46 protein-coding genes and 3 pseudogenes are annotated in these 48,688 nt (G+C 65.1%); 25 read left to right on the top strand and 24 right to left on the bottom strand.

The window, feature by feature from the left end; all coding sequences use genetic code 11:
* A partial coding sequence (locus tag ASR47_RS15335; RefSeq protein WP_150127819.1) for an Ig-like domain-containing protein occupies window positions 1–5,614 on the bottom strand: 5,614 nt, incomplete at its 3' end.
* Between the two features lie 517 nt (window positions 5,615–6,131).
* Between ASR47_RS15335 and ASR47_RS28165 the strand changes: the two genes are divergently transcribed.
* Both ASR47_RS28165 and ASR47_RS15330 read left to right on the top strand, forming a co-directional pair.
* A complete protein-coding gene (locus ASR47_RS28165; protein WP_281218442.1) occupies window positions 6,132–6,266 on the top strand; it encodes a hypothetical protein in 135 nt (44 codons plus the stop codon).
* Entirely contained in the window at window positions 6,253–8,370 is a 2,118-nt protein-coding gene (locus ASR47_RS15330; protein WP_065308642.1) for an HlyD family efflux transporter periplasmic adaptor subunit, read from the top strand. Before ASR47_RS28165 ends, ASR47_RS15330 begins: the two co-directional genes overlap by 14 nt.
* A 26-nt stretch (window positions 8,371–8,396) precedes the next feature.
* On the opposite strand, the gene ASR47_RS15325 is transcribed toward ASR47_RS15330, so the two are convergent.
* Entirely contained in the window at window positions 8,397–9,776 is a 1,380-nt protein-coding gene (locus ASR47_RS15325; RefSeq protein ID WP_082988952.1) for a diguanylate cyclase domain-containing protein, read from the bottom strand.
* A 195-nt stretch (window positions 9,777–9,971) separates the two neighbouring features.
* Window positions 9,972–11,336, bottom strand: coding sequence for an amino acid permease (locus tag ASR47_RS15320; protein ID WP_065308640.1), 1,365 nt, complete (start codon window positions 11,334–11,336; stop codon window positions 9,972–9,974).
* Between the two features lie 118 nt (window positions 11,337–11,454).
* Between ASR47_RS15320 and ASR47_RS15315 the strand changes: the two genes are divergently transcribed.
* The 3 genes from ASR47_RS15315 to ASR47_RS15305 all read left to right on the top strand — a co-directional run bounded on the left by ASR47_RS15315 (window position 11,455) and on the right by ASR47_RS15305 (window position 13,501).
* Entirely contained in the window at window positions 11,455–12,162 is a 708-nt protein-coding gene (locus ASR47_RS15315) for a GntR family transcriptional regulator (protein ID WP_065308669.1), read from the top strand.
* Window positions 12,155–12,898 carry an SDR family NAD(P)-dependent oxidoreductase gene (locus ASR47_RS15310; protein ID WP_065308639.1) on the top strand — a complete coding sequence of 248 codons (744 nt, stop codon included), beginning with the start codon at window positions 12,155–12,157 and terminating at the stop codon, window positions 12,896–12,898. The genes ASR47_RS15315 and ASR47_RS15310 overlap by 8 nt, the downstream gene beginning before the upstream one ends.
* Window positions 12,899–13,036: 138 nt before the next feature.
* Window positions 13,037–13,501, top strand: a complete 465-nt coding sequence (locus ASR47_RS15305; protein ID WP_065308638.1) for a hypothetical protein — start codon at window positions 13,037–13,039, stop codon at window positions 13,499–13,501.
* An 89-nt stretch (window positions 13,502–13,590) separates the two neighbouring features.
* On the opposite strand, the gene ASR47_RS28265 is transcribed toward ASR47_RS15305, so the two are convergent.
* Window positions 13,591–13,755: a heme-binding protein gene (locus ASR47_RS28265; protein ID WP_342670543.1), complete on the bottom strand. Its 165-nt coding sequence runs from the start codon at window positions 13,753–13,755 to the stop codon at window positions 13,591–13,593.
* 145 nt (window positions 13,756–13,900) lie between these two features.
* Window positions 13,901–14,065 (bottom strand): annotated as a pseudogene (locus ASR47_RS28370) (heme-degrading domain-containing protein); the annotation flags it as partial.
* A gap of 77 nt (window positions 14,066–14,142) precedes the next feature.
* Between ASR47_RS28370 and alkB the strand changes: the two are divergent.
* The 4 genes from alkB (at window position 14,143) to ASR47_RS27435 (ending at window position 17,952) form a co-directional block, all read left to right on the top strand.
* Window positions 14,143–14,805 (top strand): DNA oxidative demethylase AlkB, encoded by a 663-nt coding sequence (gene alkB, locus ASR47_RS15295; RefSeq protein WP_065308637.1) that lies wholly within the window; start codon window positions 14,143–14,145, stop codon window positions 14,803–14,805.
* A gap of 74 nt (window positions 14,806–14,879) precedes the next feature.
* The gene (locus ASR47_RS27440; RefSeq protein ID WP_171898953.1) at window positions 14,880–15,056 is read left to right on the top strand and encodes a hypothetical protein; all 177 of its coding nucleotides are present in this window, start codon (window positions 14,880–14,882) and stop codon (window positions 15,054–15,056) included.
* Between the two features lie 144 nt (window positions 15,057–15,200).
* Entirely contained in the window at window positions 15,201–17,672 is a 2,472-nt protein-coding gene (locus ASR47_RS15290) for a penicillin-binding protein 1A (protein ID WP_065308636.1), read from the top strand.
* 106 nt (window positions 17,673–17,778) lie between these two features.
* Entirely contained in the window at window positions 17,779–17,952 is a 174-nt protein-coding gene (locus ASR47_RS27435) for a hypothetical protein (protein WP_171898952.1), read from the top strand.
* Window positions 17,953–18,076: 124 nt separating this feature from the next.
* On the opposite strand, the gene ASR47_RS15285 is transcribed toward ASR47_RS27435, so the two are convergent.
* Entirely contained in the window at window positions 18,077–18,316 is a 240-nt protein-coding gene (locus tag ASR47_RS15285; RefSeq protein WP_065308635.1) for a hypothetical protein, read from the bottom strand.
* Window positions 18,317–18,646: 330 nt separating this feature from the next.
* Here ASR47_RS15285 and ASR47_RS15280 point away from each other — a divergent pair, with 330 nt between their 5' ends.
* Window positions 18,647–19,273, top strand: coding sequence for an RNA polymerase sigma factor (locus tag ASR47_RS15280; protein WP_065308634.1), 627 nt, complete (start codon window positions 18,647–18,649; stop codon window positions 19,271–19,273).
* A gap of 8 nt (window positions 19,274–19,281) precedes the next feature.
* A complete protein-coding gene (locus ASR47_RS15275; RefSeq protein ID WP_065308633.1) occupies window positions 19,282–19,548 on the top strand; it encodes a hypothetical protein in 267 nt (88 codons plus the stop codon).
* A 14-nt stretch (window positions 19,549–19,562) separates the two neighbouring features.
* Here ASR47_RS15275 and ASR47_RS15270 read toward each other — a convergent pair whose 3' ends face one another.
* The 7 genes and pseudogenes from ASR47_RS15270 to ASR47_RS15240 form a co-directional block, all read right to left on the bottom strand.
* Window positions 19,563–20,567: an SDR family oxidoreductase gene (locus ASR47_RS15270; RefSeq protein ID WP_065308632.1), complete on the bottom strand. Its 1,005-nt coding sequence runs from the start codon at window positions 20,565–20,567 to the stop codon at window positions 19,563–19,565.
* 100 nt (window positions 20,568–20,667) lie between these two features.
* Window positions 20,668–21,303 (bottom strand): M17 family peptidase N-terminal domain-containing protein, encoded by a 636-nt coding sequence (locus tag ASR47_RS15265; RefSeq protein WP_065308631.1) that lies wholly within the window; start codon window positions 21,301–21,303, stop codon window positions 20,668–20,670.
* A gap of 93 nt (window positions 21,304–21,396) precedes the next feature.
* Window positions 21,397–22,185: pseudogene (locus ASR47_RS15260) on the bottom strand (IS1595 family transposase); the annotation flags it as partial.
* Between the two features lie 40 nt (window positions 22,186–22,225).
* Window positions 22,226–22,939 (bottom strand): hypothetical protein, encoded by a 714-nt coding sequence (locus ASR47_RS15255; protein ID WP_082988950.1) that lies wholly within the window; start codon window positions 22,937–22,939, stop codon window positions 22,226–22,228.
* Window positions 22,936–23,502 carry a hypothetical protein gene (locus tag ASR47_RS15250; protein WP_065308628.1) on the bottom strand — a complete coding sequence of 189 codons (567 nt, stop codon included), beginning with the start codon at window positions 23,500–23,502 and terminating at the stop codon, window positions 22,936–22,938. The genes ASR47_RS15255 and ASR47_RS15250 overlap by 4 nt, the downstream gene beginning before the upstream one ends.
* A gap of 78 nt (window positions 23,503–23,580) precedes the next feature.
* Window positions 23,581–23,868, bottom strand: a complete 288-nt coding sequence (locus ASR47_RS15245) for a putative quinol monooxygenase (RefSeq protein WP_065308627.1) — start codon at window positions 23,866–23,868, stop codon at window positions 23,581–23,583.
* A 75-nt stretch (window positions 23,869–23,943) separates the two neighbouring features.
* Complete coding sequence (locus tag ASR47_RS15240) at window positions 23,944–24,264, bottom strand: GNAT family N-acetyltransferase (RefSeq protein WP_065308626.1); 321 nt, start codon at window positions 24,262–24,264, stop codon at window positions 23,944–23,946.
* A gap of 213 nt (window positions 24,265–24,477) precedes the next feature.
* On the opposite strand from ASR47_RS15240, the gene ASR47_RS28160 reads away from it, so the two are divergent.
* On the top strand, window positions 24,478–25,701 hold the full coding sequence (locus ASR47_RS28160; protein WP_065308625.1) for a methyl-accepting chemotaxis protein: 1,224 nt from the start codon (window positions 24,478–24,480) through the stop codon (window positions 25,699–25,701).
* 36 nt (window positions 25,702–25,737) lie between these two features.
* Here ASR47_RS28160 and ASR47_RS15230 read toward each other — a convergent pair whose 3' ends face one another.
* On the bottom strand, window positions 25,738–26,775 hold the full coding sequence (locus ASR47_RS15230) for a helix-turn-helix transcriptional regulator (RefSeq protein WP_065308624.1): 1,038 nt from the start codon (window positions 26,773–26,775) through the stop codon (window positions 25,738–25,740).
* A 222-nt stretch (window positions 26,776–26,997) separates the two neighbouring features.
* On the opposite strand from ASR47_RS15230, the gene ASR47_RS15225 reads away from it, so the two are divergent.
* The 10 genes and pseudogenes from ASR47_RS15225 to ASR47_RS28365 form a co-directional block, all read left to right on the top strand.
* Window positions 26,998–29,007 (top strand): glycoside hydrolase family 3 protein, encoded by a 2,010-nt coding sequence (locus ASR47_RS15225; protein ID WP_065308623.1) that lies wholly within the window; start codon window positions 26,998–27,000, stop codon window positions 29,005–29,007.
* Window positions 29,008–29,143: 136 nt separating this feature from the next.
* A complete protein-coding gene (locus ASR47_RS15220) occupies window positions 29,144–30,955 on the top strand; it encodes a DUF885 domain-containing protein (protein ID WP_171898951.1) in 1,812 nt (603 codons plus the stop codon).
* A 137-nt stretch (window positions 30,956–31,092) separates the two neighbouring features.
* Window positions 31,093–31,350 carry a hypothetical protein gene (locus ASR47_RS15215; protein WP_171898950.1) on the top strand — a complete coding sequence of 86 codons (258 nt, stop codon included), beginning with the start codon at window positions 31,093–31,095 and terminating at the stop codon, window positions 31,348–31,350.
* Between the two features lie 54 nt (window positions 31,351–31,404).
* Window positions 31,405–32,082 carry an ABC transporter ATP-binding protein gene (locus ASR47_RS15210; RefSeq protein ID WP_065308620.1) on the top strand — a complete coding sequence of 226 codons (678 nt, stop codon included), beginning with the start codon at window positions 31,405–31,407 and terminating at the stop codon, window positions 32,080–32,082.
* Entirely contained in the window at window positions 32,070–33,275 is a 1,206-nt protein-coding gene (locus tag ASR47_RS15205; RefSeq protein WP_171898948.1) for an ABC transporter permease, read from the top strand. Before ASR47_RS15210 ends, ASR47_RS15205 begins: the two co-directional genes overlap by 13 nt.
* A 10-nt stretch (window positions 33,276–33,285) precedes the next feature.
* Window positions 33,286–33,771 carry a DUF3299 domain-containing protein gene (locus ASR47_RS15200; protein ID WP_065308619.1) on the top strand — a complete coding sequence of 162 codons (486 nt, stop codon included), beginning with the start codon at window positions 33,286–33,288 and terminating at the stop codon, window positions 33,769–33,771.
* Entirely contained in the window at window positions 33,768–34,217 is a 450-nt protein-coding gene (locus ASR47_RS15195; protein WP_065308618.1) for a TlpA family protein disulfide reductase, read from the top strand. Before ASR47_RS15200 ends, ASR47_RS15195 begins: the two co-directional genes overlap by 4 nt.
* A gap of 50 nt (window positions 34,218–34,267) precedes the next feature.
* Complete coding sequence (locus tag ASR47_RS15190) at window positions 34,268–34,720, top strand: Rrf2 family transcriptional regulator (protein ID WP_065308617.1); 453 nt, start codon at window positions 34,268–34,270, stop codon at window positions 34,718–34,720.
* Window positions 34,707–35,627: an NAD(P)/FAD-dependent oxidoreductase gene (locus tag ASR47_RS15185; RefSeq protein ID WP_065308616.1), complete on the top strand. Its 921-nt coding sequence runs from the start codon at window positions 34,707–34,709 to the stop codon at window positions 35,625–35,627. Before ASR47_RS15190 ends, ASR47_RS15185 begins: the two co-directional genes overlap by 14 nt.
* 69 nt (window positions 35,628–35,696) lie before the next feature.
* A pseudogene (locus tag ASR47_RS28365) lies at window positions 35,697–35,924 on the top strand (MFS transporter); the annotation flags it as partial.
* 407 nt (window positions 35,925–36,331) lie between these two features.
* Here the strand turns inward: ASR47_RS28365 and ASR47_RS15170 are convergent.
* The gene (locus tag ASR47_RS15170) at window positions 36,332–37,096 is read right to left on the bottom strand and encodes an SDR family oxidoreductase (RefSeq protein WP_065308613.1); all 765 of its coding nucleotides are present in this window, start codon (window positions 37,094–37,096) and stop codon (window positions 36,332–36,334) included.
* A 122-nt stretch (window positions 37,097–37,218) separates the two neighbouring features.
* On the opposite strand from ASR47_RS15170, the gene ASR47_RS15165 reads away from it, so the two are divergent.
* Together ASR47_RS15165 and ASR47_RS15160 are read left to right on the top strand one after the other, a co-directional pair.
* The gene (locus ASR47_RS15165; RefSeq protein ID WP_065308612.1) at window positions 37,219–38,142 is read left to right on the top strand and encodes a LysR family transcriptional regulator; all 924 of its coding nucleotides are present in this window, start codon (window positions 37,219–37,221) and stop codon (window positions 38,140–38,142) included.
* Between the two features lie 20 nt (window positions 38,143–38,162).
* Window positions 38,163–38,915, top strand: coding sequence for a DUF4303 domain-containing protein (locus tag ASR47_RS15160; protein ID WP_082988948.1), 753 nt, complete (start codon window positions 38,163–38,165; stop codon window positions 38,913–38,915).
* Here the strand turns inward: ASR47_RS15160 and ASR47_RS15155 are convergent.
* The 9 genes from ASR47_RS15155 to ASR47_RS15115 all read right to left on the bottom strand — a co-directional run bounded on the left by ASR47_RS15155 (window position 38,912) and on the right by ASR47_RS15115 (window position 48,143).
* Window positions 38,912–40,015 carry a metallophosphoesterase gene (locus tag ASR47_RS15155; RefSeq protein ID WP_065308611.1) on the bottom strand — a complete coding sequence of 368 codons (1,104 nt, stop codon included), beginning with the start codon at window positions 40,013–40,015 and terminating at the stop codon, window positions 38,912–38,914. The genes ASR47_RS15160 and ASR47_RS15155 overlap by 4 nt on opposite strands.
* 13 nt (window positions 40,016–40,028) lie before the next feature.
* On the bottom strand, window positions 40,029–41,543 hold the full coding sequence (locus tag ASR47_RS15150) for a response regulator (RefSeq protein ID WP_065308610.1): 1,515 nt from the start codon (window positions 41,541–41,543) through the stop codon (window positions 40,029–40,031).
* A 1-nt stretch (window position 41,544) separates the two neighbouring features.
* Window positions 41,545–43,368, bottom strand: a complete 1,824-nt coding sequence (locus ASR47_RS15145) for an ATP-binding protein (RefSeq protein ID WP_065308609.1) — start codon at window positions 43,366–43,368, stop codon at window positions 41,545–41,547.
* Window positions 43,365–44,450 (bottom strand): ATP-binding SpoIIE family protein phosphatase, encoded by a 1,086-nt coding sequence (locus tag ASR47_RS15140; RefSeq protein WP_245714359.1) that lies wholly within the window; start codon window positions 44,448–44,450, stop codon window positions 43,365–43,367. The genes ASR47_RS15145 and ASR47_RS15140 overlap by 4 nt, the downstream gene beginning before the upstream one ends.
* Complete coding sequence (locus tag ASR47_RS15135) at window positions 44,447–44,860, bottom strand: anti-sigma regulatory factor (protein WP_065308607.1); 414 nt, start codon at window positions 44,858–44,860, stop codon at window positions 44,447–44,449. The genes ASR47_RS15140 and ASR47_RS15135 overlap by 4 nt, the downstream gene beginning before the upstream one ends.
* Before the next feature lie 34 nt (window positions 44,861–44,894).
* Complete coding sequence (locus ASR47_RS15130) at window positions 44,895–45,257, bottom strand: STAS domain-containing protein (protein WP_065308606.1); 363 nt, start codon at window positions 45,255–45,257, stop codon at window positions 44,895–44,897.
* A gap of 7 nt (window positions 45,258–45,264) precedes the next feature.
* Window positions 45,265–46,143, bottom strand: coding sequence for an STAS domain-containing protein (locus ASR47_RS15125; protein ID WP_065308605.1), 879 nt, complete (start codon window positions 46,141–46,143; stop codon window positions 45,265–45,267).
* Window positions 46,144–46,320: 177 nt separating this feature from the next.
* Window positions 46,321–47,325, bottom strand: coding sequence for an NADP-dependent oxidoreductase (locus ASR47_RS15120; RefSeq protein ID WP_065308604.1), 1,005 nt, complete (start codon window positions 47,323–47,325; stop codon window positions 46,321–46,323).
* Window positions 47,326–47,327: 2 nt separating this feature from the next.
* Window positions 47,328–48,143, bottom strand: a complete 816-nt coding sequence (locus ASR47_RS15115; RefSeq protein ID WP_065308603.1) for an oxidoreductase — start codon at window positions 48,141–48,143, stop codon at window positions 47,328–47,330.
* A 104-nt stretch (window positions 48,144–48,247) separates the two neighbouring features.
* On the opposite strand from ASR47_RS15115, the gene ASR47_RS15110 reads away from it, so the two are divergent.
* Window positions 48,248–48,688, top strand: coding sequence for a winged helix-turn-helix transcriptional regulator (locus tag ASR47_RS15110; RefSeq protein ID WP_065308602.1), 441 nt, complete (start codon window positions 48,248–48,250; stop codon window positions 48,686–48,688).

Here is a 48,688-nt window from a genome sequence, read left to right as displayed (position 1 = left end):
TGATGATGGACAGCGCAGCGCTGGCGGCGCTGGTGTTGCCGGCAGCATCTACCGCCTTGACTGTCAAGCTGTGCGCGCCGGTGGCCAATGCGCTGCTGGTGATGCTCCACACGCCGCCGGTGGCAACGGCTGTGCCGAGCACGGTGGTGCCGTCGGTATCGTACAAGGTGACCAGGCTGCCCGCTTCGGCGGTGCCGGTGAAGGTTGGCGTAGTGATGCGGGTGACGCCGTCGGTGTTCGAGGCGCCGCTGTCGGACGCAAGCGCCAATGCTGGCGCGTTTGGTGCTGCGGGGGCGGTGGCGTCAATGGTGATCGCCAGTGCCGGCGAGGCGACGCTGGTGTTGCCGGCAGCATCTACCGCCTTGACTGTCAAGCTGTGCGCGCCGGAGGCCAGTGCGCTGCTGGTGATGCTCCACACGCCGCCGGTGGCAACTGCCGTTCCCAGCACGGTGGTGCCGTCGGTATCGTACAGGGTGACCAGACTGCCCGCTTCGGCGCTGCCGGTGACGGTAGGCGTGGTGACGCTGGTGACGCCGTCGGTGTTGGAGGCGCCGCTGTCGGACGCAAGCGCCAATACCGGCGCGTCTGGTGCTGCCGGTCCGGTGGCATCAATGATGATGGACAGCGCAGCGCTGGCGGCGCTGGTGTTGCCGGCAGCATCTACCGCCTTGACTGTCAAGCTGTGCGCGCCGGTGGCCAATGCGCTGCTGGTGATGCTCCACACGCCGCCGGTGGCAACTGCCGTGCCGAGCACGGTGGTGCCGTCGGTATCGTACAAGGTGACCGTGCTGCCCGCTTCGGCGGTGCCGGTGAAGGTAGGCGTGGTGACGCTGGTGACGCCGTCGGTGTTCGAGGCGCCGCTGTCGGACGCAAGCGCCAATGCTGGCGCGTTTGGTGCTGCGGGGGCGGTGGCGTCAATGGTGATCGCCAGTGCCGGCGAGGCGACGCTGGTGTTGCCGGCAGCATCCACTGCCTTGACACTCAAGCTGTGCGCGCCGGTGGCCAGCGCGCTGCTGGTGATGCTCCACACGCCGCCGGTGGCGACTGCTGTGCCGAGCACGGTAGTGCCGTCGGTATCGTACAGGGTGACCAGACTGCCCGCTTCGGCGGTGCCGGTGATGACCGGCGTGGTGATGCGGGTGACGCCGTCGTTGTTCAAGGCGCCGCTGTCGGAAGCAAGCGCCAATACCGGGGCGTTTGGTGCTGCCGGTGCTGTGGTGTCGAGCGTGATGGCAAGCGCGCCGCCGGCGCTGCCGACATTGCCGGCCGCATCGGTGACGCGGGCGGTGAGGGGCTTGCCGCCATCGGCGCCGAGGTCGCCGGCCGTCACGACCAGGTCGACGTAGCCGTTGCTGATGTCCTGCGTGGTCAAGGTGGCGCGCGCGGGCGTGCCCAGGGCATTCCCGGACAGCAGCAGTTCGGCCCGGTCGCCCGCCACGGCACTGGTGCCCGCCAGACTCAGGCGCACGGTGGGATTTGTGATGCGGGTGAGGTGGTCGATGTTTGAGGTGCCGCTGTCGGACCCGGCCGCCAATGCCAGCGGGCTGGTCGGTGTGCCGGGCGCGCGGGTGTCGATGGTAATGGCCAGCACGCTGGAGGCGGCGCTGGTGTTGCCCACCAGGTCGAACGCCTTGGCCGTCAGGGTGTGGGCCCCCTCGGCCAGTGCGACGGTGGGGGTAATGCTCCAGGTGCCGCCGGTGGCGGTAGCCGTGCCCAACACGGTGCTGCCGTCGCTGTCGTACAGGGTGACGATGCTGTTGGCTGGCGCGGTGCCGGTGACGGTGGGCATGGTGATGCTGGTGATGCCGTCCACGCTTGACACGCCGCTGTCGGAGCTTGGGGCCAGCGCCAGCCCGGTGGGCGCCACGCCGACGGTGGCGATGGTAATTTGCAGCGCGCTCGACACCACACTGGTGTTGCCGGCGGCATCGGTCGCTTTTACCGTCAGGTTGTGGACGCCGTCGGCCAGGGTGCTGCTGGGGATGGACCAGGCGCCGCTGCCGTTGGCGGTGGTGGTGCCCAGCACGGTGGTGCCGTCGCTGTCGTACACGGTGATGGTCGAGAGATTTTCCGCCGAGCCACTGATGGTGGGCGTGGTAATGCTGGTGATGCGGTCCGAATTCGAGCTGCCGCTGTCGCTGGCGGTGTCGAGGGTGGGCGCGGTCGGCTGGGCCGGCGCGCTGGTATCGATGGTGATCGCCAGGGTGGCGGAGGCAAGGCTGATGTTGCCGGCCGCGTCGGTCGAACGGGCTCTCAACTGGTGGGCGCCGTCGGCCAGCGTGCTGCTGGTGATGCTCCAGGCGCCGCTGCCATCTGCCAGCGCCGTGCCCAGCACGGTGGAACCGTCGGAGTCGTACAAGCTGACGGTGCTGCCCGCCACGGCCGTGCCGGTGATGGTCGGGGTGGTCACGTTGGTGTTGCGGTCCGAGTTCGACCGGCCGCTGTCGGAGGCGCTGCTCAGCGCGGGCACGCCGGGTGTCGCGTTGACGGTGGTGTCGAGCGTGAAGCTCAGCGCGCCGCCGGCGGAGCCGGTGTTGCCGGCTGCGTCGGTCAGGCGCGCGGTGATCGCCTTCACGCCGTCGCTGCCCAGGTTGCCGCTGGTGATGGCGACGTCGATGTAGCCGTTGCTGACATCGGTGGCGCTGACGGTGCCGCGTACCGGGGTGGACATGGCGGCGCCGCCCAGCAGCAGCTCGATGGTGTCATTGGCCACCGCGTTGGTGCCGGTCAGCGACACGCGCATGACCGGCGTGCTGACATTGGTGATGCCGTCGGCGTTGGAGCTGCCGCTGTCGGAGCCGGCAGTCATCGCGATGGCGGCAGGCGCGCCCGGCGCGGTGGTGTCGAGCACGATGGTGGCGGCGCCGCCGGCCGTGCCGATGTTGCCGGCCACGTCGGTGACGCGGGCGGTGACGGTCTTGCTGCCGTCGCTGCCGAGCGTATTGCTGCCCAGGCTCAGGTCGATCGTGCCGCGGGTGATGTCGCTGGCGCTCAGCGTTGCCAGTACCGGTGTGCCCAGCGCGGCGCCGCCCAGCAGCAGCTCGATGGTGTCGCCGGCCACCGCGTTGGTGCCGGCCAGGCTCACCTGGAACGACGGACTGGTGTTGCTGGTGCGCCCGTCGGTGGCCGAGCTGCCGCTGTCGGTGGCGGCGGTGAGCACCAGTGCCGTGGTGGGGGCGCCTGGCGCGCTGGTGTCGAGCGTGAAGCTGACGCTGCCGCCAGCCGTGCCGACATTGCCGGCCACGTCGGTCACACGGGCGGTGATGGTCTTGCTGCCATCGACGCCCAGCGTGCCACTGGTAATGGTCACGTCGATATAGCCGTTGCTGATATCGGTGCCGGTCACCGTCGCGGTCGCCGGGGTGGACAGCGCGGCGCCGCCCAGCAGCAGCTCGGCCTTGTCGCCCGCCACCGCGTTGGTGCCGGTCAGGCTGACCCGGATGGTTGGATTGGTGGTCCTGGTGAGGCGGTCCGCATTGGAGCTGCCGCTGTCGGAACCGGAGAGCAGCGCGCTGGCGTTGGTCGGCGTGCCGGGCGTGGTCTTGTCGATGACGACCGACAGGCCGGCGCTGCGGGCGCTGCTGATACCGCCGGTGGCCGAGGTGACGATCGCATAGGCGGTGTAGGCGCCATCGGCCAGGCCCGTGGTAGAGAGGTTGCTGACGCTCCAGCTGCCATTGCCGACGGTGGCCGATGCGGTGGCTTCGCCGTTGTCGAAGCTGCCATTGCTGTTTGCATCGAGGAACACCTTGACGGTGCTGGTGGTATCGTCGGCGCCGCTGGTGCCGGAGAAGGTCAGGCTGCCGGCGTTGGTGCGATTGTCGCCCTGGTTGCTGCCGCTGTCGGTGCCGGCCGACAGGTCGGGCGTGCCGGGGGTGGTTGGCGTGACGTTGACGGTGATGATGCGGGTGGTGGTGCTGGTGCCGTCGCTCACCTTGACGGCGAACGTATCGGTGCCGACATAGCCTGCAACCGGGGTATATGTGATGCTTCCGAGCGGGGTGATGTCGGTGCCGCCCGAACTGCCTTGCTGGAAGCTCTGGCTCACTGTGCCGTGTTGGGCGTTGACGGAGTTATCCAAAGACCAGGTCAGGGTTTGGCCGCTGTCGGTGTCGCTGACATGGAACAGGTCGTTGGCAGTGAGGGACACGCCGTTCTGCGGCGCGCTCAGCGTGGTGGTGGCGCCGACAAAGGTGGGAGCGACGTTGGCCGCGACCGCAGCGATATTACTCATCTTCATTGACTCGAAGTTGATTTCGGTGCCGAAGCCGCCTTGCTTGCCGAGCGTGGCGTTGAGCACCAGACTGGCCGTGATCGTCACCGACGCGACGCCGTTGACCGACCACTCGTTGCCGTTATTGAGCAGCGTGCTCAGCTTGGTAATCGCGGTGCCCATGGTCGGCGTGGTGCCGTTGGCGATCTTGTAGGCCGAGCCGATGGTATTGCCATTGACATCCTTGAGCAGGACTTCGAGCTGGTCGAAATAGCGCAGGTGCAAGCCGCCGGGGTCGGTAACACTCAACGAGAAGTCATTGAAGGTGAAGGTTTTCGCCACTGTCGTGCCTTCGGCCTTGAACACGGCGGTGATGACGGAACCGTCGCTATTGGCATTGGTGTCGTTGGCATACAGCTGGGTGCCGACCTTGGACAGGAAGCTGCTGACCAGCAGTTTGTCGTTGAGCTTCTTGAAGCCGACGTTGGCGCCGGTCAGGGGGGCGCTCAGGGTGCCGCCAAAATCGTAGTCGCCGTTGGCCGTGCCGTTGCCGGTAAGGAGCAAACCGTCATAGTCGGCCATGGCGCGCTCGCCCAGGGCCTTGTCGGCCTCGATGGCGCCGGTATGTTTTTCCAGCGTCCAGTTGCCGCCCAACGCGGCGGCGCCGGTGGCGTCGGTGGACGCGGCGACGTCGGCACCGGTCAACGCGGCCAGCCGGTTGACGAAGTGGTCACCGGTGGGGGTATTGGCGACGTTGCAGCCAAACAACAAAATATCGCCGCCAGCGCGCAGCGCGCCGCCCCAGCCGGCCAGTGCCGCCTGGTAGGTCTCGATATTGCTGTCGGCCAGGGTTGTCGAGCCCAGCAGCATCCGGCCGTTGTTGCCTTCCGACAGAATCTGGATGCTGTCGAGGCCGTGGCGGCCCTTGAGGGCGTCGGCGATTTGCTGCACGCCGTCGCTGTTCTTGTCGAGCATGATCACTTCGGTGCCGGGCTTGAGCCCGGCCAGCAGGGCGGCCGGGTTGGCCACCGAGGCATCGACGAAGACGATGGTATTGACCGCCGCAGCAGTATCAGCACCAGTATCAGCAGCAGTGGCGGCCGGTTCCGCAGGCGCGCGTTCCGGCGCCGGGGACGAGGCCGGCGGCCGCTCGCTGGCCTGAACAGCAGCCGCAGCAGCGGCGGGCGCGCGCGCCGCATCGACCGGCAGGCCGGCGACCGCTTTGTGCATCAGCCCGGCAGCGGCGTCGTGCGGCTCGGCCAGCGCGGCGGCGGCGCCGTCGAAGACGATGCGGGTTTCCAGCGCCAGCAAGCTGCGCGATGGCCGCAACCGCGCGGAGCCGGGGCGGGCAGGCATAGCGGCAGGGGGGGCGGCTGGTTTGCTGTCGTCGTATCGGGTCATCGCAGTTTCCTTGATGTCGCGCCGCTGCCAGGATACCCGGTCGTGTCGCCGCAAGATATGGATGTCAAAAAAGGTAATACCAGAAATACGGTGCAATTTCAAAATAGTAATTATCACCAAATATCACAACCCAAAAATTGCGTGCTGCTTTTTGGTATTTATTGTAGCTGCTGTAAAGCAATATTAGACGGCCTCGGCATTATATTTTGTGACGTTGTTTCTTTCTTGACGACACTACTCGATAAGCGGGAGAATAATGTCTCGCGCACGCATCAGATTCTCTGTATCTGCCTGTAATATTGATAAGTGAAGAGAATATAATGTGGACATTTCATAATGATGAATATTGCCCGGTTTGTCATGCCATTCGCCCCCGCGCCTGCCGCAGTGCTGTTACGTCCGGGTGCGCCCTCGGACCAGGATTTTTTCGATGCACTGAACCTTTTCACCTGCAACGACTTGCAGGCTCTGGCCGCCGATTCCGCGCTGCGGCCCCACGGTCGCCCCGCTGATAGACATGCAGCAAAAAGCCCATGCCGCGTCCTGCCAGGCCAGCTTTCCCGGCGCCGCTTGCCTGGTGATCGAACATGCCGGTGCCAGCCGCCTGTACCGGCGGCTGGGTTTTGCGGTCGTCTCCGATGACGGACTTTGACCCCGCGCTGGAACTGCTCGGCCCCTTGCGCGAAGACCTGGCCCTGCAGCCGGCACCGCCCGGCCTGGACGGCGCGCCGCACTGGCACGTGTACGACGCCGTGCGCAACCGGTTTTTCCGTCTCGGCTGGCTGGAATTCGAATTGCTCTCGCGCTGGCGCGGCGGCATGCGGGCCGGCGAGTTGTGCACGGCGGTGGCGCGCGAAACCGCGCTGGCGCCAGCGACCGAGGATGTGCTCGATGTGCAGCGTTTCCTGCAAATGAATGAATTGCTGCGCACCGACCACCCGCACCTGCGCCATCAACTGCACCAGGTGGCGGCCGCGCGCCAGCCCAAGCTGCTGACCTGGCTGCTGCACCACTACCTGTTTTTCCGCGTGCCGCTGGTGCGGCCCGATGGCTTTCTCGACCGTACCAGCGCTTGGGTGCTGCCGCTGTTCCGGCCGGCGTTTTTCATCGCCTGCGGCCTGTTGTCGCTGCTGGGCGTGTGGCGCGTGCTCGACCAGTGGTCGGCCTTTTCCAGCACCTTTCTGTACTTTTTTTCGTGGCAGGGCGCCCTGTACTACGGGCTGGCGCTGGTGCTGGCCAAGGTGCTGCATGAGCTTGCCCATGCCTATACCTGCAAATATTATGGCGTGCGGGTGCCGGCCATGGGGGTGGCGTTGATGATGATGTGGCCGCTGTTGTACACCGATACGTCGGAGGCCTGGAAGCTGACTTCGCGCCGCGCCCGCCTGGCCATCGGCGCCGCCGGGGTGTTGGCCGAGCTGATGCTGGCCGGGCTGGCGGCCTTGCTGTGGAGCCTGGCGCCGGACGGCGGCTTCAAGAGCGCCATGTATGTCCTGGCCGCCGTGACCTGGGTCAGCACGCTGGCCATCAATCTCAATCCCTTCATGCGCTTCGACGGCTATTACCTGCTGATGGACCTGCTCGATGTGCCCAATTTGTCCGAGCGCAGCTTTGCGATTGCCCGCTGGCGGCTGCGCAGCACGGTGCTTGGGGTGCAATCATCATTTCCCGAGCCACAATTGGCGGCCCGCGCGCGGGGTCTCACGCTGTATGCCTACGCTACCTGGCTGTACCGGTTGATCATGTTTACGGGCATCGCCGCAGCCGTGTATTTTTTCTTCTTTAAAATGCTGGGAGTGATTTTGTTTGCAGTGGAAATTGGCTGGTTCGTGCTGCGTCCGATGTGCAATGAATTGCGCGCGTGGTGGCAATTGCGGGCGCGCTGGTCCGGCAAGGCCCTGCGCAGCGGCCTGCTGCTGCTCGGCTTGCTGGTGGTACTGGCCCTGCCATGGCGCTCGGATGTGGTGGCCGACGGTTATTGGCTCGCTGGCAAGCATGGCCAGCTGTTTCCGCCCATGGCGGCTCGCGTCGAACAGGTGCTGGCCACCGAGGGACAGCAGGTCAAGGCGGGCCAGCCCTTGTTCGTGCTGACCGCACCGGCGGTCGACAGCCAAATGCTGCAGTTGCAAAGCCGCATCGACGGCCTGGTGCGTCAGATTAACGGCGCCATCGACAACCCCGGCCTGTACGAACGCTCGCGCGTGCTGGAACAGGAGCTGGCGGCAGCCCGGGCGGAATACAGCGCGCAAAGCGCGGAGTCTGGGCGCCTGACCGTGGCGGCGCCACATGACGGGGCAGTGCGCGATCTCGATACCGGCCTGTATCCCGGCGCCTGGGTCGGGCGCGGCCATGTGCTGGGCAGGGTGGTTGATGGCAGCGCCGCGCTGGCGCAGGTGTTCGTGCATGAATCCGATATTGCGCGCGTCCGCCAGGGGGCACATGCGCGCCTGATCGAGCGCCGCAATGATGGCGTGGCGATGGACGCGACCGTGATCGGCATCGACAGCACCGCCAGCCGCGCCTTGCCCGAAGCGATGTTGTCTTCGTTGCATGGCGGGCCGATCGCCGCGCGTGCCGGCAGGCAGGGCGAGTCGCTGGCGAACGAGGCTGTTTACCGCGTGACGTTACGGCTCGATCTTGGCGGCGTGGACAGCATGGCGCCCGTGGCCGCGCATATCGACGGCGATCGCAGCAGCATATTGTGGCGCGCCGCGCGCAAGGCGGCAGGGGTGCTGGTGCGCGAGAGCGGCTTGTAAGGGGGGGGGGGCGCCGGCTTGCCGTATCAGCCTGGGTCGGCGTCGGCACCGGCCGTCTGGGTGCCGCGCCGATGGCGCACTTCGCCGCTGCCTGAGAGGCCAGCCAGCTTCGCCTTGGCCGCATACATGGCCTGGTCGGCATGGCGCAACAGCTGCTGCGTGCTGGCGCCGTGTTCGGGATAGTGCGCGCAGCCGATGCTGGCGGTGGTGCGCAGGCAGAGCCCGTTATCGAGCGCGAAGCCGAGCGCCAGCGCCGCGTGGATTTTCTGCTCGACCAGCAAGACGTCGCTGCCCTGTGCATTGTTTTCCAGCAGCACCACGAATTCGTCGCCGCCCAGGCGCGCCAGGGTGTCGCTCTCGCGCAGGCATTGTTTCAGCCGTTTGGCCACCGCCTGCAGCAGCAGGTCGCCACGGGCATGGCCGTGCTCGTCATTGACCCGCTTGAAGCCGTTGAGGTCCAGGAACAGCAGCGACAGCCGTTCCTGCTTGCGCTGGGCGCGCGCAAAGGCGGTTTGCAGGCGGTCGTGGAACAGGCGGCGGTTCGGCAGGCCGGTCAGTTCGTCGTGCATGGCCATGAACTGCATGTGGGCGTGCAGCTGCTTGCGTTCGATGACGGTGGCGATCTGCTTGGCAACGAACTGCAGCAGCTCCTGGTCCTGTTCCGTGTAGCTGCCGGCATCGCTGCCGCCATGCAGCAACAGCGCGCCGAGGGTGCGCCGCGCCGTGGTCAACGGCACGGCCAGCCAGTGTTCGTGGCCGTTCCCGGGACCGGTACCGGTCCCTGGGCCGAGCCGTAGTGGCTGGCCAGTGGACAGCACCTCGTCGGCCAGCAGTCGGGCCAGGTCGCACGGTGGGGCGGTCTGCTGTTCATCGGCACGCGACGCGAACTCTTCCGGCTGGCCATGCTGGTCCAGCAAAGTCATGTACAAGCCGGCCGCTGGCAGCAGTTCGCCGAGGATCTGGTGGATGTGGCGAAACAAGGTCGCAAGGTCTTCGGAGGCATGGGCCGCTTCGGAAATCGCATATAGCGCCGCCTGCTTTTGCCGTGCCTGCTTCAACACGGTGATGTCGCGCGCCACCGCCACGCGCAACTGGTCGGCTTCGGACCAGCGGGCCGACCACATGATATGCACCAGGCTGCCATCCTTGCGGATGTAGCGGTTTTCGAAATGCGTCTGGGCGTGGCCATCCATGATGGCGCGCGCCGCATCCAAGGTGCGCTGGCGGTCGGCCGGTGCCACCAGGTCGAGCATCACCATGCCGATCATTTCGCGCTGGGCGTAGCCAAAGATGCGTTCACAGGCGGCGCTGACAAACACGAAGCGCCCGTCCGCATCGACCATGCAGATGGCATCTAACAGCAAATCGGCGAAGCTGGCCATCGGGGCGCGAATGAGGGGGTTCATCAGCGCATTCTAATGGACATTTCGTCTCCGCACAGAAAATGTTCATTGTGAAAATAATTGAAATATTTATATTTTCATAGCGACTTAATCTTCAGACGCAGCTGAACCAGGAACAGAAGGCGCAGCAGCGCACGCAGATGCTGTCGGCGCTGAACGACGATGTGTTCCTGACGGCGACAGCGGGCAGATGAGGTTTCAGACCCTGGCGCGGCGTTGCCTGATGGCATAGCCGATGCCAAGCACGCCCAGCCACACGGGAATCAGGTACACCGACAGCCGCAGCCCTGGCGTGAAAAACATGATCACCAGGATGCCGGCCAAAAACGCCAGGCACAGGTAGTTGGTCAGCGGGTAGCCCAGGCTCTGGAACAGGGTGGTCTGGCCTTCGATTTTCTTCTGCGCGCGAAAGCGCAAATGAATCCAGCTGATCATGGCCCAGTTGATGATCAGCGCCGAGACCACCAGACCCATCAGCATCTCAAACGCTTCGCCGGGCATGAAGTAATTGACGGCCACGCAGATGCCGGTCGCCAGCGCCGATACGCCCAGGGCGACCAGCGGCACGCCGCGGCGGTTCAGGTGCAGCAGCGCGCGCGGCGCATTGCCCTGTTTTGCCAGGCCGAACAGCATGCGCGTGTTGCAGTACACGCCGCTGTTGTAGACCGACAGGGCGGCCGTCAGCACCACCACGTTCAGGGCCGTGGCCACCAGGTTGCTGTCGAGCGCATGAAAGATCAGCACGAACGGGCTGCCGCCGGTGACCACGTTCTGCCACGGGTACAGCGACAATAAAATGCCCAGCGCGCCGATGTAAAAGATCAGGATGCGGTAGATGGCCTGGTTGGTGGCGCGCGGAATGGTGGTTTGGGGATCGTCCGCTTCGGCCGCCGTGATGCCCACCAGTTCCAGGCCGCCGAACGAGAACATGATCACGGCCATCGCCATCACCAGTCCCTGCCAGCCGTTCGGAAAGAAGCCGCCGTGCTGCCACAGGTTGGCCACCGAGGCCTGCGGACCGGCGTCGCCGGAGGCCAGCAGGTAGGCGCCAAACACGATCATGCCGATAATGGCCACTACCTTGATCAGCGCGAACCAGAATTCCATTTCGCCGAAGGCCTTCACGTTCAACAGGCTGATGGCGTTGATGGCGCAGAAGAACACCAGCGCCGAGACCCAGGTCGGCACGTCCGGCCACCAGTACTGAACATAAATGCCGACGGCCGTCAGTTCGGCCATGCTGACGAGCACATACAGCACCCAGTAATTCCAGCCCGATAAAAAGCCGGGCAGGTGACCGCAGTATTTGTCGGCAAAGTAGCTGAACGAGCCCGCCACCGGTTCGTCGACCACCATTTCGCCCAGCTGGCGCATGATCAGAAAGGCGATCACGCCGGCGATGCCGTAGCCGAGCAGCACCGACGGCCCGGCCATCTTGATGGTTTGCGCGATGCCCAGGAACAGGCCGGTACCGATCGCGCCACCCAGGGCGATCAACTGGATATGCCGGCTTTTCAGCCCGCGCTTGAGTTCCGTCGTTTCAGTGCCGTTCACTACCGTCATCTTGTTTTATCCTGTTTTCATGGGGGGGCCAAGGCCAGTGATTCTAATGCATGAAAGGCAGGAACAGCAGGGTAAAACAGATTGATGTATGATGCATCATAAATTGAATGAGGATGGCATGGCATATCAGCTCGATCAACTGGCGCACGCCAACCTGGGCAAATCGGTACATGCGCGCCTGCGCGAGGCGCTGGCGGCGGGGCGCTTCCGGCCCAACGACCGGCTGCGCATCCGCGACCTGGCCATGCAGCTCGGCACCAGCGTCACCCCCGTGCGCGACGCCATGCTGCAGCTGGTGCAGGAAGAGGCGCTGGTGCTGCGCTCGCCGCGCGACTTTCGTGTGCCGGTGCTGAGCGAGGCGCGCTACCTGGAAATTCGCGCGCTGCGTGTGGAACTCGAAGGCCTGGGCGCGGCGATGGCGGCGCGCAATATCGACGCCGCCGGCCTGGCGCGGCTGGAACAGCTGTTGCAGGCCAATGAAGCGGCGATCGCGCGCCAGGACCTAGCCGGCGCCCTGCAGTGCAACCAGGCCTTCCACCTGGGGCTGGCGCAGGCGTCCGGCATGCCGACATTAAAACGCTTTGTCGAGCATCTGTGGATGCAGATCGCGCCGCTGATCGCCGCCGGCTATGCGGCCTTTACACCCACCATGCGGGTCGGCCACCACCGCGCCATCCTCGACGCGCTGCAGGCACACGACGGCGCGGCTGCCCGCCAGGCGATACAGAGCGACATCCTCGACGGCGGTACGCAGCTGCTGGCCTATGTGCGGCAGATGGCGCAAACCGTCGCGCAATCCACAACAGAAAAGGAGCAAGATGACTGACGCCGAACAGAAAACCGCCATCGTCACCGGCGCCAGCCGCGGCATCGGCCACGCCGTCGCCGAGCGTTTCCGCAGCCTGGGCTGGCGCGTGATCACCGTCTCGCGCAGCCCGATACCGCTCGGTTGTCCGCGCAGCGCCGAGCACAATACGCACTTCTGCATGGACTTGTCGGACCTGAGCCAGATCGGCCAGATGGTCGACATGCTGCGCCCGATGCTGCCCGACGGCAAGCTGCACGCGCTGGTCAACAATGCCGGCGTGTCGCCGAAAGGGCCGGGCGGCTCGCGCGTCAATTCGCTGACCACCGACATGCAGACCTGGCAGGCGATGTACAACACCAATTTTTTCGCGCCGCTGGCGCTGACGCGCGGCTTTGCCCAGGAACTGTCGAACGCGCGCGGCGCGGTGGTCAACCTGTGCTCGATCGCCGGCTACCGCGTGCACCCGTTCGCCGGTTCGGCCTACGCCAGTTCCAAGGCGGCGCTGGCGTCATTGACGCGCGAAATGGCCAACGACATGGCGCCGATGAACGTGCGCGTCAATGCGATTGCGCCCGGCGAAATCGACACGGCGATCCTGTCGCCAGGCACCTCGCACATCGTCGACACGCAGATCCCGCTGCGCCGCCTGGGCACCACGGCCGAAGTGGCCGACCTGGTGGAGTTTTTGTGCAGCGAGCGCGCCTCGTATATCACGGGCGCCGAGATACCCATCGATGGCGGGCAGCGGATCTGATCAGTGCGTGCCTGGCTTGCCTGTTGCTCGTAGCTGGCGACACGAAATCGCCGCCTCCATACAATAACAATGGTAGATGACGAGGCCGCCATTGCCGCCCTCGGTTACGCACCTTCCACTGACTCAGGAGTTAACAAGATGACTATTCGCAGCCTGCTCTCTTCCATGCTGATCGGCGCCGTTGCCAGCGCGCGCTCGATGACGCCGATGGCCACCATCGCCGCCGCGCGCCTGGCCGGGCGCCATACGACCGGCCAGCTGGTGCTGCTCGACCGTCCCGTGTTGAAGGCCGGCGCGCTGCTGATGGGCGCCGCGGAATTGTATGGCGACAAGATGAAGACGGCGCCGGACCGCACCGTGTTCCTGGGCCTGCTGGCGCGCGTGATGAGCGCCGGTATCGCCGGTGCGGCGCTGGCGCCCGAGGGACGCGAAAAGACCGGCGCGGCGGTCGCCGTCGCCACCGCCGTGCCACTGGCCTACCTCACACTGGCCGGACGCAAGCAGGCCATGGCGCGCATCGGCCAGACCAGGAGCGGCCTGATCGAAGATGCGCTGATCGTGGCGGCCGGCGTGGCGATCGTGGCGCTGTCGACCAGGAAGTAGACGCGTCGCCTGGAGAAACATGATCTTTTCTTCCGCGGCACCCGACGCGCTATCGTTCAAGAACCGTGACGGCGCCACCAATTTTCCCGTCAGTGCGCGTCCAGCTGCGCCTGCAAGGCAGCCACCACCAGCGCATGGTCGTCCGCCTGCGCCAGGCCCGACACGGTGACCGTGCCGACCATGCCTACGCCACGGATAATCAGCGGAAAGGCGCCGCCGTGGCCCGCGTATTGCAGGGTATCCAGGTAGGCCACCTCTTCGAACGTGCTGCCCTTGTTTTTTGTACGAAATCCCCATCGCGTACGAACTGCGCGCAAAGCGCTGCACGGTATTGTTCTTGCGCCGTATCCAGTCGGCCTGGTCGATGGTCGCGCCGCTCATGGCGTAATGGAACAGCACCTGGCCGTTGCGCGTGATATTGACGGTGACGGCCTTGCCACGCTTGCGCACTTCCTCGACGATCCACAGGCCGACGGCCAGCGCGGTGTCGCTGTCGAAGCGGTCGAACTGCAGGGTTGCTTCCTGTTGCGCCAGGGTGTTGAGCAAATCGGCGTAGTGATCCATGTCAGCTCGTGTCGAGTGGTAGTAAACGCTACTGTAACCGACGCCACGCCTTTTTTCACGGCGCGCTAGAATAGGGCATGAACCTGTCCCTGTTTGACGACGACGATTTCGCCGCCATCGGCCCCGTGCCGCTGGTGCCGGGCAGCACGGGCTCGACGCTGTTGCGCGGTTTTGCCTTGTCCAGGGTGGCGCCATTGCTCGCCGCCCTGGACGCCATCGTGCAGGCGGCGCCGCTGCGCCATATGGCCACGCCAGGCGGCTTGCGCATGTCGGTGGCGATGAGCAATTGCGGCCAGCTGGGCTGGGTCACCGATACGCGCGGCTACCGCTATGTGCGGCAGGACCCGGACGGCAGCGCGCCGTGGCCGCCCATGCCGCCGGTGTTCCTGGAGCTGGCGCGCGAGGCGGCCGCGGCCGCTGGCTACCCTGGTTTCATGCCCGACGCCTGCCTGCTCAACCGCTATGTGCCCGGCGCGCGCATGGCGCTGCACCAGGACAAGGACGAGTGCGATTTCACGGCGCCCATCGTCTCGGTCTCGCTGGGCCTGCCTGCCACTTTCCTGTTCGGCGGCGCGCTGCGCGCAGACCGCGCCGCGCGCATCGTGCTGCTGCATGGCGACGTGGTGGTGTGGGGCGGCCCTGACCGGCTGCGCTACCACGGCGTGGCGCCGCTGAAGGACGGCCAGCATGCTGTGCTCGGTGCGCAGCGCATCAACCTGACGTTTCGCAAGGCTGCCTAGTTGTCGGCCAGAAAAACCTGCGATTATTCCATTTCCGTCTACACTGGTTTGCATGCAAACGAAGGAGAACCATCATGCCGCACGGCCAACCGGAGCTGGACGAAGTGGAAGACGAGGTGGAAGCGGACGTGGAGCGCGAACGGCGCGAACATGATTTGCTCGACGAGGAAAAAATGGGCATGGGAGAACTCGAGGAAGAGCGCATGAAACCGCAACGCTCGCCTGCGGACAGCCAGGAAGACCGCGACTGACGCGCGTAGCCATCACCACGCGGTTGCCAGCCATGCGGCCGGCCGGTTTGCCATGGAGGTTTTCCACCTGTAAATTCCGCCAGCCTGTGCCTGCGTTCTATATACTTGCCGAAACGGATCATCCGGCAACAAACAAGGGCAAGCATGGAGCAGTTACGGGCAAAGGCAAAACAATGGGCGGCGCGCGGCAAGGATATGGCGGCGCGCCTGGGCCGGCATGGCGGAGCTCGCCTGGCGACCCTGTACCGGCGCGGCCACGCCCACCTGATGACCTTGCCACCGGGACGGCGTGCCGCGGTGATGGCGCTGTGGTCCTTCCTGGCCTTGCTGGCGCTGCTGGTGGCGTATCTGCTGCTGCTGATACCGCTCACGCCCAGCATCCACGACCTGCGCCAGGCGCGCACGGCCGCGCCCAGCACCATGGTGGCGGCCGGTGGCGAAGAGCTGGCCCGCTTCGACCAGGGGCTGCAGGAACGGGTGACCTTGCAGCAGATCTCGCCCAATGTGGTCAGCGCGCTCATTGCCACCGAAGACCACCGCTTTTATGAGCACCACGGCGTCGACTTCAAACGCCTGGCCGGCGCCATCGTCCACAGCCTGTCCGGCGACCCGCAGGGTGGCTCGACGATTACCCAGCAACTGGCGCGCAATATGTTTCCGGCGGAAATAGGCCGCTCGCGCAACCTGAACCGCAAGCTCAAGGAGCTGGTCACGGCGCTGAAAATCGAGGCCACCTACAGCAAGACGGAAATCCTCGAAGCCTACCTGAACACGGTGCCTTTCCTGTACAACACCTTCGGCATCGAAATGGCGGCCCGCACCTATTTCGACAAGCCGGCCGCGCGGCTCGATATCCTGGAAAGCGCGACCCTGGTCGGCATGCTCAAGGGCACGAACTACTACAATCCGGTCGGCAACCCTGAGCGCTCGCTGCAGCGCCGCAACGTGGTGCTGGGCCAGATGCGCAAGCACGAGGTGATCGACGAGAAGCGCTACAGGCAACTGCTCAAGCGGCCTTTGCGCCTGCATTTCGAGCGTCAGAGCGAACGCGCGCAGACCGACAGCCATTTCACGGCCTATGTGCGCAAATGGCTGATCGACTGGGCCGATGAAAACGACTACAACCTCGAACTCGATGGCCTGATCGTGCACACCACGCTCGACAGCGACCTGCAGCAGGCGGCCGAGCGCGCCGTCGAACGCCAGGCCAATGCCTTGCAGGCGATTGCCGACGTGGAATGGAGCCGCGCCGGCGTGCCGTCGTCGACCTCGACCGGCATGTACGCCTCGATGCAGTCCGGCAGCGTGCCGTTCGACTATTTCTGGAAATCGCATCCGGCCCTGGTCGACGCCTTCGTCAAGGAATCCAGCGACTACCGCAAGCTGGTGGCGGCCGGCGGCACGGCCGGCATCACGGCCGAGCAGGCGCTGGCGCAACTGAAGGGCGACCGCGCCTTCATGGCCGCCTTGCGCAAGTCGAAGACGCGCTTGCAGGCCGGTTTCGTGGCGATGGATCCGGCCACCGGCGCCCTGCGCGCCTGGGTCGGCAGCCGCGACTTTGCGCGCGAACAGTTCGACCATGTGGCGCAGGCCGCGCGCCAGCCCGGCTCCACCTTCAAGCCCATCGTGTATGGCGCGGCGCTGGAAAAGGGCCTCAGTCCCGAGCACGTATACCGCGATGCGGTGATGGACATCAAGGCGGCCGACGGCAGCAAATGGCGCCCGACCGACATGAGCGGCACCACCGGGCGCGAGATGACCATGCGCGACGGCCTGGTGTATTCCAAGAACACGATCACGGCGCAGGTGATGCAGGACGTCGGCTTGCCGCCGATTATCAAGCTGGCGCGCGCGCTGGGGGTGCGTGACAGCAAGCTCGCGGCCGTGCCCTCGCTGGCGCTCGGCACCAGCCCGGTCACCTTGCTGGAAATGGTCAACGCCTACGCCAGCATCGCCGCCCAGGGCCAGGCGCGCACGCCGTATGTGGTCACCCATATCACCGACCGCGACGGCAAGGTCATCGCGCGCTTCGACCAGGCCAGGCCGGTGCAGGCCATGAAGGTCGAATCGGCCGACACCCTGACCGACATGATGCGCGGCGTGATCGACCGTGGCACGGGCACGGCCATTCGCAACCGTTTCGGCATCCGCTCCGACGTGGCCGGCAAGAGCGGCACCACGCAGAACAATGCCGACGGCTGGTTCATCATGATGCACCCGCAGCTGGTGGGCGGCGCCTGGGTCGGTTTCAACGACGCGCGCGTCACCATGCGCAGCAACTACTGGGGCCAGGGCGGCCACAATGCCGTGCTGGTGGTGGGCGACTTCTTCAAGACCGCGCTCGACACCGGCAAGCTGGCGCGCGACGCCATCTTTCTAGGGGGCAAGCCACCGCCGCCAGCGCGCCGTATCGAAGCGATGGAGCCGGAAAACGAGCCGGTCGAAGCGGGCGGCGACATGCAACAGGCCGGCGCGCCGCCGGCGCCGCTGGCCATGCCGGCCGAGGAAAGCGGTGGCCAGGAATCGAATGGCCGCGCCGTGCCGCAGGAACCGGCGGCGCCACCGGCGCCCCCTTCAGCGCCGGCGCCGGCATTGCCACCGGCACCGCAAGGCTGAGCATGACGATCGCCCTGCGCCACGGCGCCGTCGTCACCGAGATCGGCATCGATGTGGTGCTGCATTCATTGCTGTCGACGGTGGCGGTGTGGCTGGAAGGCGGCGAATGGGGATCGCGGTCCCGCTCATCATGGTCAAGCTGGCCAACTACCACATCATCAATACCGGCCAGTGCCTGCTGGACGAGTTGTCCGACTGCGTTCGCGCTCTGGCGCAGGCGGGCGGGGTGCTGGAAATGATGACGCTTGAGGGCGTGGAACCGTTTTATTACGTGCTCTGAGGGAGGAGGCCATCACCTTCAACCAAGGCGGTGTGATCATCCGCTGTGGCGGATTGATTTGCCTGTGACCTCGCACCCGGTCATTTGTGCGCAGCACTGCTACGACTCCACTTGAACCGGGCCGCTACCACTTGGGCTGGCGCGACCAGCGCAGCGCATTGGCGAGCCTGACGCTCACTGTCTGGCTGCTTCCGGTTTCATACTCCAGCCACAGCACCCCGTCTTCGACAATCACCCAGGCATCGACGATCAAGGTATCGAACGGCGCCGTGCTGTCCCTGATATCAATTTTCAGCCGCCCGGACTCAGTGTCGATAGCACGCACCACGCGCGTTGTACGTTGCGTAAATTCAATAATATACATGGAACGGATATTTCTTCATTTGATCAGCCTGGTATGTTTTTAATATTACTACATAAAATTTTTTTGTCACGCATGCGGCCATAAGTAATTTGCAATTTTTTTTATAAGGAAATTTTTTTAAGGAAACATATATTTAATTTTGAAAAGTAAAATTTCTTTTATTTGTAGATAAATTGCGCGAGGCTTAATTTGTCTTGCTGGTTGCAGTTGTATAAAAATCTGTTTGCATTATTTTATGTTGATATGTATCAATAGTCTCCATCATGTAGAGAGAAGAGCGATTTCTTGCTGATAGGATACGAGCTCTGCCTTTATGTTCGTGGAGTAAAAATGCTTTACGATAATGAAAATTTCTTGGTGGAAAATGCCAGGGCAGGCAACAAGGAGGCTTTCGAGGCCCTGTATCTGCGCTATCGAAAAAAAGTGTGTCAGCTGATTCGGCGCCATGTCAACAATCAGCAGGATATTGACGACCTGATACAGATAATATTTTTCAAGGCGTATCAAGGATTAAAAAATTTCCGAGGCGAATCAATGTTTTTTACCTGGCTCTTTTCAATTACCATGAATTGCATAAAACTTCACCACAAGAAAATGTTGAGTGATGGTTTTTGTATTTGTCGCTCGATGCAGGACCTTGGTGGTCCGCCATTCAACCTCGAAGCGCGCGATGCGGAAGATCCCGAATCCATTTATATCGCCATGCAGCAGGAAATGGAAATCATCGATGTCATCAGTCGATTCCCGCCATTTTTAAGAGAGATCTTCGTGCTGCGGGAAAGTGAAGGCTGCAGCTATGCTGAAATCGCCGTGAAAATGGAATGCCCGGTGGGAACCGTCAAGAGCCGCCTTCACCGTGCCAGGGAGTCCATCATGAAAATAATCGAAAAAGATGAATTCGGCAGCAGGGTTCGGCAGTTGAATGGGCGACAACGCGGGAAGGCGCGAGACGAGTGAGTTGGCCTATGAAAAACAATAATACGATGCCCAGCCTGCAGGAGGCTGAACCTGAAAAGCAGAGACGGACAAATGCCCTGATGGCGCAGAAAATAGATGTCGCGATTATTTTCCAGGAGATGCTGGGAACGTTCGCTGCGGCCACATACCTGAACGAGCAGCAAGTGCCGCTGGACATCGCCCTGCGCGTGCTGGTTCATGCGCGCAGATACAGTCCTTCGCCGCCAAAGATGATCGGCGGCGCCGAGCTGGCCTGCCCATCGCGGTCCGGCTGAACATGGCAGGAACATCAGGGCCCGCCATTGCCGCCGACAGCGCCATATACCTGGCCTGTCGCATAGCTCGACTCTCCCGACGCCAGCAGCACATACACGCCCGCCAGTTCCGCTGGCTGGCCGGGCCGGGCCATCGGCGTGTCCTTGCCGAAGGCCGGCAGCTTGTCGGGCGGCTGGCCGCCGGTCACTTGCAGCGGGGTCCAGAACGGGCCGGGCGCGACGGCGTTGACGCGGATGCCCTGGCTGGCCAGTTGCTTGGCCAGGCCCTTGGTGAAAATCATGATGGCGCCCTTGGTGGCGGCATAATCGAGCAGGTTTTCGCTGGGGTCGTAGGCGTTGACGGACGAGGTGTTGATGATGGCCGAGCCCGGTTTCATCAGGGGGATGGCCGCCCTGGTGATCCAGAACATCGCATAGACATTGGTCTTGAAGGTCTCGTCGAAGTGGGCGGTGGTCATGTCCACGATGGACTGCGCCGAGAACTGCCGCGCCGCGTTGTTGACCAGGATGTCGAGGCCACCGAGCGCGCGCGCCGCTTCGGCTACCAGTTTCTGGCAAAACGCTTCGTCCCTGATGTCGCCGGGGATGGTGACGGCCTTGCGGCCGGCGGCGCGTATCAGCTGCGCCACTTCGCGCGCGTCCTGCTCCTCGGCCGGCAGGTAGTTGATGGCCACGTCGGCGCCTTCGCGCGCATAGGCAATCGCGGCCGCCCGGCCGATGCCCGAGTCGCCGCCGGTAATCAGTGCGCGCCGGCCCGTCAGGCGTGCGGAGCCCTGGTAACTGGTTTCGCCGTGGTCGGGGCGCGGATTCATCTTGCTTGTCAGGCCGGGCCAGGGCTGTTGCTGGATGGCGAACGGCGGCTGTGGATATTGCGTCACGGGGTCGGGCGGCAGGCCGGCGGTGCGGCTGGCCTGGGCGGTGCCTGACTGCGACATTGCCGGTGCGACGACCGAGGCAAGGGCGCCGCCGGCAGCGGCGCCGACGAAATGGCGGCGCGCGCGGTTGGTGTTGTCATCCATGGTATGACCCTTCTCGAAAGCGTGGACGAAGTCGTCCGGATCAAGAATCGGTCACGCGGCGCCGGGCCACTGTTCGATAACTCACATGTCAGTGATTTTGCTATTTGTCATCATGCAGCTTGGCAAATGCGGTGGCGAACGCCAGGGCGGCCGACTCGACCCGTGCCGCGCCCACGTCAAACGTGCAATGGCGCAGCACGGGGGCGGTCGCCAGGCCGGTGTCGGCCAGCAGCATGTCGGCTGACAGCGCGCCGAGCATGCCGTCGAGCATGACTTCCGGCATGTTCAGCGCGGCGTTGTCGGTATGCCCCGCGTCAAGCACGCTGGGCGCAAACGCCATCGAGCGCGCGCCGTGGCGGATCGCCTCGCGCATGGCCACGCGGGTGGCGCGGCGCAGCACGTCGGAGGTGAGTTCGCCAGGGTCGCCCAGGCCGATCACCAGCACCGCGCGCGGCGCCAGGGCGGCCGAGGGTGCGGTGATCAGCAACGTTTCCATGGCCTGGGCGCGAAAGGTGCCACTGGCGCGCAGCCGCATCAGCCGGCCGCCCAGGGCCTGGTCCAGCGCCAGCAGCCCGCCGGCGATCGGCGCGCCGCCCACTTCGTGTTCGAACATGCAGGCCACGCTCAGGTCGACATCGGCCATGGCCGGGCCCCAGGCCACCACGTCGAAGGTGACGCCGTGGGCGATGCCGATCGGGTGGCGCGCGGGGTGCTGGCTGGGCGGATTGGTGGTCATGGCGGTGCTTTCTTGCAGAAGATGGATCTGTCATCCTGGCGCTTTGCGGCGCCGCGCGCACCTGCCAGAAGGCAGGCTGGCGTTTTTGCAAGGCTATGTCACCATCAAATGTGGGAACGTGCCCACAGTGGCCCTGAGCAAGCTTTCGGGGGACAATATTCTTTTGGCGTCGAGTATCCAGCGCCAGCCCAGGTAGTTGGGCAGGTAGCGCGTGGCCACGCCATGAAACGCACGCAGCCAGCCGCGCAGCCGGCTGTGATAGGCGTTGACATTCTGCACATGCACGGTGCCGCGCACGCGGATGCCGGCGCGCAGGTTGACCGCCGCATGTTCGATGCCGATTTCCCTGGCAAACACGGGATAGGCCGGATGGCCATCGCTGACCAATAAAATGTCACGGTCGATCACCGGCGGCAGGCAGGCGTGCAGTGTGGCCTTGGTCAGCTGGCCCAGGCCGACGACGAAATCGATGGTTTGGCCGGTGCGGTCGCGCGCCACCAGCACGCACACCTGCTCGTTGGAGATGCCACGCTGGCTGGCGCGGCCACCGCGCTGGCGTGCCGGCCGCGTCATGTGTCTTGAACCTTTTTGCGACTCCAGCAGATACATGTCGTCGGCCTCGGTGATGCCGTGCAGGCAGCGTGGCCGGTCAGTCTTGGCCAGCGCCAGAAACCGGTGGCGCCAGCGAAAACTGGTGTTGCGATGGATGCTTACCTGGCTGGCGGCCTTGCGTACCGAAAACGAGTTGAGCAGACAGTCGGCATAGGCCAGCCAGCGTTCCTTGTGGTGCAGGTGCGCCAGCGGCGTGCCGCTCAAGGCGTTGAAGGTTTTGCGGCAGGGCACGCAGCGATAGCGCTGCAGGCCATGGACCTGGATTTCACGGCGTTCCCACCGTTTTCGCTGAGATAGCCTTTTGCAATGTTTAAACCGTACTGCGCATCAGCCCCGCGTGGCGCACGAAGACCTGCATCGCCGGCATGGTCTGTTGGTGCAGCGCTTCTAGCTCGTTTTCGAGCGCCGGCGTGACCACCAGGGCGCCGTCCGCCCGCTTGCGCACGGGCAGGCCCAGCGCCTGCGCCATCTCCACAGGATAATTCGTGAAGTCGCCGTAGGGCCGCTTGCCGTCGACCGACGGCGTGGGCCAATAGCCTTCGCTCAGGTAGTCGCCCGCTTCCAGTCCCAGCATTTCCATGGTGATCCACGATTGCCGGCGCAGCAGCAGCTGATGGCGTTCGCCAAACGCAAAGCTGGTCTTGCCGAGCGCATAGCTGCCCGGTTTGAGCCTGGCCATCTGCATGAAGTCGGGCAGCAGCTGCGCCGCTTCGATCAGGCGCTGCGCGGCCAGCGCAGCGTCCTTGACGGCGGTCGCCTGCATGGCCAGCGCCAGCGTGTCGCCCTTGCCCAGCGGCTGCCCCGGGTGCAGCATCGGCGCGCCGCTTTCCACCGGCGACCAGCCGATATTGAACCGGCGTATCAGGGCCAGGTGCTGCACATTGAGCACCCTGGGCGCTGGCTGCGCGATGGCGGCCAGGATGCGCGTGCGCACGGCGCCGCTCAAGCCGGTGTCGGCCGCGCGCACCAGCGCGGGTGAGCAGAGCAGGGCGCCAGCCAGGCGCAGCAACTGGCGCCGCATCATGGTTTGACGGCGGCTTGCTGCTGGAATTCGATGCGGTTCTCCTTGTAGTCCCATTTGTTGTAGGGGCCGAAGACGCGGCGGTTTTCCTTGCTGTCGGCATTGCTCTGCTCGCGCTTCATGCGCCGTACCAGGGCGGGATCGGTCAATGGCGCGGTGGTGGCGGCGAACATGTCGTGGCGCACGCTGGCCCTGGCGTCGGCGCCGCGCGAAATAATGGTCAGCTTGCGCGAGGCCGGGTCGAAATACAGGCGCATGGCGAAGGTATTCATGTCCTGCAGGTACAGGCCGTCGTCGCGCCACTGGGCGTAGAAATAATCGCCGCAGACGGCCTTCGGTTCGCGTTTCCATTCGCATGACAGCACGATCATCAAATGCTTGTCATCGAGCTGCTTGATGGCGATGCGGCCCTTGGAGTAGCCCCAGGTGCTGGCCGGCACGGTGGACGACGAAGCCAGATTGTAGTCGCCCACCAGATCGGGCATGGGCGCTTGCGCCGAGGCGCCAAGGGTGAAGGTCAGTGCGGCAAGGGCTGCGGTGGCGCGTAGGGCAGAAATAGTGATCATGGCAAGTATCGAGAAAAGTTGCCACATTCTATATGGCAACCTTTCCGCGGGCGCGCGCGATTGATGCTGGCGCCAGATTCAGGCCAGTTTGCTCAGTTCGGCCACATCAATATTGACGACCTTGTCGCCGACAGCGGCTACCAGCGCCTTGAAGTGGGGCGTCGTTTCATGTGCGCGCAAGGCGGCCTCGTTGGCCCATTCTTCCAGCATGATGAAGCGGGTGGGGATTTTATTGTCCAGGTGCAGCTCATAGCGCAAACAGGTGCTCTCGGCGCGGCTGGGCGGCACCACCGCTTCCAGCGCGGCGCGCACGGCGGCGATATGGTCGGCTTTGGCATCGATGGTGGCGACGGCGATCAGGGTCATGGTATTCCTTGTGTGAGGGCGGGCGGCAAGAGCTTAGCGCATCTGGCGCCTTTCTGCCCGCTGATTGAAACGGCGTCAGGCAAGCTCGATGATGGCCAGCATGTCATTGCCATCGGCGTCCAGCCCTGTTTCCACGAACCCCACGCTGGTGTAGAACTGTTTCGCGTTGGCATTGCCCGCCTTGTAGCAAATTTCGATGCTGCGCACGTCCGGGTGGGCACGGATTTGCGCCAGCGCCAGGGCAAGGGCGGCCCCGCCGTGGCCCTGACCCTGGCGGCGGTGGTCGATCATGAAGCGCCAGACCTGGCAGTGGCCGGGCGGATCGTCGTCGTCCGGCGAGACAAACATCAGGAAGCCGATCACCTCCTCATGGCAATACACGGCGCGCGTATGCATGGTGGCGGGATAGAAGCTGGCGTGGGCGATGTTGTGGCTTTAGCTGGTGGCTGCTCCGGGAACAGCGGGCTGCGGACGCGCACTGAGAAAAACAATGCACAAGCGTGTGACACGACGGGATAGAAAATGCCATAATGCAATTAAACATGCCTAATTAACATTTCATTGCAGTCCGGCATGGCGCGGCCGGACTGAACAACAAGGAGTACCAGAATGCTGAAGAACCTGCTGTCTTCTCTTTGGAAGAACGTCCCCCCTGCGCCGAATGCGCAGGCGGCCGCCGAACTTGATGCCATGGAGCAAGAAGCGGACGAGTTGCGCGGCGAGCTCGACGATATGCAGATGCGCTTCGATCTGGTGCTCCACGCCTCGGGCGAGGGATTTTGGGACATGAAGGTTCCTGTCGATGACACGACCGGCGCCGCCAATCCTTTTTTCTGGTCCGCGAAGTTTCGTCAATTGGTGGGTTATCGGGATGAACGGGACTTTCCCAACGTACTGGCAAGCTGGGCGGACTTGCTGCACCCGCAGGACAAGCAGCCGACGCTGAAGGCCTTTGCCGCCCACATGGGAGATCGTTCCGGCCGCACGCCGTACGATGTAAAGTACCGCTTGCGTTGCAAGGATGGCGTTTATCGCTGGTTCCGGGCACGCGGCGAGACGCTGCGCGCCTCGGACGGCACACCGTTGCGCGTGGCCGGCACGCTCGTCAGCATCGAAGAGGCGCTGACGCTGGAGCGCGATCTCGAAGTCACGCGCACACGCTTCGAGTTGTCGCGCGAGATCGTCAACGACGGCGTATGGGATCTGGCCGTCGTCGCCGGCGATCCGGTCAACCCCAGGAATGTGTTCTGGTGGTCGCCGCAGTTTCGCCGGTTGCTGGGGTTTGTGGAAGAATCCGAATTTCCCAATGTGGTCGATAGCTGGGCCTCGCGCCTGCACCCGGAGGACAAGGAGGCGACGATGACAGCGTTTCTTCGCCATCTGAACGACAAGACCGGCGCGACGCCGTATGACGTCTGCTACCGCCTGCGTTGCAAGAATGATCAATACCGGTGGTTCCGAGCGCGTGGGCAAACCAAGCGCGCGGCCGACGGCACGGCGCTGCGCGCTGTCGGCGCGCTGGCCGACATACAAGCCGAAAAAGACCGCGACGAGGCGCAAAGGCAGCGCGTCAAGTACAACGATCAGCTCGAGGCCAGCCTGAAGGATATCGGCGAGATTGTCAGCGCGATCCAGCGCATCGCCCAGCAGACCGATCTGATCGCGCTGAACGCCGCGGTGGAGGCCTCGAGGGCAGGTGAGGCCGGGCGCGGGTTTTCCGTGATCGCCGGCGAAATTCGCACATTGTCCAGGCTGACCAGCGAAGCAACGGTCGATGTGACGGATATCCGCCGCAAGCTCGAAGCGGGACGGCTGGAGTTGCTGCAGTCCTGATTGACCGCCGTCTATCGGCCAGCGTAGCTATGCTTGCTACGTTCCGGCCGCATCCTGACGGTAGCGCGCCGGCGGCAGTTCGAACTGGTTCTTGAAAAAGCGCGTGAATGCGCTTTGCGAGGAAAAGCCCAGGCGGTCGCCGATTTCGGCCACGCTGAGCGTCGTTTCGCGCAGCAGGCGGCGCGATTCGCGGCTTTTGGCGCGCAGCTCGAGCGCGCGAAACGAGGTTTGTTCCTGCTGCAGCTGGCGGCGCAAGGTCCAGTGGTTCATCGCCAGGCCATCGCACAGGGCCGGCAGGAGCTTGGCGCCATCGGCGGCGGCGCCGTCCTGCTGGCCCAGCAAATCGATGATGGCCTGTTCCACTCGCGCGGAAAACAGCTGCGCGCCCTGCAGGCTTTGCAGCTGTGCCTGGGCATGGCGCAGCGCATGCGGCGCCAGGGTGGCGTTGAACTGGCCGAAGGGAATATCGAGCGCGGGCGCCCGGAAGCGCAGGGTGTTGCGCGCCTGGCCAAACGTGGCGGGCGCGCCGAAACACTCGGAGATGGCGGGCGCAAAGCGCGGCGCGGCGCCGCGAAAGCCGGCCTGGAACACGGTGGGCGCGCCCTGGTCGTAGGCGCGCGTGACCAGGGACAGCATGCGGAAATTGGCCAGCGCCTGCATGGCGCCGCCGGCCGGGCAAAATTCGGACAGGTATTCGATCTCGATCAGGCAGCCGTTCTCGTTCATCAGCATGAAATCGAACTGGCCGATCAGGCCACGCAAATGCAGGAATTCGTTGATTGCGCCGCGCAGGGTGGGGCGGTTGAAGCAGACGTGGGCCACGCCCGAAAAATGCGCAAACCAGTGCGTGACGTCGAGGTCGAGGATGCCGCGCTGCGGCGGCAACTGATGGACATAGCTGACCATGCGCCGGTGCCGCTCGGCGTTGATGCGCCCGCCAGGCTCGTCGAGCTGCGCCTGGGTGATGCCCGTATGGCGGAAAAAATCGGCAGGATCGTGGCCATCGGCCAGCATGGCGCGCGCGCATTGCTGCGCGATACGGTTCGAAACCGTGCGCGTGTCGGTTTTGTTCATTGTTCGTCTCCAGTCTCTGCGGACTTGTTTGTAGTAATTTTTCACAAATGGTAGCATTTTTGTCGGAATTCGGTGATTGCCGCACGTCAATGTCGAAAATTGTTCTCACCGGTATAACTACTGTTCTGCGCGGTCAAAAACATGTTCACATGACACGCTATATTGGGTCCGGGGCAGCCTCGATGCGGCCCCGCTCACCACAAAAACATACTGGAGACAGACATGAATTGCACTTTGAAACCGATGGCCCGCGTGGTCGCCGGCTGCGTCGCCACGCTCGCCCTTGCCGCCTGCGGCAGCAGCAACAGCGACCGCCCCGGATATACCCAGCCCGTGTTCGGCGCCACCACCTACAGCCAGCTGAAGGTCGACAGCTATACCTTCAAGGACATGAACCGCAACGGCAAGATCGACCCGTACGAGGATTGGCGCCTGAGCGCCGAGGCGCGCGCCGACGACCTGATCGCGCGCATGTCGCTCGACGAAAAAGCCGGCCTGATGATGCACGGCACGGCGCCTACCGTCGCCGACCCGACCGGCATCGGCCAGGGCAGCGGCTACGACCTCACGGCCCTGCAGAACCTGATCGTCAAGCAGCATATCAATACCTTCATTACCCGCATGGCCGGCGACTCGGCCAATATGGCGGCGCAGTACAACAAGGTGCAGGCGCTGAGCGAAACCTCGCGCCACGGCATTCCGGTGTCGATCAGCACCGACCCGCGCCACCACTTCCAGTACACGGTGGGCGCCAGCGCCGGCACGCAAGGCTTTTCGCAGTGGCCTGAAACGCTGGGCCTGGCCGCCATCGGCGACAACGCGCTGGTGCGCCGCTTCGGCGATATCGCGCGCCAGGAATACCTGGCCGTCGGCATCACGCAGGCGCTGTCGCCGCAGGCCGACCTGGCCACCGAACCGCGCTGGTCGCGCATCAACGGCACCTTTGGCGAAGACGCCGAGCTGGCCAAGCGCATGGTGCAGAACTATATCGAAGGCTTCCAGGACGGCAATACCGGCCTGCACGACGGCAGCGTGGTGGCCGTGGTCAAGCACTGGGTCGGCTATGGCGCGACCAAAGAAGGTTTTGACGGCCACAACTACTATGGCCGCTACATGACCTACCCGGGCAACAATTTCGCCTATCACGTCAAACCGTTCGAAGGCGCGTTCAACGCCAAGGCGGCGTCCGTGATGCCGACCTACGCCCTGCCGGATGGCAATATCACCATCGACGGCATCACGCTGGAACAAACGGCGGCCGGCTTCAGCAAGACCATGCTGACCGACCTGCTGCGCGGCAAATACGGCTTCGAAGGCGTGATCCTGTCCGACTGGGGCATCACCTCCGACTGCGACGCCAACTGCCGCAACGGCACCGCGCCAGGTGTCGCGCCTTCGTTTATCGGCTTCGGCACGCCGTGGGGCATGGAAAACGCCACCAAGGCCGAGCGCTACGTCAAGGCCGTCAATGCCGGGATGGACCAGTTTGGCGGCGTGACGGAAGCACCATACCTGACGCAGGCGGTGCAGCGCGGCCAGCTGACCGAGGCGCGCATCAACGCCTCGGCGCGCCGCATCCTGGTGCAGAAATTCAAGCAGGGCCTGTTCGAGCATCCGTTTGTCGACACGGCAAAGGCCGCCGCCACGGTGGGCAAGGCCGATTTTGTCGCCGCCGGCCTGGAAGCGCAGCGCCGTTCGCTGGTGCTGCTGGAAAACAAGGACAAGGTGCTGCCGCTGGCCGCCACCGTCAAGAAGGTGTATTTGTACGGCATCGACGCGGCCGTCGCCCGCCAGTACGGCTACACCGTGGTGGCGACCCCGCAGGAAGCCGACGTGGCCCTGCTGCGCGTGGCCACGCCGTATGAAATCCTGCACCCGAACTACATCTTCGGCAGCATGCAGCATGAAGGCCGCCTGAACTTCGTCGACGGCGACGCCGACTATGAGGCGATCAAGAATGCCGCCCGCCTGGCGCCGAAAACCGTGGTCACGGTCTACCTGGACCGTCCGGCCATCCTCGGCAACGTGCAGGACAAGGCCAGCGCCATTGTCGGCAACTTCGGCGTCAGCGACGGCGCACTGTTCGATGTCTTGACCGGCAAGGCCAAGCCGGAAGGCAAGCTGCCGTTCGAACTGCCATCGTCGATGGCCGAAGTGCTGGTGCAGAAGTCCGACGTGCCGTATGACACGGCGCGGCCGCTGTACAAGTTCGGTTACGGACTCGGGTATTAACGACGCTGGCGGTGGTGTCGGATTACGTGCGGCGTTGCCGCACTAATCCGACCTGCGCCTGATCGATTGACAGTGCCCGGGTGCTCGCCGATACTGGCCGTTTCGTTCGCCGAAACCGCCAGGAAGGAAGCACCCGATGTCCGTATCCCCGAAATTGCGCCAGAGCGTATTCGCGCTGGCGCTAGCCGCCGCCTTTTCCCCCATTGTTTCCATTCCCGCGATTGCCGCGCCAGCCCCTGCCGCCTCCGCCGCCTGGGTCGAGGCCAGCAACCGCAATGCCGCCATCGTGCTCGAAGCGCAGGCGACATTTTCGCCCGAAAACGCCTCCGATACGGGCCTGTCGCAATACGATGGCCTGGCCGCCGACCTGGGACCGGATATCGTCGAACGCCAGATCGCTGCCCTGCGGCAGGCGCGCGCGAAGCTGCAGCAACAACTGGAACTGGAGCGCGACGAGCGCATCCGCCAGGACCTGGAAATTTTGATTGGCGCGGTCGACCAGGAAATCGCCGGCGCGCAGATCGACGCCAGGTACAGCCTGCCGTGGGTCGACGTGCCGCAGATGGTGTTCGGTTCCATGCAAAGCCTGCTGCAGGAACAGCGCCCGGCCGCGCGCCGGGCCAAGGCGCTGGAACGGCTGCAGCGCTACACAGGGCAATTGAAGGGCAGCACGCCGGTTACCGAGCAGGCGAAAGCGCGCCTGACCGAAAAAATCGGCCAGCCAGGCCTGGCCGGTCCGGTGCGGGGGCAGGTGGAGCAGTCGCTGGAGAACGTGCCGACCTATATTGCCGGCATCCGTAAGCTGTTTGCCGACATGCAGATCGCGGGCGCCGAAGCGGCGCTGGCGGCGATGGAAAAACAATTGCATGACTACGCCGCCTGGGAACGCGAGGTGGTGCTGCCGCTGTCGCGCACGGATTTCCGCATGGCGCCCGAGCAGTATGCGTTTCGCCTGAAGCAGGTCGGCATCGATATCGAACCGCGCACTCTCGTCGAGCGGGCCGAGGTGGCCTACCTGGAGACGCGTTCGGCGATGCAGGCGCTGGCGCCGGTGGTGGCCGCCAAACTCTCCCTCAAAGGGATCGACGGCAGCGACTACCGCCAGGTGCTGCGCGCGCTGAAAAGCACGGCGATTGCGAATGACAAGCTGGAAGCCCATTACAAGGGCGTCAATACCGAGTTGGAAAAACGCATCCGCCAGCAGGGCGTGGTCGATCTTCCGGCGCGCGCGATGACCATGCGCCTGGCCTCGCCGGCCGAATCGGCGGCCCAGCCGGCGCCGCACATGCGTCCGCCTCCGCTGATCGGCAATACGGGCGAGCATGGCCAGTTCGTGCTGCCGGTGGGCAACCCCGCCGCCAGCGGCAAGGGCGAAGCGTATGACGATTTCAACTTCGCCGGCGCCGCCTGGACCCTGAGTGCGCACGAGGGCCGTCCCGGCCACGAACTGCAGTTCAGCGCCATGGTCGAACGCGGCGTGTCGCAGGCGCGCAGCCTGTATGCTTTCAACAGCGTCAACGTGGAAGGCTGGGCGCTGTACGCGGAAGCCGAGATGATCCCGCACGAGCCGGCCGAGGGCCAGTTCATCGCGCTGCAGTTCCGCATGCTGCGCGCCGCGCGCGCCATGCTCGACCCGATGCTCAACCTGGGCCAGGTCACGCGCGAGGAAGCCGGGCGCATCCTGACCGACGAAGTGATGCTGTCGAAGCCGATGGCGCGCCAGGAACTGGACCGCTACACCTTCAACGCGCCAGGGCAGGCCGGCAGCTATTTCTACGGCTACACGCGCATATTGCAACTGCGCGCGGAAACCGAGCTGGCGCTGGGTGCGAAGTTCGACCGCCTGGCGTTCAACAACTTCCTGCTGGGCCAGGGCCTGCTGCCGCCGGACCTGCTGGCCAAGGCCGTGCGCGAGCAGTTTATTCCGGCGCAAAAAGCCAGGGGCTAGCCCGGGCGCCGGTGCAAGCGTACTGAGCCAGGCCTGCCGGGCATGCTACTATTCGCAAATCAATTGCGTTTTCGGGCATGCCTGGTCTTATGGTAGCAAACGGTTCCAGATACAAGCGCTGGCTGGCATGGCTGGTCATGGCCATGCTCGCGCTGCAGCTGTTCGGCCTGGGCCAGCACCATCACGCCATCGACAGCCACCCGTTTGACTGCGCCAGCTGCTTTGCCGGCAGCGTGCCGCCGGCTGACCAATCACTCACGCCGCCGGCGCTGGTGCCACTGCGCCTGGCCGGCAGTCATCGTTTTTCCCCTTCCGTACCGCCGGCCAGTCCGCTGCTGCGCAGTTTCCTGATTCCGCATGCGCATGGGCCGCCGGCCCTGGTCTCCTTTCCCTGATACCGCTACCACGACCGCAGGGCGCAAGCCGCCACTGCGGCTTTGTTGTCATTGATGATCGAGACCAATGTGCTGACCATTACCCAACTGGAGCACCGCTACGGCGGTGTGACCGTACTCGCCGTACCCTTTTTTGAACTGGCGCGTGGCCGACACGCGCTGCTGCTGGGGCCTTCGGGCTGTGGCAAATCCACCCTGCTGCATCTGCTGGGCGCCATCTTGACTGCGCAAGCGGGGCGCATCGAGATCGACGGCGTCGATCTGGCGGCCCTGGCGCCGCGCGCCGCCGACGACTGGCGTGGCCGCCATGTTGGCCTGCTGCCGCAGCAGCTGGCCCTGGTGTCCAGCTTGTGCGTGCGCGACAATGTGCTGCTGCCGGCCTATGCGGCGGGTCTGCCGGCCGACGAACAGCGCGCGCAGGCGCTGTTGGCCGGCCTCGGCCTGGCCGACAAGGCGCACGCCATGCCGCATCAGCTGAGCGGCGGCCAGCGCCAGCGCGTGGCGATCGCGCGCGCCATGTACACGCAACCGCGCCTGCTGCTGGCCGATGAACCGACGGCCAATCTGGATGACAGGGCCTGCGCCACGGTGGTGGCGCTGCTGGCGCGCCAGGCCAGGGACGCCAACGCCTCGCTGTTGATCGCCAGCCACGACGCGCGCCTGGTCGCCGCTTTGCCCGGCGCCGCCGTGCTGCGCCTGCCGGCGCGCGGGGAGCTGCCATGCGCCGCCTGAACGCAGTGACCATGGCGCTGGCCGCGCTGCGCCACAAGCCGCTCGCTACCTGCCTCAATCTGCTGCTGATGGCGATCGGCGTGGCGATGATGACCTTTATTTTGTCCGCCTCCAGCCAGCTGGAAGACGGCGCCATGAAGGACGCCAACGGCATCGACATGGTGGTCGGCGCCAAGGGCTCGCCGCTGCAGCTGATCCTGTCGTCGATCTACCATATCGATATCCCGACCGGCAATATCCCGGCCGCCGCACAGCTTGAGATGGCGGCCAATCCGCTGGTGGCCGAGGCGATCCCGCTGGCGCTCGGCGACAGCTACCGCGGCTTTCGCATCGTCGGCAGCACGGCCGACTATATCCGCCATTACGGCGGCCAGGCGGCCAGCGGCGTGCTGTTCGGCGGCACCATGCAGGTAGTGCTGGGGGCGGAAGTGGCGCGCAACACCAAGGCGGCTGTCGGTGCGCGCTTTGCCGGCTCGCACGGCCTGGTGGCCGGCGGCGAAGTGCACGCCCATGCGCCCTACACGGTGGTGGGCATCCTGCAGCCCACCGGCACGGTGCTGGACCGGCTGATCGTCACGCCCGTCGCTTCCGTATGGCAGGTGCATGAAACCGATCCGGACGAGCCGCATGGGCAGGTCAACGAAGCCGAGCATGAAATCACCGCGCTGCTGGTGCGCTATGCCTCGCCGATGGCGGCCATCAGCCTGCCGCGCTGGGTCAACAGCCAGACCCGCCTGCAGGCGGCGCAGCCGGCGCTGGAGTCGGCCAAATTGTTCGAGCTGGTGGGCGTCGGTGCCGACGTGCTGCGCGCGATCGCCGCCATCGTGCTGGCGGTGGCCTGCCTGTCGATGTTTGTGGCCCTGTACCACGCGCTGGAAGAGCGCAAGACCGACCTGGCGATCTTGCGCGCGCTGGGCGCAGCGCCACGCAAATTGCTGCTGCTGTTGCTGACCCAGGGCCTGGCCCTGGCGCTGGGCGGCGCCGTGCTGGGCTGGCTGCTGGGCCACTTTGGGGTGGGTCTGCTGGGCGCGCTGATGGAAGGCCAGCAGAATCTGGCGCTGTCGGCCTGGAAGGTCGACCCGCAGGAGGCCTGGCTGCTGCCGGCCGCCTTGCTGGTGGGCCTGGCCGCCTCCATCGTTCCCGCCTTGCGCGCCTATCGCACCGATATCGCCGCCACTCTGGCCCATTCCTGAAGGAGACATCATGAAATCATTACTGCTTGTTCTGCTGCTTGCTGGCGCTGGCCTGACCGCCCAGGCGGCGAAGGTCACCACCCCGGCGAGCGCCGACCAGCCGCCGTCGTTTTTCGCGCCGCTCGAGGATATTCCCGGCGTGCTGCCCTGGAGCCTGCTGTCGAAAGCCACCACCGTGAAAGCGAAGGGCGGGCGCATGGTGCCCAAATATACCGCTGAAATCACGGCGCTCGACCAGAGCGAGGTCAAGGTGCAGGGCTTCATGATGCCGCTGCAGCCGGGCCAGAAGCAGAAGCACTTCCTGTTGACGGTGACCTCGGCCAGCTGCCCGTTCTGCCTGCCGGCCGGGCCGGAAGGCGTGGTCGAAATCAACAGCAAGGCGCCGGTCAAATTCACTTACGCGCCGATGATCATGAGCGGCAAGATGACGGTGCTCAAAAGCGATTCGATGGGCTTGTACTACCGCATCAACGACGCCAGCCTGGTGGCGCCGTGAGCGCGGTATGGCTGATGGCAGCCCTGGCGCTGGCACAGCCCAATCCTGATTTCAAATTGCCCGCGCTGGACGCCAGCGGCAGCGTGACCCTGGCGGCCTTGCCAGGCCCCGTGCTGCTGAACTTCTGGGCCAGCAACTGCCTGCCTTGCGTGCGTGAACTGCCGCTGCTGCAAGCGCAGTCGCGCCGCCTGCCCGGCTTGCGCTTTGTTGGCATCGCCATCGACGAGGGGCGGAGGGCGGCGCCGTTCGCGCGCAAGGCCGGCACGGCGTATGTGCAGCTGGCGGCGCCGGGGCGACAGGATCTGCTGCGCCAGTTCGGCAATCCGCTGGGCGCCTTGCCCTACACGGTGGTGTTGAATGGCGCGCACCAGGTCTGCACCACGCGCCTGGGTACGGTCGATGCGCAGTGGCTGGAGAGGGCGGCCCAGGCCTGCGCTGCTCGCTGATATTTGCAAGTAGTTTGCATTAATCGCTATCATGTAATATCATTGGTTACATGAAACCAGACAGCAAACTTTCATCGATATTGCATGTGCTATTGCATATGGCGCATGCGGGACGCCCGATGACGTCCGAGGAGATGGCCGCCTGCCTGGGCACCAACCCGGTGCTGGTGCGGCGCGTGATGGCGGGCTTGCGCGAGCGTGGCTATGTGGCCTCGACCAAGGGCCATGGCGGCGGCTGGACCATCAGCTGCGATCTTGGGCAGGTCACCCTGCGTGATATCTATGACGCCGTCGGCGCGCCCACGGTGTTTGCCATGGGCAATCGCGTCGAGCAGCCTGGCTGCCTGGTCGAACAGGCTGTCAACCAGTCGCTGGCGAGCGCTTTTGACGAAGCCGAAGCGCTGCTGATCGCGCGCCTCGGTGCAGTCAGCCTGGCCGACCTGTCCGCGCGTTTCAGCCATTTGCATGCCAACCAACGGAGCCCGGCCCATGAACCCATCTGAATCACATCCACCGTATGACGTCATCATCGTTGGCGGCAGCTACGCCGGCCTGTCCTGCGCCATGCAGCTGGGCCGCGCGCGCCGGCGCGTGCTGGTGATCGACGCCGGCCAGCGCCGCAACCGCTACGCCAGCCACTCGCACGGTTTCCTGACGCAGGACGGCCGCGCGCCAGGCGACATTGCCGCCGACGGCAAACGCCAGGTACTCGCGTATGCCACCGTCAGCTGGCGCGAGGGCAGGGCGCGGCAAGCCGCACAAACGGCGGATGGCTTCGAGATCATGTTGGACGACGGCAGCCGGGTACAGGCCGCGCGCCTGGTCTTGGCCGGCGGTGTGGTCGACGAACTGCCGCCGGTCGAGGGCTTGCGCGAGCGCTGGGGCGCCAGTGCGTTTCACTGCCCGTACTGCCACGGCTACGAGCTTGGCCAGGGCCGCATCGGCGTGATCGCCAGCAGCGCCTTGTCGATGCACCACGCGCTGATGCTGCCCGACTGGGGTACGGTGACGTTGTTCCTCAATGGCGCCTTCGAGCCCGATGCGGCGCAGCTGGCCGAACTGGCGCGCCGTGGCAGCACGCTCGAGCGCAGGCTTGTCGCGCGCATCGAGGGTGTGGCCGAGGTGGTGCTGGAAGACGGCAGCAGGCACGCCATGGCCGGCCTGTTTGTTGCGCCCCGCACCCACCAGGCCAGCCCCTTGGCCGAACAGCTGGGCTGCGCGATCGATGAAGGACCGATGGGGCCGGTGGTGCGTACCGATGAAACGAAAGCGACCAGCGTGGCCGGCGTGTTCTGCTGCGGCGACGCCGGCCGCGCGGCCGGCAATGTGGCGTTTGCCGTGGCCGACGGCGCCATGGCCGGCGTGGCGGCCCATCGTTCGCTGATGTTCGGGGTGGCGCAGGCGGCTTGACGCTGACGCTTGAGCTTTTGGTTGGACGGGCTTCGGCGATAATGGCGCCTGGACCATTCGGGAATCACCATGACTGCTCAAGCGGCTACACCGGCCATACACCTTGATGACGCGCGCAAGGCGCGTTCGATCGCGCTGCTGGTGGCGGGCGCCTTTTTCATGGAAAATCTCGACGGCACCGTGATCACCACCGCCGTGCCCGACATCGCCAGGTCGTTCGGCGTGGCGCCGCTGGACTTGAATATCGGCGTGAGCGCCTATCTGCTGACTCTGGGCGTGTTCATTCCCATCAGCGGTCAATGGCGCCATCAATGTGCTGTCCCTGCAGGCCTGCGCTTTTCTGACGCCCGCCACCCCCATCTGGCTGATCGCTGGCGTGCTGTTCGTCGGCGGCCTGACGCGCTCGATGCAGTTCACTGCCTATAACAGCATCGCCTTTGCCGACATGGCGCAAGCGCGCATGGCCGCCGCCAACATCTTGTTCAGCACCGCCTTCCAGGTCGCCATGGGCCTGGGCGTGGCGCTGGGCGCGCTGGGTGTGCGGCTCGGGCACTGGCTGGTGCAAACTGCCGGCATCAAGCAGATGGCCGCCGCCGAGTTTCGCCTGGCCTTTGTGCTGGTGGCGCTGGTCAGCCTGCTGGGCATGATGATACCTGGCGCCTGCCGGCGGGTTCCGGCGACCATCTGTCGAAGAAGGCGTCCGCCTAGGCCGCAAAACCGCCGTCGATCTTCAAGCCCGCGCCGGTCACGAAGGCCGCTTCCTCGCTGGCCAGGTAAGCCACCATGCCGGCGATCTCCTCGCCCGTGCCATGGCGCGGCAGCGCCATCAAACCGTGCATCAGGTCGGCAAAATCGCCGGTGGGCGGGTTCATGTCGGTGGCGACCGGGCCGGGTTCGACGTTGTTGATGGTAATGCCGCGTGGGCCGAGGTCGCGCGACAGGCCCTGGACCAGGCCCGACAACGCCGACTTGCTCATCGCGTAGGCGGCCGCGCCGGCGAACGGCATGCGGTGCGCATTGGTGCTGCCGATATTGATGATGCGCCCGCCAGACGGCATCAGCGGCACCGCCGCCTTGATGGCGACAAACACGGCGCGCACATTGACGGCCAGCGTCTTGTCGAAGTCGGCCAGGGAAAAATCGTCGATGGCGCCGGGCAGAAAGATGCCCGCGTTATTGACCAGGATATCGAGCTTGCCCGTCACTCTTGCCGCCTCGGCGACGGCCGCCGACAAGGCTTGCGCATCGGCCGCATCGGCTTTCACCGCGTGCGCCTGGCCGCCGGCCGCGCGCACGCTGGCGGCCAGCGCTTCGGCGTCGCTGCCGGAGTTTTGATAGGTAAACACGACATGGGCGCCCTGGCGCGCCAGGCGGCGCACGATGGCGGCGCCAATGCCGCGCGAGCCGCCCGTGACAAACGCGGTTTTGCCGGTGAATGGCAGGGTGGTGGTGTTGTGAGTGGCAGTCATGATGGGCTTTCAATCAGTGGTTGGGAGCAGCCAGTATCTGCCTGTAGACCCAACTGCGCTAGCCGGTAATGGCGACAATCACTTTCAACCATTGGTATCAAATGAGAGCGTAGAATGGCGGCATGGAAGCGCTCAATCATTTGCAATCATTCGTGCTGTCGGCCGAAGCCGGCAGCTTTTCGGCGGCCGCGCGCCGCCTGGGACTGACGCCAGCGGCCGTCAGCAAGAACGTGGCGCGCCTCGAAGCCAGCCTGGGCCTGCGCCTGTTCCAGCGCAGCACGCGCAAGCTGACCCTGACCGAAGGCGGCGAGCGTTTTTTGCAGCAGATTGGTGGCGCGCTGGCCACCTTGCGCGAGGCGATCGCCAACGCGGCCGAGGAGGGCGGCCAGCCGGCCGGCGTGCTGAAAATCAGCCTGGCGCCGTCGTTCGGGCGCAGCTATGTGGTGCCGCTGCTGGCCGAATTCATCCGCCGCCATCCGGGCGTGATTCCCGACTGCCATTTCGACAACCGCCAGGTAGATTTGATCGGCGAAGGTTTTGATGTCGCCATCGGCGGCGGCATCGAACTGACGCAAGGCGTGGTGGCGCGCGAACTGGGCCACGTCCGTATCGTCGCTGCCGCGTCACCGGCCTATATGCGCGGCAGGCAGATGCCGTCGCATCCTTCCGACCTGGCGCAACTGGACGGCATTGCGCGCCGTTCGGCCGGCAGCGGGCGCCTGCGCAGCTGGGTGCTGCGCGACGGCCAGGGCGGCGAGGGCGTGGCCGAATACCGGCCGCGCGCCATCTTCGACGACCCCGAAGCGATGGCGCAGGCGGCCATCGACGGCGTCGGCGTGGCGCTGCTGCCAATGCCGCATGCGCTGGCGCCCTTGTGCAGCGGCGCCCTGATCCGCTTGCTGCCCGGCTGGAGCGCCGATTCCGGCCCCCTGTCGCTATACTACCCCGGCAAGAAACTGCTGCCCGCCAAGACGCGCGTGTTTGTCGACTACCTGTTGGAGCAGTTCCGCCAGCACGATTTCGCGGCGCAGATGAACCCGGATTGAACCGACCAGAATGGATTTCAATGACAAGCAACTACAGCCTGTTTTACCGCCATGACGGCGCGGCGCCCGCGCATTTTCGCGAAGCACGGGTGTTTGATACCACCTTCTGGAGCGCCGAAGGCGCGGCCATGACCTGGGGCGAGGAAAACCGCACCAGGCATGCCAGTGCGGACCAGGCGCAGGCGGCCTATGCCGCCTTTTGCGCGGCCGCGCTGGCCGAGGGCTACACCCTGGAGCGCGCCAGCGTGATCGATCCCGCCGTGTTCGACGCGCCGCTGCTGCACACCTTGCTCCTCAACGCCACGCGCCAGGCCGTTGCCGCCCTGCGCGCCGCGCATCCGGATCAGCATTTCAATGCCTACGCCCTGTACAGCGACGACAGCGCCATGACGATTTCCCTGCTGGCCAACAGCGGCGAAGCGCTTGCCGGCGCGGAAGACGAGGACGAGATGCTGTGGAATCCGCCGGAATGGCAGTTTGACGAGGGCGGCGCGTATTTCGACAGCGCTTATCGCCTGCTGCTGCAGGCGCATCGCGACTTGCCGTTTGATGTCGATTTCGAGGTGTTACGCGCCAGCGCGTTTGAGGCGGGCATTGCGGCGCTGGAGCTGCTGGACCGGGAAGGGCTGTTCGGCACGGGTGCCGAGCGTGAGGAAACGGTGCTGCTGTTCGAGGTCAGCGACAGTGACGCCATTGACGGCGCGGTGGAGCGTTTGAATACGCCGGCGATGGTGGCCCGCCTCAACGCGTGGATGGCCAGCTGGGCTGACTAGGCGGCCACCAGCGTAATCCTCGTCATCTCCGCTGGCGCCCCCAGCCGTTTCGGCGGCCCCCAATAGCCGGTGCCACGGCTCACATAAACCTGCAGCTTGCCACTGCGGTGCAAGCCCGCCACATAGGGCTGCTGCAGCGGCACGAACAAATTCCACGGCCAGAACTGGCCGCCGTGGGTGTGGCCGGACAGTTGCAGGTCGAAGCCGGCTTTTTCCGCTGCCGGTGCGCTGCGCGGCTGGTGCGCCAGCACGATGCAGGGCAGGCCAGGCGGCGCGCCGGCAATCGCCGCTTGCGGGTCGCTGGTGTGGCCCGGATCGAAATGCGCGGCGTTATAGTCGGTCACGCCGGCCAGCACCAGCTGCGCGCCATCGTGCTCGAGTACCTGGTGCTGGTTCATCAGCACCGTCAAGCCCAGGCGCCGAAATTCGGCCACCCACGGTACCGCGCCGGAATAGTATTCGTGGTTGCCGGTAACAAGGAAGACGCCATGGCGGGCGCGCAGCATGCCCAGCGGCGCCGTATGCGCGCCCAGTTGCGGTACCGTGCCGTCGCCGAAGTCGCCGGTAATGGCGATCGCATCGGCAGCGAGGCTGTTGGCGCGCGCCACCATCGCTTCGACCCAGGCGCGTTTGATGGTGGCGCCCACATGGATGTCGCTCAGCTGGACGATGGTAAAGCCTTGCAAGGCCGGCGGCAGGCCGGCGATGGCGACCGTCACTTCCTTGACGCGCGCGGTCCGGCGCGCATTGATAAAGCCGACGATGGTCGCCAGCAGCGCCAGGCCGAGCACGCCGGTGGCGCTGGCCTGTTCATGCAGGCGCGCCGGCGGATACAGCATCAGCAGTTCGCGCAGCACGGCCAGCACGAACAGCGAGGAAAAAAATCCCATGCACAGCGAGCCGGCCCAGCTCAGGCGGTCGGCCAGGCGCGTGTCATGGGTGATGGCGCGCGCGAAGATCGTCATCGGCATCAGCATGGTCGAGGCCAGCAGCACGGCGGCGCCCAGCAGGAAGCCGGGCAAGGCGAGGTGCAGGGCCGGCAGCAGCAGGTAGCCCAGCACGGCGTGCAGGGCGCCGAGGATCATGGTGATGCGTAGCATTGGAGGGCGCATTTTATCTGCCAACATGCAGCCCCAGGGTGGCCAGCTTGCCGAAATCGACCGGCTTGGCAAAGTGGTCGTTGAAGCCGGCATCGAGCGCGGCGCGCCGGTCGTGTTCCTGGCCATAGCCGGTCAGCGCGATCAGCACGAAGTCCTGCGCGATCGGCAGCTGGCGCAGCTTGCCGGCCACCTCATAGCCGCTGATGTCGGGCAGGCCGATATCGAGAAACACGATCTCGGGCCTGAACTCGATGGTGCGTTCGACCGCCTGCGCGCCGGTGTAGGCGGTGCGTAGGTCGTGGCCGTCGAGTTCAAGCAGCTCGGCCAGGGTGTCGGCCGCGTCGACGTTGTCGTCGACCACCAGGATGCGCTTGCTGATGCTGGCGGGCTGCGCCTCCTGGACCACGGCCGGTGGCGCCGCCGACAGATCGAGCGGAAACATGATTTCAAAGGTGCTGCCCAGGCCCACGCCGGGGCTTTGCACGGTGACCTGGCCGCCGTGCAGCTCGACCAGATTGCGCACCAGCGACAGGCCGATGCCCAGGCCGTCCTGCACCCGGTCCGGCACATGGCCGCTCTGTTCGAACAGGCCGAAGATGGCCTCGATGCTGCCGGCGGCGATGCCGATGCCGTTGTCGGCCAGGCGGATGCGCACCTGGTCGCCGCAACGCTCGGCGCTGATGCCGATGGCGCCGCCCGGCGCGGTGAACTTGGCCGCGTTGAGCAGCAGGTTGGCGACGATCTGCGACAGGCGCACCGGGTCGCCGTGTACCCACAGTTCCTCCTGCGGCAGCGCCACTTCCAGCGCATGGCCGCGCTCTTCGACGATGTGCGAACTGGTCTCGATCGCGCTTTTCACGAAGCTGGCCAGGCTGACCCGCTCCCACTGCAGCGAGATCTTGCCCTGCGAAATACGCGATACGTCGAGCAGGTCGTCGACCAGGCGCACCAGGTGATCGGTGTGGCGGCCGATGGTGGCACGGGCGTTTTCCTGCATCGCCGGCACTACCGGATCGAGCTTGCGCAGCAGCGCCAGCGCCGTGCGGATCGGCCCGAGCGGGTTGCGCAGCTCGTGCGCCAGGGTGGCCAGGAATTCATCCTTGCGCCGGTCCACTTCGCGCAGCTCGCGCTCGACCCGGCCCAGGCGCAGCAGGGCGTTGACGTTGGCGATCAGTTCATCGGGCTCGATCGGCTCGACCAGGTAGTTGTCGGCGCCGCCATCGAGGGCGCGGATCTTGTCGGCCGTGCCGATAAACGAGGCCGAGGTCTGCAGCACCAGGATGGTATTGGTCTCGGGGTTGCCTTTCAGCCGGCGGCACACTTCCAGGCCATTGATGTCGGGCAGCTTGACGTCAAGCAGGATCAGGGCCGGCCGGTCATTGCGCGCGCGGACCAGCGCATCGCCGCCATTGGACGCTTCGATCACATTGAAGCCGGCGCGCGTCAGGATGCGCGACTTGGCGTAGCGCGCGCCGTCACTGTCATCGACATTCAATATCAGTGCGTCGCCATGATTGTACGGAGCCATGCTAGTTCCCGGGTTGAGTTGCCATGCGGCGCGACAGGGCCTGCTGTGATTCTTGTATTGTTGTGCGGCCATCCTGCGGTATCAGGCCACGCAGGCCGGCCAGCAGTTGCGGCCGCAGCAGCGGCTTGATGTAATAGGCGTCGGCGCCCAGGGCCAGTCCCTTGCGCTGGTCTTCGACTTCGGTGGCGATAATGACAGGTACGTGGCGGCGCAGCGGATCGTTTTTCAGCTCGGCCAGCCAGTGCCAGGAGTTTTCGCCGTGCAACAAGATATCGAGCAGCACGGCGGCGGGGCGTTCCTGCTCCCACAGCTCGACGGCCTCGTGCACGCTGCGCGCGAAGACCGGGCGAAACTCGGTATCGGCCAAAAATTTCTGGTACAGCAGGCGTATCGATGCGTTGTCTTCCACCACCAGCACGGCGATGCGATCGTCGCTGCCGGCTTGGCCTGACGGCGCTGGTATCGGGTCGTCGCTGGCGCGCGCGTCATGGCGTACGGGCAGGGTGACGGAAAACACCGAGCCGGTGCCGGGCGTGCTTTCCACCGCCACCTTGCCGCCGAGCAGGGTCGCCAGGTTGCGGCACAGCGGCAGGCCCAGGCCGGTGCCCTTGACCCTGCGCTGCAAATGGTTTTCCACCTGGCTGAATTCCTCGAAGATGAGCTGCTGGTCTTCGGCGCTGATACCCAGGCCCGTGTCGGCGACGGCAAAGCGGATCGCGCCTTGCGCCGGCAGCGGCGTGGCGCTGACAACGATGGCGCCCGCTTCGGTGAACTTGAGCGCGTTCGAGATGAAATTGCGCAGAATTTGCGACAGCTTGCCTTCGTCGCTGTGCATCTCCAGCGCCGGATCGGGGTCGATGAAGGTCAGGCTCAGCGATTCGGACACCAGCAGCGGGCGCAGCATGCCGCGCAGCGCGCTGAACAGGTCGGCCACGTTGAAGGTGCTGGCGTGGACGTCGACCTTGCCCGCTTCGATCTTCGCCAGATCCAGCAGGTCGTTGACCAGGTCGTTCAGGCCGACCGCGCTTTGCAGGATGAACATCACCTGCTTTTCCTGTTCCACCGACAGCTCGCCATCGACGCGGTCGATCAGCAGCTTGGACAGCGCGCGAATCGAGCTCAATGGCGTGCGAAATTCATGGCTCATGTTGGACAGGAAGCGCGACTTCATCTGGTCGGCACGGCGCAGGTGGTCGGCCTTTTCGTCGAGTTCCGCATACAGCGCCACCACGCCGCGGTTGGTGTCTTCCAGCTCGCGCGTGAGCTGCAGCAGTTCGTCCTGGCGCGTTTTCAGTTCGGCCAACGTCGCCAGCAGCTCGTGGTTCTGCTGTTGCACTTCGGCCAGGGTGATATCGGACGGCAGCGCCTGCAGGCTGCCCGAGAGCGCGCCGATTCTCGGCCCGGTGAGCAGCGGCGCCTCGCGCGGGAACAGCTTTTGCAGCGTGATCTCGGTGCCCTTGCCCGGCACGCTGTGGATCTCGAACCGGTCCATCAGGCGGCGCGCGCCGAGGATGCCCAGGCCCATGCCGGTCTGCGACTGGTACTGGCCGGCCAGGATGCGATCGAGCTGGGCGATGCCGGGGCCACGGTCTTCGATGCGGATCGAGAACACCTGCGGCGCCGTGCTGCCGTCGATGGCGAAATGAATCTTGCCGCTGCCGGCGTAGTTGTACACGTTACGCGCCAGTTCCGATACCGCCGTGGCGATGCGTACCTGGTCCTGCACGCCGAAGCCGCACAGGGCGGCGATCTGGCGCGCACGCTGGCGCGCGCCGACCACGTCGAGTTCATTGCCGATCACCGCCGTCAGGATGCGCTGGCTCATGCCGCCTCCGCCGGTGCCTCGCCGGCCTGGTGCTCGCGCAGCACCACCACGCCGACGTCGTCGCGCCCGCGCGAAAAATCGCGGTACAGCACGGCGGCGATCAGGGCCGGGTGGCAGCGCGACAGGCCGGGGTACTGGTCCAGATCCCAGCGTGTGTGCAGGCCGTCCGAGTGCATCACCAGCAAGCTGCCGCTTTGCCACGGATGCTGGAATTCCTGCACCTTGCGCAGATTGCTGCCGACAATGCCGTTATGCGACAGCAGGTGGCGGCAGCGTCCGTCTTCGAACGCACAGGCGGCGATATTGCCCACGCCGGCAAAGCGCAGTTCGCGCCGTTCGCGGTCGACATGGGCCAGCGCCATCGCCGCGCCGCGCGTGCCGGCCAGCGCGGCATGCGCCAGTTTCAGAAAGCTGCCGGGCAGCGGCGCCAGGCCGGGAGCACAGGTCTCGAGCAGCGCGCTGGCGGTCTCGGACGCTTCGGCCGCATGTGGGCCATGGCCCAGGCCATCGGCCATCATCAGGCTCATTTCATGGCCTTCGAAGACCACATTCCAGGCGTCGCCGCTCACTTCCTCGGACGCCAGAGGCAGGCAGACGGCGCCAACCTGCCAGCCGGGATCGGCGGGGACTTCGGCGTTGGCCGTCGCGCCCCATACCACCATCATCAGCACCGTCCCCATGCCCGGCAGCGAATACAGGTCGAACTCCTGGCTCAGCCGGCCGATCGCGCCCAGGCCCACGCCATAGGTGCCGGCCGTGGAATGGCCGTCCTGCAGGTACTGGGCCACGTTGCGCATGCCCGGCCCCTTGTCGATGGCCAGCACCTCGATGCCGTGGATGGCGCCGCGCGTGACCTTGCGCAGCAGGAGCTCGCCGTGGCCTGCGTGCTTGACGATATTGGTGGCCGCTTCGCTGATGACGATGGCCAGCTGGCCGGTGCGCACATCGTCAAAACCGATGCGCCGCGCCAGCATGTTGCCGGCGCGGCGCGCGGCCGCGATTTCGCTCGGTTCTCCGACAGGGAAGCGTTGCTGCCTGAAGGCCTCAGGCGAGAGCTCAGGCGAAGATACGGCGAGGTTCAAAACAGCTTCCATTTCACGATCGTGACGGTGGTGCCGGCACCGGGGGTGGTGTCGATCCGGAATTCATCGGACAGGCGCTTGGCGCCGCCCAGACCCAGTCCCAGTCCGCCGCCACTGGTATAGCCGTCCGACAGCGCCAGGGCAATGTCGGCGATGCCGGGGCCCTGGTCGCTGAAACTCAGTTCCAGGCCCTGGCGGCTGCCGTCGCGCAGATAATCGATGCGGCCCTCGCCGCCGCCGCCATAGCGCAGCACATTGCGCGCCAGTTCGCTGGCCGCCGTGATGTACTTGGTCTGCTCGACCAGCCCGAAGCGCATGGCGATCATGCTTTCACGGACCTGCTTGCGCAGCCGCACCACGTCTTCATCCGTGTGCAGGGGCAGCACCTGCGCTTCGCCGGGACCGCTCATTGCGCACTCGCAATGGTTGCGCGCTCACGCGCCCTCAATCCCACAGGCTGCCCCGTTCCAGCAGCTTGATGCCCAGTTCCACGTTCAGCGCCGTGCTCACGCCTTCGAGCGTCAGGCCCAGTTCGACCAGCGTGATGGCGACGGCCGGCTGCATGCCGACCACCACCGTGCGCGCGTCGAGGATCTTGGCCATCGCGGCCGTATTGCTGATCATGCGGCCGATAAAGGAGTCGACGATGTCGAGCGCGGAAATGTCGATCAGCACGCCCGTGGCGCGGTCCTTGACGATGCGCGCCGTCAGGTCGTCCTGCAAGGTCATGGCCAGGCGGTCATGCATGTCCACCTGGATCGTGACCAGCAGCAGCCGGCCCATGCGTAAAATGGGAATTCTTTCCATGGGCGTCTCAGTCTGCCTGCTTCGAATAGGTGATGGTCGAACCGGTGCGCTTCAGGGCCACCACGAAGGCGTCGGCCAGGGTGGCCTTGGTGATCACGTCTTCCAGGTTCACGCCCAGGTGCACGATGGTTTGCGCGATCTGCGGACGGATGCCGCTGATGATGCAGTCGGCGCCCATCAGGCGGGCCGCGGCGATGGTTTTCAGCAGGTGCTGGGCGACCAGGGTGTCGACGGTGGGCACGCCGGTGATGTCGATGATGGCGATCAGGGCGCCGGTGTCGACGATTTTCTGCAGCAGGCTTTCCATCACCACCTGGGTGCGGGCGCTGTCCAGGGTGCCGATCAGCGGCAGGGCCAGCACGTTTTTCCACAGTTGCACCACCGGCGTGGACAGCTCCAGCAATTCCTGCTGCTGGCGCATGATGACCTGCTCGCGCGCTTTTTGATAGATTTCGATGGTCAGCAGGCCCAGCTTGTCGAACAGGATGCTGGTGCCGACAATGGCCTCGCTCAGCTGCTGCGGCGTGTCGTCCAGCGCCGTGCGCAGGTAGCCGAACAGCGGTTCCTTGAGCGAGAAGATAAAGCTGGCGGTGTCGATCGGCGAATAGCCCTGGCGCACGCGCGACTGCGAAATTTCGGTCAGCAACTGGCGCGTATCATCCCAGGCGCGCGCTTCGATGTCGAACGAGTCGCTGCTTTCCAGTGCGCCGGCCAGCGAGGGCAGAAATTGCGCCGCCTGCTGGCGCAGTTCGTTTTCAGCGATCTTGTCACGGCGCATCAGCCTGCCGATCAGGTCGGCCATCCAGCCTTCCAGCAATTGGGTATGGTGTTGGCTGATCATGCCGGCCAGTTGCCTGGCCTGGCCAGTGCCGCTTACTGTGTTCATGCTTGTCCTTGGCTGTCATGTTGGGTATGCCGTTTGTCCCGTCAACGCCGCCTTGCATGGCGGCGCCGGGACACAATCAGGCGCAATCGGATTATAGGCCGCGCCAGCCGGTTTTTGAGGTTCTATTGTGTACATTGCAGCAAAGGAGCGCTGTTTTTCGCATCGCTCCTGAAAAACTCAGTTTTGCATGGCGATCACCACCTTGCCTTTGGCGCGGCCGCTCTCGACATGGGCCAGCGCCTGCGGCGTTAGCTCGAACGGGAACACGCGGTCGATCACCGGCCGGATCGCACCCGCGTCGACCAGTTCGGCGATCTGGCGCAGCTGAGCGCCGTCGGCGCGCATGAACAGGAAGTCATAATCAACCTGGCGCCGGCGCGCCTGGCGGCGCACGCCGGCGCTCAGCAGCCGCACCACCAGTTTCACCAGCCATGGCGCACCGAGCTTGTGCGCAAAGGCCGGATCGGGCGGGCCGGAAATCGAGATCAGGCGCCCGCCCGGCTTGAGCACGCCCAGCGACTTGCGCAAGGTCGCGCTGTCCTGGCTGTGCAGCACCACGTCGTAGTCGCGCAGCACGGCGGCGATATCGTCTTTTTTGTAGTCGATCACCAGGTCGGCGCCCAGTTCCTTGACCCAGGCCGCGTTGGCGGCGCTGGTGCTGGTGGCGACAAACGCACCGAGGTGCTTGGCCAGCTGGATGGCAAAGCTGCCCACGCCGCCGGAACCGGCCTGGATAAACACTTTTTGCCCTGGCCGCAGCCTGGCAAGGCCGACCAGCGCCTGCCAGGCCGTCAGGCCCACCAGCGGCAGGGACGCCGCCTGTTCCATCGTCAGGGTCGCAGGCTTGCTGGCCAGCGCATCCTGTTTGACGGCGATGCGCTCGGCAAACGCGCCGATGCGCATGTCGCCGGGGCGCGCATAGACCTCGTCGCCGACTGCGAAGCCGGTGACCGTCGCGCCCACCTGCAGCACCGTGCCGGCCACATCGTGGCCCAGCACCAGCGGCACCTTGTAGGGCAGGATCAGCTTGAATTCGCCATTCCTGATTTTCGCGTCGAGCAGGTTGACGCCGGCCGCATGCACCTGCACCAGCACCTCGTCGTCGGCCAGCACCGGTTCGGCCACCCGGGCCAGGCGCAGTTGCTGTTGTTTGCCATAGGCTTCGAGCAGATAGGCTTGCATGTTCAGCCCTCCAGCCGCAGGTCTTTGCGCACACCCGCGTCGAGCACGCTGGCCGGCGCATAGCGGCGCAGCAGCCGCATGCGCTTGGCCAGGCCCGGCGCGTAGCGCAGCTGGTGCTTGCGCGCGCCAGCCGCCTTGACGATGATCTCGGCCACCACCTCGGGGCCATCGGCGCCGACCAGCACCTGCCTGACACGCTGTTCGACCTTTTCGCAGATGGCCCGGTAGGCCGCCAGCGGCGCGTCGGGCGCCATCAGGTTGGCGTCGAACGGCGTATTGATATAGGCGGGTTCCACCACCGACACGCGCACGCCCATCGTGCGCAGTTCATGGTCGAGCGCTTCCGAATAGCCGGCCACCGCGTGTTTGCTGGCCGAATACAGGGCCATGTAAGGCATCGGCAAAAAGCCCAGCACCGAGCCGATATTGATGATATGGCCGCTGCCTTGCGCACGCATGTGCGGCGCCACCGCACGCGTCATGCGCACCAGGCCGAAAAAATTGGTGTCGAAGATGGCGCGCGCCTGGTCCAGCGAGCTTTCCTCGGCGGCGGCCGGCGCCACGCCGAAGCCGGCGTTATTGACCAGCAGGTCGATGCGGCCGGCGCGTCGCATCACTTCCCTGACCAGCGCCTCGACCGAGTCGTCGCTGGTGACGTTGAGCGCCAGCATCTCGAAGGGCTGGCCTCCGTTGCCGGCGGGGCGGCGGCTGGTGCCGAACACCTGATAGCCGACCCTGGCCAGATGCCGGGCGGTGGCCTGGCCGATGCCGGAAGAGGCGCCGGTGACAATGGCGACGCGGTGGCTTGCTTGCTGCATGAATGACTCCTGATGGTGATGGTTGGTGCGACGAACCGGTTCGTGTTACTATCTTTTCAGTACGAATATTACTATCTTTTTGAAAGTAAAAGTAAACGCTCGCCATGATTACTGAAAATAATTCCACCACAGGGGCGTGTCCCATCGCCCGCAGCCTGGCCGTGTTCGGCGACGCCTGGAGCCTGTTGATCCTGCGCGACGCGCATGCTGGCCTCACGCGTTTCGACCAGTTCCGCAAGCACCTCGGCATCGTGCCGACCATGCTGACGCGCCGCCTGGCCAGCCTGACCCAGGAAGGGCTGCTGGAAAAACATCGCTATTCCGAAACGACGCGCGAAGAGTACCGGCTGACAGACGCCGGGCGCGATCTGCTGCCGGTGCTGGTGATGCTGGGCGAGTGGGGCCGGCGGCACCGCTGCGAAGGCCGGCTGTCGCGCATGCTCGACGTGGCCACCGGCGCCGAGGTCAAGCCGGTGGTGATCGATGAGGTGACGGGCGCGCGCATCGGCACGCGGCCGCTGCGCCTCGAAATTCCCGACGACTGA

This window comes from Janthinobacterium psychrotolerans (assembly GCF_001677885.1).
Classification (GTDB): Bacteria; Pseudomonadota; Gammaproteobacteria; order Burkholderiales; family Burkholderiaceae_D; genus Janthinobacterium; species Janthinobacterium psychrotolerans.
This window is presented reverse-complemented; position numbering and strand designations above follow the sequence as displayed.

Excerpts from the sequence above, each read along its gene's own strand:
- ASR47_RS28165 (WP_281218442.1), top strand. The coding sequence starts at position 6,132 with ATGCAGCAAAAAGCCCATGCCGCGTCCTGCCAGGCCAGCTTTCCCGGC.
- ASR47_RS15330 (WP_065308642.1), top strand. The coding sequence starts at position 6,253 with ATGACGGACTTTGACCCCGCGCTGGAACTGCTCGGCCCCTTGCGCGAA.
- ASR47_RS15325 (WP_082988952.1), bottom strand. The coding sequence starts at position 9,776 with ATGAACCCCCTCATTCGCGCCCCGATGGCCAGCTTCGCCGATTTGCTG.
- ASR47_RS15320 (WP_065308640.1), bottom strand. The coding sequence starts at position 11,336 with ATGACGGTAGTGAACGGCACTGAAACGACGGAACTCAAGCGCGGGCTG.
- ASR47_RS15315 (WP_065308669.1), top strand. The coding sequence starts at position 11,455 with ATGGCATATCAGCTCGATCAACTGGCGCACGCCAACCTGGGCAAATCG.
- ASR47_RS15310 (WP_065308639.1), top strand. The coding sequence starts at position 12,155 with ATGACTGACGCCGAACAGAAAACCGCCATCGTCACCGGCGCCAGCCGC.
- ASR47_RS15305 (WP_065308638.1), top strand. The coding sequence starts at position 13,037 with ATGACTATTCGCAGCCTGCTCTCTTCCATGCTGATCGGCGCCGTTGCC.
- alkB (WP_065308637.1), top strand. The coding sequence starts at position 14,143 with ATGAACCTGTCCCTGTTTGACGACGACGATTTCGCCGCCATCGGCCCC.
- ASR47_RS27440 (WP_171898953.1), top strand. The coding sequence starts at position 14,880 with ATGCCGCACGGCCAACCGGAGCTGGACGAAGTGGAAGACGAGGTGGAA.
- ASR47_RS15290 (WP_065308636.1), top strand. The coding sequence starts at position 15,201 with ATGGAGCAGTTACGGGCAAAGGCAAAACAATGGGCGGCGCGCGGCAAG.
- ASR47_RS27435 (WP_171898952.1), top strand. The coding sequence starts at position 17,779 with ATGGGGATCGCGGTCCCGCTCATCATGGTCAAGCTGGCCAACTACCAC.
- ASR47_RS15285 (WP_065308635.1), bottom strand. The coding sequence starts at position 18,316 with ATGTATATTATTGAATTTACGCAACGTACAACGCGCGTGGTGCGTGCT.
- ASR47_RS15280 (WP_065308634.1), top strand. The coding sequence starts at position 18,647 with ATGCTTTACGATAATGAAAATTTCTTGGTGGAAAATGCCAGGGCAGGC.
- ASR47_RS15275 (WP_065308633.1), top strand. The coding sequence starts at position 19,282 with ATGAAAAACAATAATACGATGCCCAGCCTGCAGGAGGCTGAACCTGAA.
- ASR47_RS15270 (WP_065308632.1), bottom strand. The coding sequence starts at position 20,567 with ATGGATGACAACACCAACCGCGCGCGCCGCCATTTCGTCGGCGCCGCT.
- ASR47_RS15265 (WP_065308631.1), bottom strand. The coding sequence starts at position 21,303 with ATGACCACCAATCCGCCCAGCCAGCACCCCGCGCGCCACCCGATCGGC.
- ASR47_RS15255 (WP_082988950.1), bottom strand. The coding sequence starts at position 22,939 with ATGATGCGGCGCCAGTTGCTGCGCCTGGCTGGCGCCCTGCTCTGCTCA.
- ASR47_RS15250 (WP_065308628.1), bottom strand. The coding sequence starts at position 23,502 with ATGATCACTATTTCTGCCCTACGCGCCACCGCAGCCCTTGCCGCACTG.
- ASR47_RS15245 (WP_065308627.1), bottom strand. The coding sequence starts at position 23,868 with ATGACCCTGATCGCCGTCGCCACCATCGATGCCAAAGCCGACCATATC.
- ASR47_RS15240 (WP_065308626.1), bottom strand. The coding sequence starts at position 24,264 with ATGCATACGCGCGCCGTGTATTGCCATGAGGAGGTGATCGGCTTCCTG.
- ASR47_RS28160 (WP_065308625.1), top strand. The coding sequence starts at position 24,478 with ATGCTGAAGAACCTGCTGTCTTCTCTTTGGAAGAACGTCCCCCCTGCG.
- ASR47_RS15230 (WP_065308624.1), bottom strand. The coding sequence starts at position 26,775 with ATGAACAAAACCGACACGCGCACGGTTTCGAACCGTATCGCGCAGCAA.
- ASR47_RS15225 (WP_065308623.1), top strand. The coding sequence starts at position 26,998 with ATGAATTGCACTTTGAAACCGATGGCCCGCGTGGTCGCCGGCTGCGTC.
- ASR47_RS15220 (WP_171898951.1), top strand. The coding sequence starts at position 29,144 with ATGTCCGTATCCCCGAAATTGCGCCAGAGCGTATTCGCGCTGGCGCTA.
- ASR47_RS15215 (WP_171898950.1), top strand. The coding sequence starts at position 31,093 with ATGGCCATGCTCGCGCTGCAGCTGTTCGGCCTGGGCCAGCACCATCAC.
- ASR47_RS15210 (WP_065308620.1), top strand. The coding sequence starts at position 31,405 with ATGATCGAGACCAATGTGCTGACCATTACCCAACTGGAGCACCGCTAC.
- ASR47_RS15205 (WP_171898948.1), top strand. The coding sequence starts at position 32,070 with ATGCGCCGCCTGAACGCAGTGACCATGGCGCTGGCCGCGCTGCGCCAC.
- ASR47_RS15200 (WP_065308619.1), top strand. The coding sequence starts at position 33,286 with ATGAAATCATTACTGCTTGTTCTGCTGCTTGCTGGCGCTGGCCTGACC.
- ASR47_RS15190 (WP_065308617.1), top strand. The coding sequence starts at position 34,268 with ATGAAACCAGACAGCAAACTTTCATCGATATTGCATGTGCTATTGCAT.
- ASR47_RS15185 (WP_065308616.1), top strand. The coding sequence starts at position 34,707 with ATGAACCCATCTGAATCACATCCACCGTATGACGTCATCATCGTTGGC.
- ASR47_RS15170 (WP_065308613.1), bottom strand. The coding sequence starts at position 37,096 with ATGACTGCCACTCACAACACCACCACCCTGCCATTCACCGGCAAAACC.
- ASR47_RS15165 (WP_065308612.1), top strand. The coding sequence starts at position 37,219 with ATGGAAGCGCTCAATCATTTGCAATCATTCGTGCTGTCGGCCGAAGCC.
- ASR47_RS15160 (WP_082988948.1), top strand. The coding sequence starts at position 38,163 with ATGACAAGCAACTACAGCCTGTTTTACCGCCATGACGGCGCGGCGCCC.
- ASR47_RS15155 (WP_065308611.1), bottom strand. The coding sequence starts at position 40,015 with ATGCTACGCATCACCATGATCCTCGGCGCCCTGCACGCCGTGCTGGGC.
- ASR47_RS15150 (WP_065308610.1), bottom strand. The coding sequence starts at position 41,543 with ATGGCTCCGTACAATCATGGCGACGCACTGATATTGAATGTCGATGAC.
- ASR47_RS15145 (WP_065308609.1), bottom strand. The coding sequence starts at position 43,368 with ATGAGCCAGCGCATCCTGACGGCGGTGATCGGCAATGAACTCGACGTG.
- ASR47_RS15135 (WP_065308607.1), bottom strand. The coding sequence starts at position 44,860 with ATGAGCGGTCCCGGCGAAGCGCAGGTGCTGCCCCTGCACACGGATGAA.
- ASR47_RS15130 (WP_065308606.1), bottom strand. The coding sequence starts at position 45,257 with ATGGAAAGAATTCCCATTTTACGCATGGGCCGGCTGCTGCTGGTCACG.
- ASR47_RS15125 (WP_065308605.1), bottom strand. The coding sequence starts at position 46,143 with ATGAACACAGTAAGCGGCACTGGCCAGGCCAGGCAACTGGCCGGCATG.
- ASR47_RS15120 (WP_065308604.1), bottom strand. The coding sequence starts at position 47,325 with ATGCAAGCCTATCTGCTCGAAGCCTATGGCAAACAACAGCAACTGCGC.
- ASR47_RS15115 (WP_065308603.1), bottom strand. The coding sequence starts at position 48,143 with ATGCAGCAAGCAAGCCACCGCGTCGCCATTGTCACCGGCGCCTCTTCC.
- ASR47_RS15110 (WP_065308602.1), top strand. The coding sequence starts at position 48,248 with ATGATTACTGAAAATAATTCCACCACAGGGGCGTGTCCCATCGCCCGC.